Here is a 57,671-nt window from a genome sequence, read left to right on the forward strand (position 1 = left end):
CGATAGACCACCCGGCCTCCGAGCACCGTCATTACCACGGTCGTGTCACGGATTTCATCCTCCGGGATCGCAAGCAGGTTCCGATCCAGCACTGCCATATCGGCAAGCTGTCCCTGTATGATCGCGCCCCGCTCACTGGCGACCCCCATGATCTTTGCGTTATTGACGGTATAGAGTTCGAGCGCTTCGCTGATCGTGATTGCCTGATCCGGGCCGAGGCAATCGCCCTGAAGGGTCTTGCGCGTCACCATCCACCACATGCAGATGAACGGGCTGATCGGCAGGATCGGCGCATCGGTTCCCGCACCGACCAGCAGGCCCTCATCCAGCATGCGCCGGATCGGTGTTGACCACTCGGCCCGCTTGCGGCCCCACCATTTCACCTTATTGGCGCCCAGCAATACACTCTGGTCCTGCACCATCACGTGGATACCAGTGTCGCGCAATCGTGCAAAAATCCCAGCGGGCGCGTTATGCATATGCATCACCGTCCAGCGCAGGCCGTTGATCGGGAAAGTACGGGCAACGGCCAGATAGCTGTCCACAATGATATCGATGCAATGGTCGCCGACGCCATGGGTCTGAACCTGCATACCTGCCTGCGCGATCAGTTCAAGCGCTGCGACAAACTCGGTCTCGCCACCGGGGGGGAGCAAAGACAGACCGCGATATTCCGGGTCATTCTGTTCGCCTGGCACGATCTGATAGGGGTCGTAATGCAGGGCGCCTTCAACACCACCATCCAGCATGAACTTAATACCCACATAGCGCAGGAACTGATCATCCTGAAAATCCCGGATCGCGAGGCCATTCAGCGTATCCGCCAGGCCATAGGCACGAAACATCAGATCGGTGCGAACGGTGACCTCGCCCCGCGCACGCAGAGCCTCGTAAAGCCCCATCTGATGGCGGTTCAGGCCCGGATCCATGGTTGCCACAATGCCGTAACTGTTCAGCTTTTCCATTGCATCGCGCAGCAGCGCCTCCTCCCTCTCAGGTGGGGGGAGCGGCTTTCGCAGCAGGTAGCAGGCGGCTTCCAGCACCACCCCGGTCGGGCGTTGCGAGCCCGCCTCTCGTACGATTACGCCACCGGGTGGATCGGCGGTCGCCTCGCTGATGCCGGCGAGTTCAAGCGCCCTTGAATTGCCGCTGCCGACATGACCGCCGCGCGGAACAAAGACCGGGTGATCGGGTGCTGCTGCGTCAAGTTCGTCGCGCGTCGGCAGGCGGTTTTCACGCAGGAGGCTTTCATGCCAGCCCATCGCGCCAATGATCCAGCCGCCTTTGGGCGTCGCTCGGGCGCGACAGGAAATAGCCTCCTGGAGCTCGGCGATTGACCGGCAGTCGATCAGTGGCACCCGAGCTGCCTCGATCCCGGCGAGGTAGAGATGCAGATGCGAGTCGAAGAGCCCAGGGATCACCGTTTGCCCGGCAAGGTCAATCCGCTCGGTGTCCGGCCCGGCAAGAGCCTGAACATCGTCATTCGTGCCGACCAGCACAAAACGCCCGTCAATGATTGCCACCGCCTCCGCCGTGGGATTGGCGGAGTCCATGGTGATGAAATTGCCATTTACGAAAATCCGGTCAGGATCGGGTGACATGACGTGTTCCCTTCCGATGCACCATTTCAGCGCCCAGGCTGCGCTCATACTGCCCGGCTGTAAATACCGATGGCGGTGCGCCTCATCTGTGCAGAAATGTTGACAGTCGGCCGGGTGATCCTAGAGTATCGCACACAGGTTTCCCCGGGGGTTGCACAGGCCGATGCAAACCGTTTCCGCCTCAGAGGATGACAGCGCCCTGCTTGTCAGGTTCAGGGCGGCGGCGAAACAGTGTTTCGGCAGGCTGTCGGTTACGCCGGCGGACACCCGGCAATTCTCTGGCGAGATCAGCTATTCAGGCTTCGCCTTTCTCGGGCTGATCGATCTGCAATTCCAGCCGATCCAGGTCGAGCGCACCAGCACTGATATCGCGGCTGATACGGTGCATGATTATTTTCTGACACTGCAGGTCGAGGGCGCGGGGACCCTGCGCCAGCTCGGCCGGGAGATCACACTTTACCCGGGTGATTTCGCCATCGTCGACAGCTCTCTGCCATCAGAGCTGCATTTCAGCCAGCCTGCCCGCCGCATCGCCATCCGTCTGCCGCGGGCAGAGCTGAAGCGGCGCGGTGGTGTCACGCAGAACATCTGCGCCCGTGCCTATCGCGGCAAAGCGGGAACCAGCGCCATGACCTCGGCAATGATCCTGTCCACGAGGCAACATGCCGGCGCGATGGGGCAGCCGGCGCATCACCTGCTGGCCTCGGCACTGCTGGATCTGGTGATGTTTTCCGAAGCCGAGGACGCGCGGCCAGGGGTCTCCTGCGCGGGCGGTGAGATGTTGCAAAGGCTGCGCGCCATTGTACTTTCGCATCTCTCGGACCCCGACCTCGGCGCCGGGCAGATTGCTGCTTACGCCGGGATCTCGGTTCGCTACATGCATAAGCTGTTCAGCGATACCGGCACCTCGGTCAATCGCTGGATCCAGGACCAGCGGCTGGCAATCTGCCATCTGCTTCTCAGCGATCCCGCCCACGCCCATCGCTCGATCGGTGAAATAGCCTATGCCAACGGGTTCAACGACGCGGGCTATTTCAGCCAGCTGTTCTCAAGAAAATACGGCATCAGCCCCAGCCGGTTGCGCGCAGGGCAGTCAACATCACTTTGCTGACCTGTGCGCAATCGCAAGGGTTTTAGTGCGCAAAAAACATGGCGCGCCTGAGCAATTAATTTAAACTTAAATAAATTATAACACCCGAAGGGTCCGGCCAGGTGGCGCAATGGATGGACATGGCGCTACCCAGTGGGGGGGGTAACGAATGGCGAGAGTAAGGAGCGACGCCTTCGGGCGGGAACTGAACCCTGAGCTTGCGATGCGGATTTCGGGCGGACGCCCCTGGGAAGCCGTGCCGGACGATCTTTTCGTGATCGACGGGGTCGCGCATACCTATCACTACGGCGAGGACAACTGGGTTCCTGGCGGCTATGGCAAAATGGCCTCAGACGGGGTTTGGGGCATCCATAAGTACTTCTCGCCCGAGGGCGAAAAGTGGCTGTTGCCCGAAAGCGAACATGCGATGCAGACCGCCGATCTGCTGGCCCATTCGCTTTTTGCCGAAAGCGATATCGATGCCTGCGTCTATCACGCGCTGCCGCTGTTTCCGATCTTCAGGGATGGTGGCGGCCCGATTGAAACCGGCAAGGAGATGCGTGACCGCTGGCCGGGCCGGGTGGCGCTCTATGCGGCGATCAGCCCCTATCGTCCCGATGCGCTGGAGGCCATCGACCAGCTGATCGAAGAGGACAAGGTTACCGCCTTCAAATTCTACCCGACGGATCTGGTGGATGGCAAAGTGCGCGGCGTCCGTCTTGACGACGAGGAACTGATGTTCCCGCTTTATGAGAGGATGCTGAAACATGGTCTGACCACGGTGGCCATGCATAAGGCGATCCCGTTCACCCCCCAGGCGCATGAATTTTTCGGAATGAATGACATCCTGGGCGCAACAACCTCCTTTCCTGCACTGAATTTTGAGATCTTCCACGGTGGCTTTGCCTTTCTGGAAGATACCGTCATGAAGGCCAGCTATGCGCCGAATATGACGATCAATCTTGAGGGCAGCAGCGCCCTGATCCTGCGTGCTCCCGAAAGGTTGGCCCATATTCTGGGGGCCCTGATGCAGGCCGGGGCGGCGGATCGCATCGTCTGGGGCACCGGCGTGCCGGTGGTCCATCCGCAACCTTTCCTGGAGGCCTTCTGGAACTTCCAGATCCCGGACTCCTTGCAGGAGGGCTACGGCTATGACCCCATCACCGATGAGGCAAAGCGGATGATGCTGGGCGGCACCCAGGCACGGATTGCCGGGCTTGATGTGGCGGCCATGGCCGCCGAGGCGAGCGGGGATGAATTCGACCGTATGAACGGGCTCTCCACGCCCTGGTCCAAAGCGCGTCAGGTGGTGAGCCATGAATGATTACGTCTCTCGCGTCGAAGCCGAACTCGATCTGGTGGTTGACCCCTGCAGCGCCGGGATCGGTATGCCGGTCGGGCTGGTCAGCATGGGACTGATTAAAAAACTGACGCTGAAGGACAGCCCCGAAGGGATTGATGTTCATATTCTTCTGCGTCTGACCTCGCCCTGCTGCATGATGGCCCCCAGCTTCGCCACCCAGGCCGAGGAACGGCTGACCGCAATGCAGGGGATCCGCAGTGTCGAGGTCGAGATTGACCCAGCAATTGACTGGGTGCCCAGCATGATGCGCCAGAGTTACCGCGATACCCTTTCGCAACCAGCCTTCATGCGCGGCATTCAAAGCCTCTGAGACCGCCATTCGCGTCACCGAAGATGCGGCTTTCAATCTGTGAACCGGCCAGGCTTGCGGCCCCGGCGGGCCTTCTTCGCGCAAGATGCCGCTGACTGCATGTGACTTGTGATCAGACAACCGGGCCACAGAGCCCAGGACAGGGAGTTGAGAATGAAAATCCGCAATGCTTTTCTCCGGCGGCTGACTCTTTCGGCAGGTGCTGTCCTCGTGCTGGCGCCGGGGCCTGCTGCTGCGCAGGAGGATCCGGTGGCTTTTGCAAAAGATGTCGTGGAACAGGCATCGAAATCGGTCATGTCGCTCGATGAGATGGGCAAAGGTGCCGTGATCTGGGCCGGGCCTGAAAGCTCGCCGCCGCCGGCCAGGGATGTGACTGTTGCGGTCATGCCCTGTCCCCTTTCGCTCTCGGTCTGCCAGAAAAACCTCGCCTATGCGAGTGAAGCCGCCAAGGCGATTGGCTGGAAGGTCATCCCGATCGATACCAGGGGCGACCCAGGGACAGCACAGCGTGGGGTGGATGCCGCACTGAACAAGGGGGCGCAATGTGTGCTGCTGCTGGCGAGCCCTGCGCGTGACATCCGTGCCCAGATCCAGCGTGGCAAGGAAAAGGGCGTGGCCTTCGTGGTCAGCTTTGCCGACGACCCGGTGCCCTATGGCGGCGATGTCGGTTACGGGATTGATCAGGCAACAGCGGGCAAGCTGCTTGCGGCCTATGTGGTGGCGAATGGTGGTGGCAAGGTGGTCCTCCTTGGCGCGCCGGCCTTCCCGCAACTCAGCGCGCGGCTGCAGGGGTTCCGGGACTATCTTGCGGAATATGGCGGCGACACCACTGTCGTTCTTGAGGAAGTCGAATTTAATGTTGGCGCCGGTGCTCCGGATCTGGTGACCAAAACGCAGGCACTGCTGACGAAATACCCGCAAGACAGTTTCCAATGGGTTCTGACCCCTTATGACGAGGCGCTGGTACCGGTGCTTGCCACCATGCGTCAGCGCGACCGAACCGAAATCCATGGTCTGTCCTTTGACGGCGAACCGGTCGCGATCAGCTCGATCCTCGGGGACAAGGCACAGGCCGCCACTATCAGCTGGGGCCTAGAATGGGCTGCCTGGGCTGGAATTGACGAGTGCAACCGCGCGCTGAACAAATCCGAGGTCGGCGTTCACCACGACTTCCCGTTGCAACTCACCACAGCTGCAAATGCCGTCGCAGGTGGTGTCTATGACCCGGGCCTGGATTTTAAGGCCCATTTCAAAGCGATGTGGGCCGGCGGGAACTGAGTGGCATCCGGAGAACCGCACGCCCCATTCCCGAGCCGGAGACATTCCATGGCAAATGCAGACCATACGCTCACGGCCACCGGGATCAGCAAAAGCTTCGGCAAAACCCATGCCCTGCGTGCCGTCAGCTTTGATCTGTGTCCGGGCGAGGTTCACGCCCTGCTGGGCGAGAATGGTGCCGGAAAGTCGACGTTGATCCGTATTCTTGCCGGCGACCACATGCCGGACGCGGGTGAGATCCGGCTTGCGGGCGAGTTGGTCACCTTCCGCCATCCCTCCGAGGCGATAGCGGCCGGGATCGGTTTCGTCCATCAGCGCCCCGCCTTCGTCCCCGATCTTTCAATCACCGAGAATTATCTGCTTGGGCGTGGCTTTCCACGTCGGCGCACTGGTCTGATCGACTGGAAGGCCGGGCATGACGATTGTCAGGCTGCGCTGGCGCGGCTGCAACTCCCTGTTGATCCGCGATTGACGCTGGACAGTCTCTCGGCGCATCAGCGCCAGATTGTTGCGCTGGCCCGGGCATTGCGCCAGAAACCCCGGTTGCTGGTGCTTGATGAGGTGACGGCCTCGCTGTCAGAACCCGAGGTCAGGATGCTGCTTTCGCAGATCCGGACGCTGCGCGAGACGGGTGTCGCAGTTATCTATGTCAGTCACAGGCTGGAGGAGGTCTTTCGCGTGGCCGATCGCGCGACCGTCCTGCGTAACGGGCGCAGTGTCGGCACCCGCAATGTCGCCGGCTTGACCCAGGATGATCTGGTGCAGATGATTGTCGGCGCGGATATGACCGATCTTTTTGCCCGTAAAGCGCCCCGCGCGGCTGCGACCTCTGCCCGCCCTCTCCTGTCTGTCCGCAATCTGGGCGATGCGCGGCTGCGCTCTGTCAGCTTCGATCTGATGCCCGGAGAGATCCTGGGGATCGGGGGTCTTGGTGCTTCGGGACGCTCGCGGCTTTTGCGCATGCTCTACGGTGCCGTGCCCTGTCGCAGCGGCGAAATCAGGCTCGATGATCGCCCGGTCAGATTTACCTCGCCTGCGGCCGCGCTGAAGGCAGGCATCGTCATGATCACCGAGGAGCGCGGTCAGGACGGATATGTCGCCGCCCTGCCGATCTGGCAGAATATTACTCTGCCCTGGCTGCGGCGGTTTTCGCGCGGCCCAATGCTGAATCATGGGGCTGAGCGCCGTATCGCCAGCGAGATGTGTGATACCCTCGCGGTCCGGATGCCCGATATCAGCGCTTCAATGATGCAGCTCTCTGGCGGCAATCAACAAAAAGTGCTGTTCGCCCGCGCACTCCTGGGCCGGCCTCGCTTGCTTTTGCTCGATGAGCCAACCCATGGCGTCGACATCTCCTCGAAGGCGCAAATATACGAGGCGATCCGCAGCCTCGCAGCCGAGGGTGTTGCCACGATTGTGGTCTCTTCCGAAATGGATGAACTGGAGGCGCTGAGCCACCGCGTTCTTTTGCTGAAGGGCGGTCGCATCAGCGAGGAACTGACGGGTGCCGATATCTCGAAAGATCGGTTTTTGCAGCATCTTTTGCAATCTTCTCACGTCATGGAGTCTGAGAAATGACCGAATCCGCCACTGACGCAGAGGTCCGGGCCACCAGATCGTCGCGCTTGCGAATTGAAGGAACGGGTCCCGTGATTTTCCTGCTCCTGCTGATTGCAGGTTTCTCGATTGCCGAGCCCAGCTATTTCCCGACTGTCGAGAACCTGGTCACGACCCTGAATGACGGGGCACTGCTGGCGATTCTGGCCTCCGGGCTGACGCTTGTGCTGATCGTGGGCGAATTCGATATATCAACGGCTGCCATGGCCTCTTTCGGCGGGGCGCTCGTCACCGTGCTGGCAACAAAAGTGGGGCTTTCTATGCCGCTCGCCTTGCTGACACTGGTTGCTGTAGCGGTGAGCGTTGGCCTTCTGAATGGCTTTCTGGTGACGGTTCTGAACATTCCCGCCCTGATCGCCACCATCGGCACTGCCAGCCTGTTAGACGGTGCAAGCCTGTGGATCACCGGAAATTCGGTGGTATTTGAAGGATTTACCGACGAAATCCTTTGGTATGGCAATTGGCGTTTTGCCGGGTTGCAGGCCGGGGTATGGTATATGCTGGTGATCGCCGCGATCCTTGTCCTTATGCTGCGCTATACTGCGACCGGCCGCTACTTCTACGCCGTGGGCAGCAATCGTGAGGCCAGCCACATGGCCGGAATCCACGTGCAGCGGCAGGTAGTGCTGGCTTTTGTAATCTGCGCTGTGCTGTCGGGCTTTTGCGGCTTCATCTATACCTCGCGCCAGGGATCACTGACGCCCCTGTTCGGGGCATCGATGACTCTGCCCGCCTTTGCGGCCGTGTTTCTGGGATATGTCACCCTCGCGCATCGCCGCTTTCACATCATCGGAACGGTAATCGGCGTCTATATTATTGGCACCGGCACGCTGGGCCTTTTGCTGATCGGCGCGCCTGCCTATTCGCAACAGCTTTTCGCGGGAAGCGTGTTGATTGCTGCAACGGGCGGCTCTCGCCTGCGCGAATTACTGATGAAGAAAGCCTGAAATCCTGGAGAGGCAAAATGGATTGCATGATTTTGGTTTATCGTGACCCCGATCTGGAGCCCGCCCGTGATGCGCCGGGCTTTCGCGAAATGGTCGATAGCTATCTTCGCGCCAATGAACGGATGAAAGCAGATGGCGTCTGGCGTGCCGGCGCCGGGCTTCAGGGGGCGGAAACCAGCACCATTCTGCAATTGCGTGGCGGTTCCGTCAGGCTCGGGCAAGCCCCATATCTGCCAGGAAAAGAACAGCTTGCAGGCTATTACATCCTTGATGTCGCTGATGCGGCGGCGGCGGCGGAATATGCAAAGCTGCTGCCCCCGGCACAATATGGCACCATCGAAATCCGACCGCTGAAAATCTATCCGCCGTCCAATTAGCGGGCACAGGTGTCTGAGACCAATATGGTGAAAAGAGGTTCGAATGGATGAGGCTATTGTAAAACATACAAAGATGCTTGTTGTCGGATCGGGTGGCAATGCCATTGCTCTGGCGGTCTCGCTGATCCGCGCCGGCTACAGCGACCTTGGCATCATCACAAAACATCATGATTTCGGCGGCGCCTGGTTGCAGAATACCTATCCCGGCTGCGAGGTTGATTGCAAATCCGCTGCCTATCAGTTCAGCTTCGACCTCAATGCCGACTGGTCGGCGCTCTATGCCACACAGCCCGAGCTGAAGAACTATCTGCAAAAAGTGGCGCGCGACGGCGGGCTTTATGAGCGCACGATCTTCAACTGTGCCATGACCAATGCCCGCTGGGATGAGACACGCGCCCATTGGATTGTCGGGACAACATGCGGTTCCATGGCTGCAGATCATCTGCTGCTGGCCACTGGCTTTCTGGAAGAGGCAGTGACGCCAGATCTGCCGGGCTTCGACAGCTTTCGGGGGGCCAGCTTCCATTCCTCGCGGTGGCCTGCGGGCTATACCGGCAAGGGTGAGCGGATTGCCGTGCTGGGCAGTGGCTCCTCGGCCGCGCAGATCGTTCCTGCGATGCAAGAGACTGCCGATCATGTCTACCAGTTCCAGCGCACCCCGACATGGATGCTGCCAAAGGGCAACCGGGCTCTCAGTGCCGAGGAAAAGCAGGCCCTTCGGTCAGATCCGGCAGAACTGCAAAAGCAGCGCGACGAAGTCATCGAGATGCAGGAAACCGCCTGGAATGACGTCTTTGTGGGCTCAAACAGTGCGTTCTACCTGGAGATCTCGCAGAAATTCCTGGCGGATGAGGTGCCTGACCCGGTGCTGCGTGCCCATCTGACCCCAGATCATGCGCTCGGCTGTAAACGCCCGGTTATCAGTGACAATTACTATCGCTCACTTGGAAATCCGAATGTCACGCTGGTGCCGGAAGGAGTCACCCGGATCGAAGACGGCAGACTTGTGACCGCCAGTGGCAGGGAGTTCGAGGTCGATACCATCGTCCTGGCCACCGGCTTCTATTTCGGCGGGCATATCCTTGATCTGGTTCAACGGCGCGATGGTCAGAGTGTCGGGAGCTTCCAGGCAGGGCACCCCCGCGCCTATAAGGCAATCTCGGTTGCGGGCTGCCCCAACCTCTACCTGGTTGGTGGCCCGGCTCCGAATGGTCAGATCTGGAATGGACTTTACCCCGGCGAGGGCGTTGCAGCCTATGTGATCAGGGTGATGGAATATCTGCAAGCACACGACCTGCGCGCTGTCGAGGTCACCCATGAAGCAGAGATCGCCTGGAAGGCCGCAACTGATGAGATCCTCGACAAGTCGCCCGTGGTGGCGGGGGGCTGCGTGAACTATGCGCAGGACAGCAAGGGACATAATAAGGCCACCTGGCCTGGCAACCTGGCATCAATGACCATGGCGATGTCCCATTTCGAGGCCTCGGATTACCATGCGATCCGAGGCCTGCCCTGACGTTGCTCGCTGCGGCTGGTCCAGTCTGACGGGCTCTGTTGCACAAATCCCGTGCTGGATTCATCTTGTGAATCCAGCGTGGTAGCTGGGCTGGATAAGCAGAGCGAACACACCGACCTGCAAGACGCTGACCTGGCCCGCATATAACAAGGCGCTCAGGCGTCGCGGTTCGTTGTAAGCGGTCGCTGTGCCGCACCTGCGCCCGCCTTCAGGCTTTGAAATTCCAGGGCAGATGGTCGCCGAGCCTGCTCTGCGGATGCCCACCGGCGATCCCGGTCAGTGTTGTGCTGAGATAGACGAAGGGCTCGACGCCGTTGATATTGCAGGTCCCGATCAGCGACGCGAGGCGGCCCCAGGCGATGCCACCCTCATCATGGCCGGCGAAGAGCGCATTCTTGCGGCTCAGGACGATGGGTCACATCAGGTTTCCACGCGGTTGCTGTCGATCTCGACGCGGCCGGCTGTGAGGAAGGTCTGTCACCCCTCCCAGTGGTTATGGATACAGGTGAGCTTCTCCCCCAAACGTGACTTAGCCGAGATCCTGCGACGTTTCTCGTGCAGCGCTGTGACCCCCGATGCTCATCCAGTTGAGGCCAGAGCCGACGGCTGAATTTGGCGCGGTTGCGCCGACGGAGCAATGGGCGCCCCGCGCAGCGGTTCACATCCGCGAAGCTGATAGCCCATTGCGGTGAGTTGGGCGAACGTGCGGTGCGGCTGGTCTTCGATAACGAGGGTCAGCAGGGCCCGCACCGGCAGGGGACCCGCGCGGACGGACATGCCGAACGGCGCCCCGCGCTGGACCCGATGATGCGTGGAGCGCCTCATGGATCCGGAGCTGGTGAAGGTGTTCGCGGCGGAATACATCGCCGAGCGCAACCGCCTCGCCGCGACCCATGTCGATGACACGGCGGCGAAGAAACAGGAACTGGCCAAGGTGATCCGGGATCAGGACATCCTGGTGAACGCGCTCCTTGCTGGGACCCCGGCGGAACGGATCAAGGCGAAGATGGAACAGCTCGAGACGCGCCAGAAACTGCTGGAGAAAGACCTGGCCACCTCCCCTGCCCCCGGCTCTACGATCCGCATCCACCCTAAGATGGCGGACACCTATCACGACCGCATCCGCAGCCTGATCACGGGCCTGACGGAGCCCTTCGGCAAATCCGAGGCGCGGGAGGCAATCCGGGGTCTGATCACGAAGATAGTGGCGACGCCTGTTCCGACCAAAGGCAAGCGGTTCACGCTCGATTTGACGCTTCACGGCGATCTTGCGGGCATTCTAGCCTTGAGCCTGAATGCGGATCTGGCGTCCGGACAGCAAAAAACCTCCCTGTTACAGGAGGTTGATGTAAGTGTAGGATTTCTGGTTGCGGGGGCGTGCAACCAACGATACTTGCGATTGGTCGAGCGCCAGATCCCCAAGCTCGCCGCTTAGCGTAACCCATTATTGTGTATTGGGAAACCCCGCTCCCAAGTCCACTCGCCCCGCATTCATGCCCAGAGGCAGGACAAGGGGGCCGCGACGAAACGATCCCCAAACGGAACGACGTCCGCGCTATCGTAGAGTACGACACCGCAGGCAAAGCGGTCGCCACAAGCATCAGCCAAAGCCCGGAGGCCGCCAAAGTCACCGGACTTCACTGTGGCGCTTGCCTTGACCTCGATCCCCACGATCATTCCGTCGTCACGCTCCAGCACGATGTCAACTTCGCGCATCTGGCCATCGCGGAAGTGATAGGGGTTGAGCCGCAATTCGGAAGCCGACATCAGCTTCATAACCTCGGCGAAGACGAAGTTCTCCAGCATGGCACCGAAAGCGCCGCGATCGGCCTTCACTCGCTCGATGGTCATCCCGCGCACGGCGGCGAGAAGACCGGAATCCAGAAAGTGCAGCTTTGGCGTCTTGACGATGCGTTTCAGCGCGTTGGTGAACCAGGGCTGTAGCGTCGTGACCAGGAAAACCTGCTCCAGCAGGCCGACATAGCGCTGACCCGTTTTGTGCGTGACATTGATGGCGGCCCCAAACTGGGAGTAGTTGACCAACTGCCCGGCATGCTCGGCCAGCAGCCGGACAAACTTTGGCAGTTCAGTCAGCTTCTCGAGATCGGCGATATCCCTGAGATCGCGCGTCAGGATCGAGGTAAGATAGGCTCGCGCCCAATCCTGCCTCCGCCGCTCGCTCTCGCGGCTGATCACCTCCGGGTAGCCGCCTCGAAGCACCAGCCTGACAAGATCCTCGCCAAGGATCGGACTTTGGCACTTTGGCAGCTTGCCGTCGAACAACTGCTCCAGGAACGTCGGCGCCCTGCCCTCGATCTCGGCCTGGGCCAGCGGCAACATGCGGATGGTCTCCATCCGCCCCGCAAGGCTGTCGGCCACGCGAGGCAGCGTCAGGACATTGGCAGAGCCGGTCAGTAGGAACCGCCCGGGGCGATAGTCCTCGTCGACGGATTTCTTGATCGCCAGCAGCAGGTCGGGCGCGCGCTGTATCTCGTCGATGATCGCAAGGTCAAGGCCACGAATGAAGCCTGTAGGATCTGTCCGGGCCGCCTCCAAAACGGTCTGGTCATCGAGTGTAATGTACCTGCGCCCGACCTCGCCCATCTTGCGTACCAGCGTGGTCTTGCCGGCCCGCCGTGGCCCGACGATGAGGACCACCGGGGTATCGGTCAGCACCTCTTCCACGCGCTGCGTAACGAACCGCTCGTACATGCCCACTCCCGATCCTTGCAGATTGGAACTATCACTCATGTTAATTGGGAGTCAACGTCATGACATCTGGGAGTGATGTGTTTCCAGTGGACTTTCCATAAGCAAGACGTATGCAACTACAACCTGTGTCCAGTCGCCGAGCCGCTCGCAACAAAGATCGGCCCTTACCTGCCGCTCGGCCTCTATTGATGCTGCATTGCCGCCTTCCTCGAAGCGGTCACTCGACTCATGCCGCAGCGGAATTTTATCCAGGACGGTGGCGATATTTCTTTCACTGTGCCACCTCGTAGGTCCAGACCCGGAAGGATTTCAGGACATGGGGGCCGAATGAATTGATCAGGGGAACATCGGTTGCGTCACGCCCCCGCGCCACCACGATCCGGCCGATCCGCGGTTTGTTGTTGCGCGGATCGAACGTGTGCCACGCCCCATCAAGCCAGACTTCCATCCATGCGCTGAAATCCATCGGATCGACCACCGGCACGCCAATATCGCCCAGATGTCCGTTGACGTAGCGGGCGGGAATATTGAGGCACCTGCAAAGCGTCACCGCAAGATGCGCAAAATCGCGGCACACGCCGATGCGCTCCTGCCAGGCCTCGAATGCCGTCCGTGTAGCGCGGGCCTGCATTTAGTCGAACTGGATATGTCCGTTCACATAGTCGCAGATCGCCTGAACCCGCCCCCAGCCGGGCGCGACTGCACCGAAGAGATCCCAGGCCGTCTGGCTGAGCCGGTCGGTTTCGCAATAGCAGCTGCCCATCAGGTAGACCAGGCAATGATCAGGAAGATCAACCACCGATACCTCCCGCGCTTCGGGCAGGACGCGGTCAGGCAGACCACTGTCGGCGATGGTGGCATCACCCCAGATCGTCAGATCCCCGGCGGGCGCGGTCAGCCTGCGACAACGGTTCCCATAGAGGTCAAGGTAGGTCGAATTCGTCAGCCCGGCAGGGGTCGTGAAGAAGGTTTCGGGTTTGCGCAGATCTGCCGCACGATCTTCGTGCACCTCGAGCAGGCAGACCAGCGGTGTGGGCTGTGAGCAGGTGAGGGCGATTTCGTAACCATAGCGTATCAGCATCGAGTCTCCGGTTTATGAGCGTGTAACGACATCCGGGCCCTGGGCAGAGGGCGCGGAGCGATCGGATATGCGGTTGCGGCAGAGCGTACCCCGCGCCCGGAAACACTATGTCGACTGCAGAGACGAATGTGCTGATTGCGCCTTCGGAAGAACGGGCGTGATCGCGGGCGAGTTCCATAGAGGTTGGGCGTCGGCGGCGCGGCGGTCAAGAACATTCATAAAGTTTGCGATCGGCTGGGCTGCCGATTGTAGTTTGCATGCCGAGATCCGATGTCGACGGAACCGACACGCAACCTTGCGTGGAGAAAAGCGCCGTCCTGCTTCCCGGATTCACCTGCCAGACGCGGCGCCAGATCAGGCTGGCGAAGCCGGAAACTGCGGCAAGGAGGGCGAAAGCGGCGGTTTGCCGACTGTGCGCACCGCAGTTCGCACTGCATTGGAGGTTGAAAACCCCGCCTCTGCCCGTTAACCGGATGGGGCCTGAACAGACCGCTGACATAATGGCTTTTTGCCAGGGCCGGAGAACTCTCTCCTCACGTTGCCGGAGAGAAGATGTGTAGGCACAGATGACAAATCAAACAGGTCGGCCTGCCCCGGCGCTTCCCCGCACTGCGCGCGCATGGCTCAGCGTCCTTGCGCGGTACCGCGAACCGACGATGGCGCGCAGCCTGTTCGAACTGGCAGTAACGCTTGTGCCGTTCGTCGCGCTTTGGGTGCTGGCCTGGGCGGCGCTTTCTGTGAGTGCCTGGCTGGCGCTGGCTGTGGCGCTTCTGAATGGTGCGTTCCTTGTCAGGATCTTCGTCATTCAGCATGACTGCGGGCATGGCGCGTTTCTGTCGAACAGGAAAGCACAGGACTGGCTCGGTCGCAGCCTTGGCGTTCTGACCCTGACACCCTATGCCGTTTGGAAACGCACCCACGCGATCCATCACGCGCATCATGGTGACCTTGACCACCGCGGAATCGGTGATGTTCTGACCCTGACCGTCGAAGAATACCGGGCCCGCCCGGCTTTCGGCCGCCTCATGTATCGTATGTATCGCCATCCGATTGTGCTGTTCCTGCTGGGACCCGGCTACCTGTTCATCCTACAAAACCGGTTGCCTTTCGGCTTGATGAAATCGGGCTGGCGATACTGGACCTCGGCCATGGGCACCAATGCGATGATCGGGATCGCCCTGGCCCTGATGATATGGTTCGGCGGCCTGATGCCGGTTCTGATGATCTTCATGCCCACCTCTGTCGTGGCGGCGACAATCGGGGTCTGGCTGTTCTACGTTCAGCACCAGTTCGAAGAGACCCACTGGTCCCGCGGAAAGCACTGGCAACTCTACCATGCGGCGCTCGAGGGCAGTTCACATTACGTGCTTCCGCAGCCGCTGCGCTGGCTGTCCGGAAATATCGGCATCCACCATGTGCATCACCTGTATTCCCGGATTCCATTCTACCGGCTGCCAGAGGTCATCCGGGATCACCGCGAACTGGCAGAGGCTCAACGGCTCACCATCAGCGAGAGCATTGCTGCGGTTCGGCTGCATCTCTGGGACGAGGAAGAGGGCAGGCTTGTGACCTTTGCCGAGGCTCGCGCGTAGTCCGGCCCGAAAACATGACCTGTGCCATGAGGCCCATATTCAGGTGCCGTCCGTCGGGAGCCAGGCCGATCTGGCGGCACCAGGACCGGACCGGTGCGTACAGACCGTTATTCAGGCGGCCTGACGGCTGGACAGGGCAATGAGATCTTCAGGAACGAAGCCCGCAGTGCGGGTCGCAGCGATGAACGCGCGCCGCGCAGTTCCGACCGAACCCATGCAGTGCATGGCCGCATCAACATGACGCAGCGCCCGTTCGTGGGCGATATCCGACACGGGCCACTTTCTGGACAGCCAGTATTGTGCCTGCTCTATAGTATTGAATTTCTGCATATCGCCATCTGGCGACATGACAAAGGACAGGGGGTTCCCCCCAGTGGATTTCTATCAAGTCAAATCTTTCAGGGAGATGGAGAACCGGTACATTCGTGATGTAGGGACGGTTCAGGAAGGCGGGCAGGTCCGGACAGCGCCGATCCCGCCTGTGGTGTCAGAGCGCCTGAACTCAGGCGAGCGTAAGGTTCGTCGCCGATTCACGGCCATTGCGGTCACGCTCGATGTCGAACGAGACGGCCTGACCGTCATCAAGACCGCGCAGCCCGGCACGCTCCAGAGCGGTGACACGGACGAAGATGTCCTTGACCCCACCTTCGGGAGCGATGAAAACAAAACCTTTGGTGGAGTTGAACCATTTCACGGTGCCATGGCCATCGTGATATTCCTTTTCAATATGCTGCCCACACAACGTAGCAGCCCGGCAAAGCTGAAGATCGAATGCTGAGCCGAAAGGAACAGGTCCGAAAAAACATATGCTGGTTACTTATAGGGCAAGGAGCATGTAATTGCGAGCTCTATCTGATCAGCCCCGACAATCAACTCCAACCCGTTGTGCAGGTTAGTCATTTTTCGGGTTGTTTCGATCACCCGGTTCTTCCTTCAAATGTTCCTCCGAATCAGTGCCGAGGTCTGGAATTTTCCCAGCGGTCGGCTGGATGCCGCCCTTTTTCCCAAAACTGGTTTCCGGTATGATCGAGGGGCAGCTTTTTGGCTGAGAAATTCGGCCAGATTGAAAGGCACCTTCGGCGAGGAGTATCCCATATATCTTCCCCTGATTTGCAAAGCAAAGCGGCGGAGCAGGCTCCGCCGCTTTACCTTCCCGGCTACTCTTTTATGACAGGTGCGGACGAGCCGTAACTTGACGTCGCCTTGTCTTGCCAATTCACACGGGAACCATGACTGCCCAAAAGAGGCAGCGTTCTATTCCTGGATCAGTTTGTGTAGCCGGACATAAGGCGTATCGCGATCCCGACGGTGGCCCCGACCTTCATCTGATTTTCATCATGCGCTGCACCAGCCTCAGCGTGTATCGTCCTGCCAACGCCGCCAATAGAGTGCGCAGGCATTGGCTCACAGCGCTTGTCCGATTTTATCATGAAATTTCCTTCTATTTTCAGTGATGCCTTGCTTCTGATGAGGCCCGGCACGAATTATGAAAGCTTATTATCGACGAGACTTACTCTTCGGAGGAGGGTTCGAGGACAATTCCTCCTCTTTTGCCAAACGAGCCGCACGAAGTGACAGAGTCAATTCATGGCGTTTTCGGGCTTCCGCTTCGACAATATCTCGTGCAGCAACGGTGGTGCGATCCATGATGCTTTCTCTCGGTGACGATCGAAGGACCTCTTGCTTCTTTTTCCTGTCAGCCAAATCAATCCCCGCTTCGTGGCATGCCTGCAGATCAGGCAGCAACAACCACACCGGCAAAAGCCGATGTGGAAATAAGAGAATTTTACGGATATTTCTCACCAAGGAGACAAATCACGCATTCGCCCAGCCTCCCGGCCAGACAAATTCTGCTTTTATTCCAAGTAAGCTATAACTCTCAAAAATCAAGGTGCAACGATCAGGTTCCTCTCAAATATGATCTGAAGGCGACCCAACTACATGATATGATACAACCTTATGGGCGCCCTGCGAGACAGCTGCAACACCGCCAAATTTGAGGGATTGCTTTTTGTGGCCTTTTCCATCATTCTCGTGCCAGAGGTCGATCTGGTGTCGAGAACGCTCCGCCAGGCACTTCTGTCTTTCTATCCAAAAATTGTCACCACTCCTTCATGGGGTGAATACAATGGCTGGTTCGAACCCTTCTCAGCATCTTCGTATCCCACGAGGACCGTATATTCACGTTCGACTTTGCGGTCGAACAGCTAAAGGACGATTTGATGGCCAAGGGAAACAAACGCGGAAATCGTGAGGCGAAGAAGCCCAAACAGGTCAAGCCCGCACCTGTGGCGACGCCTTTGTTCGAAAAAGGCACGCTTGCAGCCGCGGCAACACCGAAGAAGAAAAAGGGTTGAGCGGCGGCCTCGGAGTGGCTTTCAAACATATTCCTGGCAGAATAGCGAAGTCCTGGCAGATGACGACCAGCAATATTGTGCCGGGCCAGCCCTGGACGGATACGGCACCTGTTCGTGCGGAACTCTTCAGCGCCGAGCGGCTTGAGCAGCACGCGATCTCTCTGGCGTCTGAGCAGCCGGTGGCTGTCAGGACGAAAAGGGTCCGGACATTGCGCCGTCGGCTGGACGACAATGCAAGGGTGTTGCTTGCGGCGTGGCGCGCCAGCGCCAGCGAAGTGGCAGCCGGGCGCGAAGTGGTGCCCGCCGCGACCTGGCTTCTGGACAATTACCACCTCGTTGAGGCGCAGATACGCGAAGTGCGCACCGATCTGCCTGATGGATACTATCGTCTTTTGCCAAAACTCGCAGATGGACCATTCGCAGGCTACCCACGCGTCTTTGGCCTGACATGGGCATACGTGGCCCATAGCGACAGCCATTTCGATCAGGACACCCTGCGCCGTTACCTCACCGCCTATCAAACGGTGCAGCCGCTGACGATCGGGGAGCTCTGGGCCGTAGCCATCACCCTGCGCATCGTTCTGATCGAGAACCTGCGCCGCCTGGCGGATCAGATGACGATGGGTCGTGCCGACCGGCTGGACGCTGACAGCCTTGCCGATCGTATCTGCGCCCCGGGCGCGGCGCATTCGGCCCTGTTGCCAGAGGTGGAACGTCGGGCAAGGGAACCTCTGTCCGAGGTTTTTGCCGCCCAGCTTGCCCGTCGGCTGCGGGACCGCGATCCGCGCACCAATCCCGCGCCAGGCTGGCTTGAGGAGAGACTGGCGGCCCAGGATACGACCATCGACACTGTCGTCCGTCACGCACAGGAGCGACAAGGTGCCTCGAATGTCACTCTGCGCAATGTCATCACCGCGATGCGCAGAATTTCTGCGACCGACTGGTCCGATCTGTTTGAAAGCGTGAGCTTGGTTGAGGCAGACCTGCGCGCCTATCCGGGCTATGCAGCCATGGATTTTCCCAGCCGCAATCTTTACCGTAGCGGGGTAGAGGATCTCGCGCGCGGCGCGGCGCTAAGCGAGGGAGACGTCGTCGCTTTGGCATGCGGGCGGGCATCGGCAGCGCCTGCGGGGACGATGCAGGCGGATCCGGGCTGGTCGTTGATCGCGGCAGGGAGACCGGCCTTTGAACAAGAGATCGGCTTTCGTCCCCCTGTCCACCTGCGGGTTCACAGATGGGGCATCGCGGCGGGCTTGGGTGGCTATCTTGGCGCAATTGCGGTTCTGACGCTGGCGTTGCTGTCGCTTTGCGGGATGTGGATCGCGGGCGGAGTTGTGGGCACGCTCTGGCTTCTGGCCATGATGTTGCCGGCCAGCGGTGTTGCGGTGATGCTGGTTGACCGCATCGTGGGCGCAGGTGTCGGGGCAACCTTGTTGCCGGGCCTCGACCTGCGGGCAGGTGTACCCTCTGAATTTCGCACTGTTGTCGCGGTGCCGGTGCTGGTCTCCGGTGAAGAGGATCTTCGCGCGCAGATCGAGGCGCTGGAGGTTCATCATCTTTCCGGTGCGGGCGGTGATCTCACCTTCATGCTTCTGACGGACAATGTCGACGCCACGCAGGAGGTCATGCCCGGTGATGCGGCACTGCTGGCCCTGGCCGCCGCAGGCATTGCAGAGCTGAACCGCCGCCATCCGCCTGGCCCGGCCGGCCCGCGTTTCCTGCATCTGCACCGCTCCCGGCAGTTCAATGCCTCCGAGGGCGTCTGGATGGGGTGGGAACGCAAACGCGGCAAGCTGCACGAACTGAACCGCCTGCTGCGTGGTGCAACGGATACCGGGTTCCGCGATGCTGATGGACGAGTGCCCGTCGTTCCTGCCCGCGTGCGCTATGTCATCACGCTGGATGCCGATACGCGGATGCCGCGCGACACTGCGGCGCGCCTGATCGGCAAGATTGCTCACCCGCTGAACCGCCCGGCATTCGAACCGGGCTCAGGCCGTGTGACCAGCGGCTATGGTATTCTGCAACCGCGTATCACCCCATCCCTGGAGCCGGGCTCGCCTGCGACGCTCTACCAACAGGCGACCGCCGGGCCTGGCGGGATGGATCCCTATGCATCGGCGGCCTCGGATCTGTGGCAGGATCTGTTCGGCGAAGGGTCGTTCACCGGCAAGGGCATTTATGACATCGACGCCTTCGAGGCGGCGATGAAGGGGCGGGTTCCCGACAATACCCTGCTGAGCCATGACCTGCTTGAGGGCATTTTCGCCCGCGCGGGTCTGGCCTCGGATGTGGAACTGGTTGAGACCTTTCCCGGCCGTTTTGACGTTGCCGTCCGTCGCCAGCATCGCTGGACAAGGGGTGACTGGCAACTCCTGCGCTGGCTCTTCGCATCCGGTGTGCCGGTGCTGGGCCGGGTCAAGATGGCCGATACGCTGCGCCGCTCGCTGATCGCACCGTCGATGCTCGCCGCCCTGACGCTGGGTTGGCTGCTGCCGGGGGGGGCTGCGCTGAGCGCAACGCTGCTGCTCATGGCCGCGCTGGCAGTGCCGGTGGTCTGGCCGGCGATCCTGGGGCTGATCCCGCGCCGGTCCGGGCTGGATCTTGCCAGCCAGCTGCGCCAGTCGGTGGGCGATCTGGTCCTCGCCGGTCTGCGGGTCGGGCTGGCGGTGACCTTCCTGGCCGATACGGCCTGGCGGATGATGGATGCGGTGTTTCGCACCCTCTGGCGGACCGGTTTCTCGCATCGTCATCTGCTGGAATGGACCACGGCGGCACAGGCCGCGCGCCGGACGCGCGCCGGGTTATGGGACATGTCACGCTTCATGGCGGGCGGGATGGTGCTGGGTGTTTTTCTGGTGGCGGGCGCCGTGACGCTGGCCCCCGCTTCAGCCGCGCTGGCGCTGCCTTTCGCCGCTCTGTGGCTCTGTGCGCCGTTCATCGCACTGCGGATCAGCCGTCCATCCACCCGCGCGCTTGAGGACTCCCTCTCTACCGATGCCGCGCGTGAGCTGCGGCTGATCGCCCGTGCGACCTGGCGCTACTTTGAGGCCTTCGTGACCGCGGGACACAGCCATCTGCCACCGGACAACCATCAGGAAACCCCGGTGCCGCTGACTGCCGCTCGCACCTCGCCCACCAATATGGGTCTCTATCTGCTGTCCTGCGTGGCCGCCCGGAACTTCGGCTGGATCGGAACTGTCGAGGCGACAGAGAGATTGGAGGCGACTCTTGCCACGATGCAGGCACTGCCGAAGCATCGGGGGCACTTCTACAACTGGTATGGGACGGCGGATGGTCGGGTGCTCAACCCGGCCTATGTCTCATCGGTCGACAGCGGAAATCTGGCGGGGCATCTGATCGCCCTGGCAAACGCTTGCGAAAGCTGGGCAAGGGACGAAGGCTGGCCGGACAGCAACACGCAGCGCGCGGGCCTTGTCGATACACTTCAACTTGCGCGGCAGTCACGTAGTGGTGGCAGAGTGCCGATGAGCGGCCTCCTGGACGGGTTGGAGGCCGCAATCCTCATGCCCGGGGAAAGCGTTGCCTGGCCCGCCATCCTTCGTCTCGCCATAAAGGCTAAAGGGGCATTGGCGAACGAACCGTTGGCCGATGATCTTGACGGCTGGTTGCAGGCCCTGAGCGATCAATGCGCGCGCAATGCCCACCCCTATGATCCCGCCGCGCTGCCGCCGCGCCTGCAGGCATTGGCAGCGCAGGCACGTGCCATGGCTCTGGCGATGGATTTCGCCTTCCTGTTCGATCCGGACCGCAAACTTCTGTCGATCGGCTGGTCGCGCGACGACAATGTCCTTGACGAGAGTTGCTATGATCTTCTGGCCTCCGAGGCGCGGCTGGCCAGTCTCTTCGCCATTGCCAAGGGTGATGTGCCGGTGCGCCACTGGTTCCGCCTGGGTCGCTCAGCGACGCCCGCGCGCGGCGGATCGGTTCTGGTATCATGGTCCGGCTCGATGTTCGAATATCTGATGCCGTCACTGGTGATGGAGGAGCCTGCGGGTAGCCTGCTTGATCAAACCAACCGGCAGGTGGTGGCGGGGCAGCGCGCCTATGCACACCGGCGTGGGGTCCCTTGGGGCATTTCGGAATCCGGCTTCAACGCTCGTGATCTGGACATGAACTACCAGTATTCCACCTTCGGTATCCCGGGAATGGGGCTTAAGCGCGGCCTTGCGACCGACCTCGTCGTGGCACCCTATGCGACCGGGCTTGCCGCGATGTTCGCCCCGGCAGAGGCGCGCCGAAACTACGCTGCGCTGGAGGCGGCCGGGGGCCGTGGTCGCTACGGATTTTATGAGGCGCTGGATTTCACGCCATCGCGACTACCCGAAGGCGAAACAGTTGCTGTGGTTCACAGCTATATGGCGCATCATCAGGGCATGACCATCGTCGCCATCGCGAATGTTCTGCAGTCTGGCCGTATGCGGGCGCATTTCCATGCCGAGCCGATGATCCGCGCGACCGAGCTTGTCTTGCAGGAACGCATCCCGCGCGACATTCCGGCCGTGAAGCCGCTTCCCGAAGCCGTTGCGGTGCCCGACAGCCCAAGCGCGCTGGATATGCAGCGCATGGCGCTGATCGAAGGCGCCCCACAAGGTCCGCCGGTCAGCCACATCCTGTCGAACGGCAATTATGCGGTCATGCTGACCGCAACAGGTGGCGGCTACAGCCGCTGGGGCGACATCGCCCTGACGCGCTGGCAGGCCGATCCCACCCGCGATACCGGCGCCACTCAGATCTGGCTGCGCGACTTGTCGGATGGCCGCCTTTCCCCGGTCGGCGCGCCTGCGGGCGCGGATAAGCGCGAGGTGCATTTCTTTGAAGACCGCGCCGCGATCACCCACCGCAAAGGCACACTGTCCACGGCGATGGATGTGCTGGTCTCTGGCGAGGATGACGCGGAGGTGCGCCTTGTTTCGATCAGTTCCACGTCTCGCCGTCCGCGCGAGGTGGAACTGACGTCCTATGCCGAACTGGCCCTGACCACACCGGCGGCGGATGCGGCGCATCCAGCCTTTGCCCGGATGTTCGTGCAGACCGAATACCTGCCAGAATTCGGTGCAGTCATCGCAACGCGCAGACCGCGTTCCCCCGATGAACCGGCGGTCTGGGCGGCGCATTTTCTGGTGGTGGAGGGTGAACTCTCCGCTGCGATGGAATTCGAAACCGACCGCGCGGCCTTTATCGGGCGCGACAACGACCTGTCCTCGGCGCAGGCGCTGGCGGCAGGGAACAGGCTGGAGGGCGGGGTCGGAACCGTGCTTGATCCGGTTTTCGCCCTGCGCCAGCGCGTCACGATACCAGCAGGCGGCACTGTGAAGCTGGCGTTCTGGATGGTCGTTGCGCAGACGCGTTCCGAACTGCTTGATCTGATCGATCGTCATCATGACCGCAACGCCTTTGATCGGGCAAAAACGCTCGCTTGGACTCAGGCACAGGTCCAGTTACGCCACCTCGCGGTCAAGCCAGCACAGGCGGCCGGTTTCCAGCGCCTCATCGCGCCGATCCTTTATTCTGACAGGCGTTTCCGCGCCCGGCCCGACCAGATTGCTCAAGGGGCTGGCAAGCAGTCGGCACTTTGGCCCATGGGGATTTCGGGCGACCTGCCCATCGTGCTTTTGCGCATCGATGATATGGCAGACATGGCGCAGGTCCATGAGATGCTGCTGGCCCAGGAATACTGGCGCGGCAAACGGCTGGCGGTGGATCTTGTGATCCTGAACGAGCATCCGGCATCTTATGTCCAAGGCCTTCAATCTGGGATCGAGTCCGCGCTGCGCGGCAGCCACACCCCCGATTCAAACAACGGGCAAGGGAAAACCTATGCACTGCGCGCAGATATCATCCCGGCAGAGGCGCGGGCACTCCTGATGGCCGTAGCGCGCGTCGTGCTGGTCGCACGGCGCGGTACGCTGGCGGAGCAGATCGCTCTGCTCTTGCGCGATGAGGCGGCATCAGACACACGATCGACGCCAGAATCAGCACCCCTTACAAGGGCGATACCTGTAGACGCTTACCCGACGCAGGATCTGGAGTTCTTCAACGGCATTGGCGGCTTTGCCAAAGGTGGACGCGAATATGTGACCATCCTTGAAAAGGGCAAACCCACACCCGCTCCATGGATCAATGTCATCGCCAATGATGATTTCGGTTTCCATGTCTCGTCCACCGGCAGCAGCAGCACCTGGGCAGAGAACAGCCGGGAGAACCGGCTGACGCCCTGGTCGAACGATCCGGTGTCCGATCCGACCGGGGAGGCCTTCTATATCCGCGACGATGAGACGGGCGAAGTGTTCGCACCGACAGCCCGCCCCCTGCACCGCCCCGGGCCGCATATTGCGCGACATGGCTTCGGCTACAGCCGGTTCGCGCACAAGGCGGACGGGATTGAGTCTGAATTGTTGCAATTCGTGCCGCTGGTCGATCCGGTCAAGATCTCGCGGCTGAGCCTGCACAATCTCTCGGGTCGCCCCCGGCGCCTGACGGTAGTCAGCTATACCGAGCCGGTGATGGGTATATCACGCGCCGCCGCCTCGCCTTTCCTTATCACCGAATGCGATGCCGAAACCGGTGCCCTCTTCGCGCGCAACCCTTGGAACATGGCATTTCCTGACCGCGTCGCATTTGCCGATCTTGCCGGCACGCAGACCAGGTGCACCACCGACAGGACCAGGTTTGTGGGCTGGGGCGGTAATCTGGCCGCACCAGCAGCAGTGGCGCGGGGAGTAGCACTGTCGGGAACAACCTGCACCGGACATGACCCCTGCCTGGCCTTGTCGCGGAAGATCGATCTGGCACCCGGGGCAAGTATCACCATTGATCACTTCCTCGGCCAGACCGACTCGTCCGAAACCGCGCGAACCCTGATCGCCAGACTCCGCACTGCTGACCTCGACGCAGTGCTGGCCGAGGTCGAAGCCCATTGGGAGACGGTGCTCGGAACGGTTCAGGTGGAGACGCCGGACCGGTCGATGGATATCATGGTCAATGGCTGGCTGCAGTACCAGACACTGGCCTGCCGCGTTCAGGCGCGTGCCGGCTTCTATCAGGCAAGCGGGGCTTATGGATTCCGTGACCAGTTGCAGGACGGCATGGCGCTGACACTGCCGCAGCCCCACCGCATTCGCAGCCATTTGTTGCGCGCCGCCGGGCGGCAATTCCCCGAGGGCGACGTGCAGCACTGGTGGTTGCCGCATTCGGGCCAGGGCGTGCGCACCCGGATATCGGACGATTGCGTCTGGCTGGCCTATTCCGTCGCTGACTATGTTTCGGTGACCGGCGACATTGCGGTTCTCGAAGAGCGGGTGCCCTTCATCGAGGGGCCGTTGCTGGCACAGGGCCAGCATGATGCATTCTTTCTGCCCCAGCCATCGGGGGGCGATGCGACGCTCTGGCAGCATTGCATATATGGCCTCGACCGGGTCATCGCTCTGACCGGCACATTGGGGCTGCCGCTGATCGGAACCGGCGACTGGAACGACGGCATGAATCGGGTTGGTGAGGCGGGGCGCGGCGAAAGCGTCTGGCTGGGCTGGTTTCTGCTTGACACGCTGAACCGCTTCATCCCCCTGGCCGAAGTCCGCGATCCGGCGCATGCCCTGCGCTGGCAGGCCCATGCTGACGGCCTGCGCAAGGCACTGGAGGGCGAAGCCTGGGACGGCGAATGGTATCGTCGCGCCACCTTCGACGATGGAACCTGGCTAGGCTCGGCCGCTGGAACCGCGTGCCGGATCGACTCCATCGCGCAAAGCTGGGCAGTCTTGTCAGGTCAGGCTGATCCGGCCCGCGCCGCCACGGCCCTGGCCTCGGTCGAACGGCATCTGATCCGCCCCGATCCGGGTATTGCTCTGCTGTTCACCCCGCCTTTTGACAATGCGGCCGTCGGCTTCGGCCCCGATCCCGGATATATCGCCGGCTACCCCCCTGGTCTGCGTGAAAATGGTGGGCAATACAGCCATGCCGCGATGTGGGCGGTACTGGCACGGGCGAAGCTTGGCGACGGTGACGGCGCAGTGCGCCTGTTCGCGATGCTGAATCCGATCAATCATGCGCTGACAGCGGAAGACGCCGGACGATACAAGGTCGAGCCTTATGTCGTGGCGGCGGATGTCTATTCAGTCGGCCCGCATGAGGGACGGGGCGGCTGGACATGGTATACCGGGTCTGCGGGATGGATGTATCGCGCTGCGGTCGAGGGCATTCTGGGTATCCGGCGCGAGGGTGACCACCTGCGGATCGCGCCGTGCTTGCCTGCACATTGGCCTGGCTTCTCCGCAAAGGTGCAGGTGGCTGGCACCGCCATCGATATCCGGGTGAAGCAGGGCGACATTGCGCCAGACGGTTTCATAAATGTGGAGGATAACGACACAAGGGTGCTGCTGGACGGGGCAAGGCAGCTGGTTCGTTTGCACATTCCGCTTCACTCCGTGTGATGGTCGACAACTCGGTCCGGGCAGTCGCGCAGAGTCTCTTTACGATGATGCCTGCTGGAAGTTTCCTGCAGTCACGGTGACACTGACGGCCATCTCGACGAGGGCATCACTGTTGCCGATGAAACTGCCCGAAACCGGGGCGATCTGGCGCACATCCCGAGCCACGGCCACCGGAATCAGATTCCTTGCGCCCACACTTCGATTGGTCGGATCGAACGTAATCCAGCCCGCGCCGGGGACATAGATTTCGGTCCAAGCATGGGTCGAACCCGGTCCGGTGGACCCGACAAGATTATCGCGAGGATCGAACAGATACCCGGATACGATACGGGCGCCGAACTTGAGTATCCTCGCGGCTTCCGCCAGCATGACTGCGAAATCCCTGCATGAACCCCAGCCACGGTGGAGGGTTTCGAGCGGCGATTGTGTGCCTTCGGTCTCCCGGCTCTGATAGGAAACACGATCAGATATTCCGTCACTTATATCCATGAGCAGGGATAGCGTATCCGTGCGCCAGCCGTAGACAAAGCCCTCCACCCAGCGAGAGAAGTGGCCTTCCGGGTCCGGGTATTGCGGCATGGCCAGAGCGCCGAGATCAGTCCAGTCGTCACCGGAGTAGAGGAAGGGCCATCGCATGGCAGACGGCGCAATGGAAAACCCTGGTGAAGGCGATGCCGTTAACTCGATCCGTGCACGGCTCTCGATCTGCAAGCAGGCTGTCGGCTGCAGGAATATGGCCGTGGTAATCACATTGCCCGAAACATCATTCGCCCATGACAGTTCCGCCGCCGGAGACAGGGAGACGTCATGGGAGAGAAGGCGCAAGTCTCGCGACTCGCGCGGTCGAAGCATCATGCGGTGCGGTCCGAGGGATACCTCGCTTCGATATCGGTATTTGGTCGTGTGAACCGTTTCCAGAACAAACACATGTATCCTGCTTTTCTCTGTAACTATACTCGCAGATAATGAGTTTTCAGCGCTTCCGCGACGAGCCCTGAGGAACGGGAACGGCATCCTTCCACGAATGTGAGCCCTTGCAGCGTTTGCATATGCGCTCGCCGAACCCCTCGCTCCAGAACATCGTCTGGCAGCGCAGGCAGGTTCGTTCCTTCGGCGCATCCGCCCGGGCTGGTTGCACAAAGGTATCTTCTGGCGGGAAATTATTCATGTTTTTTGGGCTCGCCCTCGATCAACCGCGCAAGATCTCCAAGGGCGCGTTGGATCAGTTTCTGCTTCCGGGCGTCCCGTGCTTCGGTGGTCTCTGCGTAGCGGCGGATCAGGTATTGGGCCTTCACGGCTGCCGCGAGCCAGGTCACCGATGGCTCGGCGAGAAGTTGCGCTTCAAGTTCATCCTGACGTTTGCGCAAGGCCTGCTGATCGGCTTCGAACTCCCTCAGGGCATGACGGCGGAAATCTGTGGCCATCTGGCCCTCGGTGCTGCGCCGGTCATCAAGGTTCACCGGATCTTCGCTCACTCTGCGGCCCCCCTCAGAGGGGGTGCTGCAAGGTCGCGTCCTATAATGGCGTCGAGATCCTTCTGCGTAATCGGACGCATCTCGACCCGACCGGCCTGTCCGGTGATCATCATACAGGTCGAGGTCCTGCGGTAAGCCTCAAAGCTCAAACCTTGCAGAAGTTCTTCCTCGACAAGGACATCATAGCTCCCCGCGGGCAGCAGGTCGGCATAGCCGGGCAAGGTGAAGGGATGGGTGAAAGTTACCTTCTTCGTGGATGACCGAATGTTCATCTGTAGCTCCCGATCAGGTCTGAAAACCTCGTCCGTGCGTCACGCCTTCCCTTCGGGTACGGTGCCACACGGAACGTTCCGACTATACGGCCATCTGCCGACACAGAGGCTGATCGGTGTTAGCATCTGATCTGAATCAGGCCAGTAACAAAGCGGCCGGCCATAGTCGGACCTCCCTGCGCCGCAGAAGCGGATGTCTCCGTGTATATCGAGCCCACGCAAACCTGGATCAGTCCGGTCCCCCACTTCACCGATATACTGCAAGACGCTGTCGGTGCATTCCATCGGCAGGTTTTAACAAGTTCCAGCGAGGCTGCGGAGCTCACAACCGGCAGATTCCGGTGTGCGGGCTGCGTAGCCTCGCTTGTCGGGTCGACCGCGCACCCGCAATCGGTCTTTGCAGGCAGGCCATCAGCGCAGCAGCGGACCCTCATGGTCCATATAGGCGGTATCGAAGCCTGCGAGGCTCTGCAGCCGATCGAAGTCGCCGAAGGCAACCCTGCCCTTTTGGAACGTGACCAGCCCGTCCTCTCGCAGTTGCCGCAGCACCCGGTTGACGTGAATGGCGCTCAGGCCAAGCGCATCAGCCAGATGATACTGGGTCAGAGGACAGGAGTATCCAGTCCTGTCGCCAGCACCCACGAGGTTTAGCCGTGCTCCGAGTTCCATGAGAAGATGCGCCATCCGCTCCACCGCCGAGCGCCGGCCGAGATTGACCAGATGCTCGACCATCATCGCCTCGTCCCGGGATGAGGCCCAAAGGACAGCAGTGGCAAGTCGGGGCGCGTGGGCAAAGGCGCCAAGGATATCCGGCGCGAAGACCTCGGAGGCTTCTATACTCGTCAGAGCCTCGAGACTCAGGTCCGAGGTTCGGAACAGGATGCCGCGCAAGCCCAGAAAATCGCCGGGAATCTGGAAGTTGACGACCTGTCGCCCGCCGTCGGGCAGCATCTTGTAGGAACAGGCCCAGCCTTCGGCCAGAATGTAGGCAGAGGCGTTCGACTGGCCCTCGTGCATCATCTCATGACCTGCGAGGAAAGTTCTGCGCCGCCGGTGAAAACCCGCAAGAGTCTCCAGATCGACATCGGACAAGGCGACGAAGGCCGATAGTTTCCGGGTCAACGGACTGCTTGCGATAGGGGTCAACGGCGTCTCCCGGTTAATGCGGAATTCACGACAGGGATGCGGGCAGACTGCTCTGGATCAGTCCAGCCGACAGAACTTCCTGTCAGGATGAGGCAGTTCATCGGGATTCTGTCGTGTCCTGATCCCTTCTACACCAAAAGGACGTTGCGCGATGCCCGGTCAGACAGATCACGCAGGAATGGCTGCTCTTTCCATTTGCGAGGCGCTCCTGCTTGCCATGAACGACCACAACCTCTTGCCTGAGCGCGAGATCACCGGGGTGCTCCGCGATGCGGCCGCTGCGCATGAGAATGCCATGGGCGATGCCGGAGAGATCGCAATGCATCAAAGCGTTGCCGGCCTGATCAACGTGATCAGGGCTGGGATAAGCCGATCTGGAAGGCCTTAGCGCTGTGTTCATTCAGGCGGGCAAGATCCGCAGGTAGCACTTTCCCCAGAGGTAAGCACCCGAGGGGCGTCATGCATACTTTCGCAGGGCTATTGTTCTTCTTCCACATTTCCAACTTTCAGGAGCGACCGACATGTCTGCGAAAGACGTTATCTTCGGCACCGAGGCCCGCGGTCGGATGGTGAAAGGCATCGATATCCTCGCCAATACTGTCAGGGTTACCCTCGGCCCGCGGGGACGCAATGTCATCCTGGCCCGGGACTATGGTGTTCCACGGATCACCAAGGACGGCGTGACCGTTGCGCAAGAGGTAGAGCTTTCGGACAGGTTCGAAAATATGGGTGCCCGACTGGTTCGGGAAGTCGCAACCCGCACCAATGACGAGGCCGGAGACGGTACGACGACTGCCACGGTCCTTGCGCAGGCAATTGTCAGGGAAGGCATGAAGGCGGTGGCAGCCGGCTTGAACCCGATGGATCTGAAACGCGGCATCGACAGCGCTGTCAGAGCTGCGGTCAAAACTATCACAGGCATGTCGCGGCCGGTTCGTGACAGTGACGAGATCGCACGGGTCGGAACAATCTCGGCCAATGGTGATGCTGCCATCGGTCGACAGATCGCAGATGCGATGGAGCGGGTTGGCAAAGATGGCATCATCACCGTCGAAGACGCCAAAGGCATGGAGACGACGACCGAACTGGTTGAAGGTATGCAATTCGATCGCGGCTATCTGAGCCCCCATTTCATCACCGATCCTCAGAAAATGGCTGTGGAACTCGAAGACTGTGTCGTCCTGCTGCTCGACAGCAAGCTTTCAGCCCTCAAACCGATGCTGTCGCTGCTCGAGGAGGTTCTGGAGGCTGACAAAGGGCTTCTGATCGTTACCGAAGACATCGAGAGCGAGGCGCTTGCGATGCTCGTGGTCAACAAACTTCGCGCCAGACTGAAAGTTGTCGCGGTGAAGACCCCGGGCTTTGGAGAGAGCCGAAAGGCTATGCTGGAAGATCTCGCCATTCTGACGGGGGGCGAGGTGATCTCGGCCGATCTGGGAACGCGACTAGAAGATGTCACGATGACACGCCTGGGCACCGCAACGAAAATCCTCGTCGGCAAGGTCACCACGACCTTGATCGGCGGACAGGGTGACAAGCTGGCAATCGCTTCCCGTGTCGACCATATCCGGGCACTGATCGAAGATGAAACCTCTGACTATGAAAAAGAAAAGCTTCAGCAGAGGCTGGCGCGTCTTGCCGGAGGCGTTGCCGTGATCCGCGTCGGTGGTGCTACCAAAACCGAGGTGGCCGAACGCAAGGACAGGATTGACGACGCGCTTCATGCGACACGCGCAGCCGTCGAAGAGGGCGTAGTCCCGGGCGGAGGGGTCGCGCACCTCCTCGCGGGGAAGCTGTTGAATGATTTGAAAAGCGACAATGCCGATCAGGAGGCCGGGATCAGGATCATCCGCAGGGCGCTACAGGCACCGTTGCGGCAGATCGCCGAAAACGCCGGACTCGACGGCGCCGTCATCGCGGGAAAAATCTCCGACTCCGCGAGTCGCAGCTTCGGATTCGATGCGCAGACATTAAGCTTCGTAGACATGTTCGAGGCCGGTGTCGTGGATCCGACAAAGGTAGTGCGTATCGCGCTCGAAGATGCCGCATCGATTGCGGGCCTTCTGATCACGACCGAGGTCATGATCGCCGAACTCCGGTGAGACGTAGGAGAAAAAATAGCGTGAGCGGTCTCGTCATAGCCGTCGGTCTCGCACTGCGTAGCACCGAAAGCCGGGAATTCCCGAGGAAATCCGGAACCTGGGTGTTGATTTGCACTCGGAACTGACCCGGGCATGGAGTGAACCCCATCGGCTGGACCACGGGAGCCTGAAGAACTGATACGCTGAGCTGGCCTTAATGGGAGAAGGCTCATGTCATCACGCGGTCCCTACCGGCGACATTCGGCGCCGTTCAAGCTGCAGCTGTGCCAGGATATCCGCGCCGGGGTGATCGGTCGGCGCGACGCGCAGCGCACGCATCATATCTCGGCCAACCTCATCCACATGTGGCTGACGCAGTTCGACCGGGGAGAGCTGACCAGCGAAGAGGCCGAGGCGAGCGTCATTGCCGAATACGAGGCGAAGATCGCGGCGCTGGAGCGCAAGGTCGGACAACTGACGATGGAGCTGGATCTTGTCAAAAAAACACCGCGCCCGCCACACGGTGCCAGCAGCGGGAGATCCTCCATCGTCACCGGCCCGGGGGGTGCTCTGTCAGACTGGGGTGCAAAGCTATGAACCTGCCGCGGAGCACGCTCTACTACCGCCCGACGACTTCGGAAGCTGGGCTCACCGATGCCGAGATCACCGCTATCGTCGAAGACATCCAGGACGAGTTCCCCGTCTACGGCTACAGGCGGGTGACGCATGAGCTGCGTCGCCGCGGACTTGTGGTGAACCACAAGAAAGTGGCGCGGATCATGCGGTTGGCGGGGCTCGGGATCAGACCGCGAAAGCGCTACGTGCGCACCACGGACAGTCGGCATGACAACCCGATCTACCCGAACCTCTATCGCAACACTATCCCACGCTGCCTCGATCAGGTTTGGGTCGCGGACTTCACCTACATTCGCGTCACGCAGGGCTTTTGCTACCTCGCGGTCATCCTCGATGCCTGCAGCCGGAAGGTTGTGGGTTACGCCCTGTCGCAGCGCCTGGACACGCCGCTCGCCCTGGCGGCGCTGGAATCCGCTGTCGCAAGCAGGCGGCCGCCGCCCGGCTGCATTCACCATACGGACCGCGGCGCCCAATACGCGTCTCAACTGTATCGCGAAGCGCTGGAGGCTGCCGGTCTGCGCGGATCAATGAGCAGCGTCGGCAATCCCTACCACAATGCTCAGGCGGAGAGCTTCATGAAGACGCTGAAGGTCGAGGAGGTCTATCGCGCAGGTTACGAGACCTTCACCGACGTCGCCCAGCGATTGCCGATCTTCATCGAACAAATATACAATACCCGAAGACTGCACTCTGCCCTCGGCTACCGTCCGCCAGAGGAATTCGAAACGCTAATCGCCCAGCAGGCGGCTTAGTTGGAAGGACCTTCGTGGTCCAGCCGATGGGGTTCACTCCAGCAGGCGTATAACTTCCACCGTGATTTGACCCATGTGACCCTTCCCCTGAGCACTGTGAGCGACGGGGGGCATTGGAGTGATCCACATGGGACTTTTGAACGTCATTCGTCGTCTTGCGCTGCGAGAGAAGCTGCCGATCCGTGAGATCGCGCGGCGGACTGGGCTCTCTCGGAACACGATCAAGAAGTATCTGAAGTCGGGCGCGATCGAGCCGAAGTTCTCGGTGCCAGAGCGACCGAGCAAGCTCGATCCATTCGCGGACAAGCTGTCGGCCTGGCTGAAGACCGACAGCACGAAGTCGCGCAAGCAGCGCCGGCCGCTGACGCGATTGCATACCGATCTTGTCGCACTGGGGTTTACAGGCTCCTACAACCGGGTCGCGGCCTTCGCGCGGGAATGGCGCACGGCGCGGCAAACGGCTGATCGGGGCACCTTCGTGCCTCTGGCCTTCCGCCCCGGCGAGGCCTTCCAGTTCGATTGGAGCGAAGACTTTGCCGTGCTTGGCGGTGAGCGGACCAAGCTGCAGGTGGCGCATACGAAGCTGTCGCACAGCCGCGCTTTCGTGGTGCGCGCGTATCTGCTCCAGACCCATGAGATGCTGTTCGACGCCCACTGGCATGCCTTCCGCGTCTTTGGCGGCGTGCCTGAGCGGGGGATCTACGACAACATGAAGACTGCGGTCGGTCAGATTGGCCGTGGCAAGGAACGGCAGGTCAATCTGCGCTTCCTCGCCATGGCCAACCACTACGTCTTCGAACCTGACTTCTGCAATCCGGCTGCGGGTTGGGAGAAGGGTCAGGTCGAGAAGAACGTGCAGGATGCCCGGCCACGGTTCTGGCAACCGATACCGAACTTCCCCGATCTGGCCGCCCTCAACGCCTGGCTGGAGCAGCGATGTGTCGAGCAATGGCGCGAGATCCCGCACGGCCATCTGGTCGGCAGCGTCGCCGATGTCTGGAGCGACGAGCAGCACGCGCTGATGCCCGTGCCGGCTCCCTTCGATGGCTTCGTCGAACAGAGCAATAGGGTCTCCCCGACCTGCCTGATCAACTTCGAGCGCAACCGCTACAGCGTCCCTGCATCTTTTGCGAACCGTCGGGTGAGCCTGCGCGTCTATCCGGAGCGGCTCGTGGTCGTCGCCGAGGGGCAGATCCTGTGCGAACATGTGCGGCGGATTGATCGGTCCCATCATCTGCCGCCGCGCACGATCTATGACTGGCGCCACTACCTGACGGTGATCCAGCGCAAACCCGGGGCGCTGCGCAACGGCGCACCATTCGTCGAGCTGCCGCCCGCCTTCCGGCAGTTGCAGGAGCAGATGCTGAAGCGCCCCGGCGGGGACCGGGAGATGGTCGATATCCTCGCCCTCGTCCTGCATCACGATGAGCAGGTGGTGCTGACCGCAGTCGAGCTTGCTTTGTCGGAGGGCATCGCCACCAAGACCCATGTTCTCAACACCCTGCACCGGCTGATCGATGGCAAGGCGATCAACGGCCCGACCGTCGACGCCCCGCAGGCGCTGCTCCTGCGCCACGAACCCAAGGCCGATGTCGGACGCTATGACAATCTGCGCGCCCGCAGCACCGGAGGCCGCCATGCGTCATGATCCCGCCAGTGGGGCCATCGTCATCATGCTGCGAAGCCTCAAGATGTATGGCATGGCCCAGGCCGTGACGGACCTGATCGAACAGGGCGCGCCCGCCTTCGATGCAGCTGTGCCGATCCTGACCCAGCTGCTGAAGGCAGAGGTTGCGGAGCGAGAGGTGCGCTCCATCGCCTATCATATGAAGTCGGCACGCTTCCCGGCCTATAAGGATCTGACGGGCTTCGACTTCGCGGCCAGCGAGATGAACGAAGCCACCGTGCGCCAGCTGCATCGCTGCGAGTTCATCGATGGTGCGCAGAATGTCGTGATGATCGGCGGGCCGGGCACTGGCAAGACCCATGTCGCGACCGCCATCGGCACACAGGCCGTCGAGCATCATCGCCGCAAGGTCCGCTTCTTCTCCACCATCGAACTCGTCAATACGCTCGAACAGGAGAAAGCCAAGGGCAAGGCCGGGCAGACGGCCGAAAACCTCGCACGCCTCGACCTCGTGATACTGGACGAGTTGGGCTACCTGCCGTTCAGCTCTTCAGGCGGTGCGCTGCTCTTCCATCTGCTGAGTAAGCTCTACGAACGCACCAGCGTTGTGATCACCACCAACCTCAGCTTCAGCGAATGGGCCAGCGTCTTCGGTGATGCCAAGATGACCACTGCGCTGCTCGATCGCCTTACCCACCGATGCCACATTCTGGAGACCGGAAACGATAGCTTCCGCTTCAAAGCCAGCACCGCTGCCGCAACCCGAAAGAAGAAGGAAATCGCACATGCCTTGACCCAGCAATAACCTGGTTCGCATAACTGAGAGGTGGGTCACTTCTCGATGGAAAACCCGGGTCAGTTCCGAGTGCAAATCAACACCTGCAGTCGCTGACGCTTCTGCACGGGCTGATGGCGCGGCACAAACTGCCCGATGAGGCGGCGCGGCTTACGACCCTGCTTGACCGCACCCTGGGGTCGATGACCGAGATGCTGGACTCTCTGCTCGATGTGAACCGGATCGAATCCGGGATCATCCGGCCCGCCATCCGCCCGGTGCCGGTCGCGCCTCTGCTCGAGCGCATGGCGGAAGAATTCGGCCCGCTCTGCGATCACAAAGGCCTCAGGCTGCGAATGGTCCAAAGCTCCGCCTGGATCCGCACCGACCCGCAACTTCTGGTGCAGATGCTGCGCAACCTGCTGTCGAACGCGCTGAAATATACGCTTCGGGGGGGCATTCTGATCGGATGCCGGCCGAGGGACGGCGCGCTGCAACTCGTGGTTTGCGACAGCGGTATCGGCGTGGCGGAATCCGAACGCGATGCGGTATTCGACCCCTATTATCAGGCGGGCAAGTCCATCTTGCAGCCCGGGCACGGGCTGGGCCTTGGCCTGTCCATTGTGCGACGACTCGGGAATTTGCTGGGGCATAGGGTTTCCCTCCGCTCGGCCCCGGGCAAGGGATCGGTATTCGCGATCACCTTGCAACGCGCGGAAGCCGTTCAAAACACTGCGCCTCCGGAGCCACAATCCATCGGGGAAACGCCCTCCCGACAGGCCGGGACGATCCTTCTCGTCGAAGACGACGAGCCGCTCCGCGCACTGCTTTGCGAACTGCTTGAAACAGAGGGGCATACCGTCATCGCCCTGCAGGATGCGCGGCTTGCCCTGCTATGGGCGAGCGAAGGCAAAGTGAGCCCCGATCTGCTCCTGACAGATATGGACCTGCGCGGCGGGATGAATGGGCAGCAGCTTGCCAGCGAACTCAGTCGCCAGACCGGCCGCGAAATTCCCACGATCATTCTGACCGGCGACATTGCCGTTGCGCCCATGCGAAGTATCGCCACGACGCCCTTTCACCAGGTCTCCAAACCCGCCGCGCCGCAAGCCCTGCTGAGCCGCATTTCGGATATCTTGCGCAGCACCCGTTCCAATTCGATCAGTCAGCCTGCGGTGGCAGACGCATCGACGATCCATATCGTGGATGACGACCCGATGATCCTGGAAACGTTGCGCAGGCTCTTCGAATCCGAAGGCTGGATCGCAGCCACCTGGCTGTCAGCCGAGGCATTTCTGGCGGCTCCGCGCCCCTCCCGGGGCGATTGCCTCATCGTGGACGGCCTGCTCCCCGGGCAGGGAGGCGTGGCACTGCTGGAAACCCTGCGTCGCCTGAACGTCGACATTCCCGCGATCGTCCTGACCGCTCACGGCGACGCGGCTATGGCTGTTGCAGCGATGAAGGCAGGGGCCTCCGACCTTATCGAGAAGCCGGCCAGCGCGAAAGATCTGCTCGCGAGTGTTGCGCTCGCAATCGCCGGTTCCACCAGCGACCAATCGAAGAGCGAGGGCCGCCGGTCGGCACAGGAAAGTTTCGCTTCCCTCACGCCGCGCGAGCACGATGTGCTGGTGCAGGTCCTCGCAGGCACCGCGAACAAGATCATCGCGCTCAGGCTCGCGATCAATCAGCGCACGGTGGAAAACCATCGCGCTGCCGTCATGCGGAAAACCGGCGCGGCATCGCTGCCGGCACTGGTCCGGCTGGCGCTTGCCGCAGGCGTATCAGGCAGCTGAACTCCGGATGTGGCCGGTGTCCCACGCCGCGCCTTTCCTTTGTGACCGTTTGTGCCAGAGGGAGGCGGCTGGCACAGACCGGCGTCGCCCCGTCTGTCAGCATTCGGCAGAGTCCTTCCCCGGCCCGGCGCCTACTCTTCGCGAAAACTGCGTCTGAAGGTCGCGAGGATCGGCTCGAACAGATAGGCGGCCATTGTGCGGGTCGAGGTGACCAGCAAAACATCTGCGGGCATACCGGGAACGAGTTCGCTGTCTCCGATCAGAGCAAGGCTTTCGTCGGACACCTCGACCCGGGCGAGGAAATAGGCCTGGCCGGTGGCCGGATCGGTCATCCGATCACCCGAGACCGAGATCACCTTGCCCTTGATCTGCGGCAGCCGGAACGAGGCCAGCGCGGTCAGGTGAACCACTGTCTCCATGCCGCTATGCACGGAATCAATGTCCATGACGGAAATCCGCGCATCGATCAGCAGACGCTCCTGATCGGGCACGATCTCCATGATCGGCTCGGCCGGACGGATCACCCCGCCCGCCGACATGAAGCGCGAATTCACCACCTTGCCACTGACCGGCGCGGTCAGGATGGTTCGGTCGAGGATGTCGGAGCTGACATTCAGCTGTTCGCTCACGGTGGCGAGTTTGGCGCGGGCCGTATCTGTCTCGCTGGCCAGCTCATCCGCGCGCGCCGCTTCAAGCGACAAAAGCTGCAGCGCGACTTCGGCGCGTTTGTCTCCCACTTCGGACATCAGCGCGCTCAGCCGACCGCTTTCCCCGCTCAGGGCCGTCTCCTGCCGCCGCAGTTCCAGCAGCTGCGGCATCGTCGCCAGCCCTGTATCAAACAGCGCCTGTTTCGATGCCATCTCTTCGGCATTCAGGGCCAGCTGGCGTTCAATGCTTTTGCCCTGAGCTTCCAGCGCGGCAACCTGGGCCACAAGCTGTTCATCACGCGACTGCAGAATGCTCTTCTGCGCTGCGAGATAATCACGCTGCCGTTCAAAAATCGCGTTCTGGTCATGGATGACCGCCTGCGCGCCCGGCATATCCGTCACCAGCTCCGCCGGATAGGTGACGGTTTCGGCATGCAGGGTCTCGGCGCGAAGCCGCGCGACAATTGCAAGGGCGGTCTGGTACTCCGCCAGCACCGCATCATGGCTGGCCTTCGCCTGACGCCCCTCAAGCGCGATGACCGGCTGCCCCTGCGCGACCTCATCGCCATCGCGCACCAGGATCTCGGCAATGATGCCACCCTCATAATGCTGGATGATGCGGCGATTGCCGTCCGGGCTGATGACGCCTGAGGCAACGGCGCCCGAGGCGATCGGCACCAGCGCGGCCCAGGCCGAAAAGCCACCAAGGAAAATCACGATCAGAAGAAAGCCCGTCAGCGCCGGCCCGACGATGATCCGCCCGACCCCCGGCGAAGGTTGCACGGGCGCCGTCAAAACCAGCGGCGGGCGCCGAAAGTTCCCCGCGGGCAACCGGGACACATTGCTGGTGGTCATGACTGGAGCTCCCGTTCACTTCCCTGCGCGGCAGAGCGGTTCACGACCGTGCCGCCCTCGGCTGTGGCCTCCGTCGCGCGTGGCACGCTGGCCATCCCACCCGCCGCCGCAGAGCCGATGCGCAGCCGCGCCAGAATTTCGTCACGCGGGCCCTGCATCTCGATGCGCCCGTCGCGCAAAAAGACCAGATGATCGGCACAGGCCAGCGTCGAAGGCCGGTGCCCCACGATCACCATCGCCGACCCCGCGCTGCGCATGTCACGGATCGCCGCTGACAAAGCCGCCTCACCCGCCTGATCCAGATTGGCATTCGGCTCATCGAGCACCACGAGGCAGGGCGTGCCGTAAAGCGCGCGGGCCAGGCCGATGCGCTGGCGCTGGCCGCCCGAGAGCCGGGCACCGCCCTCGCCGATCTGGGTATTGTAGCCATGCGGCAGTGACTGGATCAGTTCATGCGCATGGGCGAGCTGTGCCGCCTTGAGGACCGCCTCGTCGTCGATCCGGCCCATGCGGGCGATGTTCTCGCTGATGGTGCCCGAAAACAGCTCCACATCCTGCGGCAGGTAGCCAAAGGCGCGGCCAAGCTGCAACGGATCCCAGTGATGCAGCTCCGACCCGTCCAGCCGGATCTGGCCGCTGCCAGGCGCATTCAGGCCCAGAAGCACCCGGCACAGCGTGCTTTTGCCGCCGGCCGAGGGGCCAATCACCGCCGTCACCTCACCCGGGCGGATGGTCAGCGAGACCCCGTCCAGCACCGGCGCACGCGCGCCTTGCGGAATGAAACTGACGCGGTTCATCGTGATGCGACCGGTGGGCGAGGGCAGCAAAAAACGCTCCGGTTCGGCCGGAATGGCGCCCAGCCTGGTTTTCAGCCGCCGGAAGGCGATGCGCGCGCCCATTAAGTTGCGCCAGGTCGACATCGCCGCCTCGACGGGGCCAAGCGCGCGGCCCAGCAGGATTGACGAGGCGATCATCACCCCCCCCGAGACATTGCCCCTGATCACCAGCCAGGCGCCAAGGCCAAGTATCGCCGATTGCACGAAAAGCCGCAGGAATTTGGTCAGGCCGAGGATCAGCGCGCCACGCTCTGCCGCGCGTTGGGTGGCGGCAAGCGCGGCGTTATTGCTCTCCTCCCAACGGGCGCTGAGGGCGGGCAGCATGGCCATGGCGCGCACCACTTCGGCATTCCTGATGGTGGCATCGGCAGAGCCCTGCGCCGCCATGCCCGCCAGCGCCGCGTTGAGTGTCGCCTTTCGGGTCAGCCATTCGTTCAACAGGCTGAGCCCCAGCAACAGCACCGCCGCAGAGACGGCAACCATCCCCATCAGCGGATGCAAAAACCAGATCAGCAGCAGGAACACCGGCGTCCAGGGGGCATCGAAGAACATGATCAGCCCCTGCGAGGACACGAAACCCTGCACCTGGGCCAGATCGCGCAGCATCTGCCCGCCCGCCGTATCGCCAACGAGCCGCGCCCGCACCCCGCTTGCCAGCAAGACCGGCCCCAGCCGCGCATTCAGCCAGCAGCCGAACCGCACCATCATCATCGCCCGAAGCGCATCCAGCAGCCCCAGCACCAGCAGCGCCCCGGCGATCAGCAGGGTCAGCATGATCAGCGTCTCGACCCGGCCCGTCACCAGCACCCGGTCATAGACCTGGAGCATATAGAGCGGCGAGGCCAGCATCAGCACATTGATCGCAAGGCTGAAGGCAAACATCACCCAGGCCGCAGACCGGCAGGCCCTGATGGCGCGGTCGAGTTCACCGCTCTGATTGCGTAGCGCAGCTGTCTTTTGACTGACCATGATCTGCTTTCCGTTGCTTTCCCGGTGCCGTTTCCGGCCATCCCGGGCCGTGGTAGAAGGGAATGGCCTCAGGCGATCAGGCCCGGGTCGACGGTCAGGTCGTTCTGGATCAGAAAGTTCAGCGCCGCAGAGGCGGCGGCCACATCGGCGTTGGTGCCGAGGATGACATAGGTGGTGTGGGTTGCACCGACAAAGCGCCCGGCCAGCAGCCCCCCGGCCAGTCCGACCAGCGAGATCCCTCCGGCATCAAGGCTGTTGAGCTGCAGATCCTCACCCGCCTGATAGTCGCGGATCGTATTGGTGCCGGCCAGAATGCGGAACGTGTCCATCCCGGCCACCGTGCCCGGACCGTCGCCGAATATATTGCGGGCGCCCGCGCCGCTGGCGACCAGCAGGTCCTCGCCGCCGCCGCCATAGATCAGATCATTGCCGGCACCGCTGACGATCCGGTTGTCCACCGCGCTGCCGACCAGCTGGTCATTGAATGCCGAACCGATCAGCGCCTCGATCCCGTTCAGAATATCGCCTTCGGCGTCGCCCCCGGCCCCCAGCGTGCTGCCGGTTGCGCTGAGGCCGACATTCACCCCGGCGGCCGAGGCGGAATAATCTGCCGTATCAAGCCCGGCGCCGCCGATCAGCGTATCCGCCCCGGCAAAGCCCACCAGCTGGTCATTTCCGGCACCGCCATCGAGGCGGTTGGCCTGTTCCGATCCGTGCAGCAGATCATTGAACGCCGAGCCGATGGCGTTTTCCATCTGCAAGAGCGCGTCACCCGCCGCGTCACCGCCCTGGCTGGCCGATCCGGTGGTGCCGGAATAGAGCCGCGCAAAGACCGCACCCGCCGAAAGCGAATAATCCGCCGTGTCGACCCCATCGCCGCCCAGCAGGACATCGGCCCCGAGCCCTGAGCGGAAAATATCGTCGCCCGCGCCGCCCTGCAGCTGGTTCGCAGCGGAATTGCCAACCAGCAGATCGCCATATGCCGAGCCGATCAGGTTCTCGATGGTGCTGAGCTGGTCGCCCGCCGCATCGCCGCCGATCCCGGTGCCAAAGCCGCTATCCGTCAGGGTAACAAAGACACCCGAGGCGGAATTGGCATAGCTGGCGGTATCGACCCCATCGCCGCCGATCAGCACATCCGCGCCGCCATTGCCGCGCAAAAGATCGTTGCCCGCGCCGCCTTCCAGCCGGTTGGCGGCGGCCGATCCGATCAGCTGATCCGCCTGACCCGAGCCGATCAGGTTCTCGATCCCGTTCAGCAGATCGCCCGCCGCATCGCCGCCCGCTGACAGGAATCCGCCATCGGCCGCATCGCTCAGAAGCGCGATCACCCCAAGCGCCGAGGTCGAATAATCCGCCGTATCGATGCCGTCACCGCCCAGAAGCGTATCCGCGCCCGCGCCGCCGCGCAGAAGATCATTGCCCGCGCCGCCGGTCAGACGGTTGGCGCCCTCGTTTCCGGCGAGGAAATCGGCATGGGCAGATCCGATCAGGTTTTCGATGCCGTTCAGCACATCGCCTGCAGCATCGCCCCCGGCAGTGAGCGCACCGCCGCCGGTGGTCAGCTGCACCGAAACGCCCGCAGCCGAGGTTGAATATTCCGCCGTATCAATGCCGGCACCGCCCGTCAGCAGGTCTGCCCCGGCCCCGCCCATCAGGGTATCGTTCAGCTCTCCGCCGGTCAGCGTGTCATCGAAGGCGGATCCGATCAGCCGCTCAATCAGTTGCAGCCGGTCCCCTTCGGCATCGCCGCCCAGGCCGATCCCGACCGCAAGCGGGTCCGCGACTGTGGTGTTGAGGCTGACATTCACCGCCGCCGCCGAGGCGGAATAATCCGCCGTATCATTGCCGCCCTGGCCGATCAGCGTATCTGCCCCTGCCCCGCCGGTGAAGGTATTGGCCGAGGCGTCGCCGATCAGAATATCGCCAAAGCCCGAGCCGATCACCGATTCAATGCTGATCAGCACGGATCCCGCAGCCGCGCCGCTGCCGGTGCCGGACCCCATGTCATAGCCGACCGCGCCCCCGGCCGAGAAATCGGCGGTGTCGATGCCATCGCCGCCGTCAAGGATATTGGCGCCATTGCCGCCGACCAGCGTATCATCGCCGCTGCCGCCATAGAGGCTGTCATTGCCCTCATTGCCCTCGATCCGGTCATTGCCGCCGCCACCCGTCAGGCTGTCATGACCACCATTGCCGATCAGCCGGTCATCGCCCTCGCCACCATCGGCCAGATCATTGCCATCCCCCGCGAGGATCTCATCCGTGCCGGCACCGCCATAAAGGCTGTCATTGCCGATCGAGCCGTTCACGAAATCATCGCCATCCCCGCCGCGCAGCAGATCATTGCCGAGGCTGCCCAGCAGCGAGTCATCTCCCGCGCCGCCATCCAGCACGTCATCTCCATCGCCGCCATTCAGCAGATCGGCACCGAACCCGCCAAAGACGGTGTCATGGCCAAAACCACCCTGCAGCGTGTCATCCCCGCCGCCACCATAAAGCCGGTCATTGCCGAAGCCGCCATCCAGCAGATCATCGCCGCCGGACGGATCGGAATTGGTGCCATCAGGCAGGCCATCGCCGTCAAGATCATCGGCCACCCCGTCCAGATCGGCATCAGCGATGCTGTCGCCGAACAGGATGTCATTGCCATCCATCCCGCGCAGAATGTCGTCCCCGCCATTGCCGACAAGCTGATTGTCAAGCCGGTTGCCGCTCAGCAGATCGTCAAAGGCCGAGCCGGTCAGGTTCTCGATGCCAGAAAGCACATCACCTGTCGCGTGACCGCCATTGCCGCGTGCCGTTTTCGTCGGGTCTGCCGCGAGGATCACCGTGACCGCCGCGTCCGAAGCGGTGTAATCCGCCGTATCGACGCCCGCTCCGCCGTTCAGCACATCGCGCCCGGCACCGCCGACCAGAATATCGTCCGACCCGGCGCCGTTCAGCGTATCGTCGCCGGCGCCACCATCCAGATAATCGCCGCCTGTGCTGTTCGGCGCGACCGTGATCACATCATTGCCGCCGAGCCCTTCAATCCGCAACCTGCCACTTTCCGACCGGATCAGAATGTCAGCCCCTTCGGTTCCTGTAATGACCGTATGGCCCGAGTCTGCAATAACAGCGGCCATTGCCATATCGGCAGACGGAGAGGCGATGATATGGGGATCTGAGATTTTGATCCGCGACGTCAACAGCCGTGTCGACTTGAGAGTGGTCATATCGCATCTCCGAATATCAGGGTTGAAATCGGATCTTTCTCCGACGGGCAGACAGCAATCGCATTTCCGTCTGATCAAGATCCAGCTGAGCAGATCGATAATCTGGTGGGAATTTGAAAACACCCTGCTGTCTCAAATCATGATGTATCGGATTCGCGTCAGGACTGATTCATCTTTGATTGCGATCGCAACAAGGGTTCTCTCTGCGGGAATGAGGGTCTCGCGGATGCGAGACCCTTCTCGTTATACTCCGGTTGTCCCGAAGAAACGAAATCGCCGATCAGGCAACGGCGGCCCAGCCGGTTGCCGTGATGGTCGAGTAGTCATCATTGACGAAGACGACAAGGTTCAGCTCGGTGGCGCTGTCATCGCCATAAGCCTGAATATCGATCGAGAACACAGCTTCGTTTCCGTCGATGCAGACATCGACATTGTAGTCATGATTCACCGAGATGTCGCTGGTGAAATCGACGACAGTGCTGTAGTCGATGTCGACCGTTGCGGTGTAATCGTAGCTGGCGTCGAAGTTGACGTCCGAATTGTTCCAGTTGGTCATTTCGCTCTCCTGTTGAATTTACAGACCCGGCAGATCCCGGTTATCGGGTATTAATTCATAGGACCGGATATTTCAAAGACGCGAAGGTTGCATAGTACTAAGGGCGTAGTCAGGGCTCAGAGTCCCGGATAATAAAAATGCCATATACGCCGGCGACCGGGTCACCGACGTATTGAAACTTCATTTCTTTATGTGGAATTAACCGAGATCGCTGATCTGATTCCCGATCATCAGCAGATAAGACGGTGAATCGGCGTACACATCCAGGTCATCGCCAAATATATTCCGCATTAGCATTTCCGCTTGTGAGTCGCTGGCCACGCCCCTGATGGGAATTGCGGATCCGTAGCCTGGATTCAGCGTGAAGAATTCATCAAGTGTAAGAACCGAAGTTCGCCCGTCAAATCGGAAGGTGATTTCCAGATCGTCCCGGTCACAGGCGCTCCGACTGAAGGACAGCATGGTGCCATTTCGAAGCCCCATTATGGCCGGGTCGTCCCATCCCCCGCCGGGTCCCAGCAGCCGGTCGCCCTCGGCGATGCGGAAATCCTGGATCAGGTCATCATCGAAACGGCCGGTGATCAGCCACAGATCCGCGCCACTGCCGCCGCGGTAAATATCGTCGTCGTCACCCGCCCTGGTGCCCATGCGGAAGATATCATTGCCTGCACCGCCGAAGATCATGTCCCGGCCTGTTCCACCCTCGATCAGGTCATTCCCTGCGCCCCCGTCGATGCGGTCGCTCCCCGCACCGCCCAGCAGCAAATCCTCACCGGAACCGCCAAAGAGGCTGTCATCACCGCGCCCGCCGAAAAGCCAGTCGTCGCCATCCTCGCCCCAAAGACCATCTTCGCCCACACCGCCAAAGGCCGCATCATTCCCCGCCCCCGCGAAGACGCTGTCTTTGCCGTCTTCTGCAAACAGCCAGTCATCGCCGGCACCCGCGCGGATCGTATCCTTTCCCGCCGCCGCCCAAACCAGAGTGTCGCCAGTGACGGCATTGATCACATCGGCGCCGCGCGTCCCGGTCATCGTAATGAATTCAGTTGTTTCATAGGTTGCGGCCTGACCTGACAACACGACCGAGGACATTTGCTCCTCTGCGGCAAAGGCCTCTGCCTGTAGCTCTGCAGAGCTGTTCGCGCCCTCTGCCGTGATGCTTGCCGTGAACGTGGCCAGGTTGCCGCTCAACTGATCGCCGTAAGATACCGACCCGGCAGATGCCTGCCCTGACGAGGTGAAAATGTTCATTTCAGGAAGTGCAAGAGTGACCGAGAGAAAGGTCACCCCGGCCGACATGCCCGCCGCGTCACCCTGGGCTGAGACCTGCATGTCCATCTGACTCAGGCCAGCAAGATCAATGCCGATATACCCTGAAACATAACCATTTTCACCATCGGGCCCGGTGGCCGCGCCCAGGATGCTGACCTGACCCCAGGCAAAACTCAGCAGCCCACGACTGACGACGTCGATATTGATGACGGCATTAGCGAGTGTCGCAGTGCCGTAGGCGTCTGCTGCCGCTGCTACCGAAACTGAAATTGCCGTGACAACCGTTTGACTGCCTGTTGTCACGGATTCTCGCGGCACAATGCAGGAAATCGCTCGAGGCGGCAGCCTTTCGCTACAATGATCCCGACCTGAATAGCCTGTTCGAAAGCCCATGGCGTTCTCCTCTTACGCTAAAGGAATAACGGGCTGTGAGTGGTCCAGCCATTGCAATTCCGTATATACTCCTTCAGAGGTATGCCCCTCAGCGGAACCAGGGCATTCCTGGACCAGCGTTACAGACAGATCCGACATGAGCAGGTATCGGGCCCGGCGAGAGGGCAGCACCCCTATGAGCGCCAACGGATTCTATTCCAGGGTCGTGTGGCCATTGACACTTCGCTCTGCGAGCAGCGCCAACTGCGTGCGGTTCACAGCACCGAATTTTCGCATGATCTGCCGTACATGCACCTTGACTGTGGATTCCTGCAGATCCAAATATCGTCCTATCAACTTGTTTGATCTGCCCTTGCAGAGGCACTCGAGCACCTCCTGCTGTCGCGGTGTCAAACCAGTCAAAGATCCCGGGATATCCTCCGTACAGCTCAGATCTGGTTGAATCCTGATCTTGTCCTCCACGATCGCTTCACGCGGGAAAGAAATTCCGTTCCCCAAAATGAATGTCAAAGTCCTGAATGCCAGTTCCGGATCCATGTCTGTCGAGATGAACCCTCTGAATCCGGCCTTTGCGGCAGCAGTCATCTCAACCGGATCATTCAAATCTGAGATAACCAGACAAGGAACATTGGAAATCGCAAACTCTCCCAGGTCCGCAATACCCAACGCATTGCACTTCTGAAGCGCCATCCCTCCGACACTCAACACAGTCAACCCTGATTTGATCGCGTGAAGACAGCCTCCATCTGATGGATCTTCGTCGATCAGCTTCAACTTCAAGCTTTCTGCCCATGGGAGGAGAAAAGACACCAGGGCCGCGCGTCGCAGCTTTCTGGTATCCAGAACACGGACGACATCTCGGATCACACAACCACCCACCATTGACAATCTCCGCTGCATTACAAGAACAGTGGTGCTTCAAGGCAGATCGCCCTGCTGGTTCACGACTTATCCAGTCAGGAGCACCTCATACCCGATCAGCAGTATATTCTCCCGTTGGACCGTCAAAGCCCACGGAAAAATTCAAGTCGGCTGCCTCATATCGATTGCCAGGTTTTCTTTCAGATCGAGCCCTGGAATAGCCTGGGCTTGGCTCGCATATGAACCTGCCCACCAAAAGCACTGCACGCATTCTTCATGCCTTCAGCTTCAGCGGAATTTCGGCCCTCCCGAGCGTCGTATATCGAACAGCCTGTACCAGGTGTCAGCACATGAGAGTATTCCTGATATCTGCGGACGAACAGGATCGGATTCTACCTAGCAACTTCTGTGGTTGCCGCCCGTTGTGCAAGGCCTCTTCTCCTGGGGCTGGTGATCGAGTGCGGTCTTCTGTCAGGCCTGTATGTGCGGCAATTTTCAGAAGCCGCTGGCCGGGATGGTGATCAGCGAAGCGGGTCCACATCTGTGTCTCGAGCTCGATTGCTCGCAGTTGCTATCTGGTTTTCCCGATCCGGATCATTTCGATCTTTTGCCCATGGGGTCGTCGGCTTCTTACACCTCTTCGCCCTGTGCGGAATGCGTGCGCTACGTTCAGACCGTAGCGGCAGCAGGCACGGGGATCCTGTAATCCTGTTGTTTTGTCATCATGGCCCAGATGGCGCGCGCCATTTTGTTAGCCAGAGCGATCGCTACCAGCATGCGCGGCTTTCTTGCCAGCATTCGCTCCAGCCAGGAACCTTCCGGGATACGTGATCGTCCCAGCCAGTTAAGCCGCGACATCGCACCGATGATTAGGAGACGCCTGATATCCGCCTGACCTGCTTTTGTGATCCGTCCCAATCGCTCCTTCCCTCCGGAAGAGTGCTGACGCGGAACAAGTCCCAGCCAGGCGGCGAAGTCGCGACCCCGCCTGAAGGTTTTCATGTCTGGTGCGAAAGCGTCAAATGCCAGTGCTGTGATTGGGCCGACCCCCGGCAAGGTCTGCAGGCGCCTCGCCGTTTCGGCGCCATCCGCCAGCTGGTGTGCCTTCCGAGTTCTCTCGTCGATACGAGCCGTTTGCTCTGCGATCTGTTCCAGCAGGTCCCTGCATTCCTCGCGCACGAGCCGAGGGATAGCTCCTTCATCTGAGTCGAGAATAGCCTGCACGCGACCGATCTGCCTGAGGCCTGCCGGGAGGACGTAGCCGAACTCATAAAGAACAGCACGCAGCGCATTTACGAGCTCGGTTCTTTGGTGAACAAGGCGCTCTCTGGCTCGGAACAGCACAGCACGGGCCTGCTGTTGGTCAGTTTTCGGAGGCACAAAGCGCATCCCGGGCTGGCGGGCCGCAGTGACAATTGCCTCGGCATCGGTGGCGTCATTTTTCTGGCGCTTAACGAATGGGCGCACATACTGCGGAGGGACCATCAGAACCTGATGGTTGCGGCTGATCAACTCCCGCGCCCAAAAATGAGCGCTGCCGCAAGCTTCCATGGCGATGATCGCCCCAGGATATGCAGCCAAAAAACGCAGAAACTGCTGGCGGGGCACTTTCTTGCGGAAAGCTGGCCTTCCATCGGCTGTGGCACCGTGAAGCTGGAACACACTTTTGGCCAGATCGACGCCGACTATCATATCATTCATCTTACCGTCCTTTCCGTTCCGTGGAGGTCTGTGCTTCTAACGCTCGCACATTGCGATGCCGGTTGGGGAGGGCGGCAACCATCCCATCTGTGTTCATCTACTTGGCAGGGTCTGCCACGGGACGCCTGTTTTGAGGATGGCGTTTGCGATTGTGACCAGCCTGCGGGCGATAGCGACGATGACCAGCTTGTGGGGTTTGCCGCGTATTTTGAGGGCCTGTGCGACTGGCTTCAAGACGGGGTTGTGACAGGCTGCAGCCAGTGCTGCCTGGAACAGGACATGTCTCAGTGCGCGCCGACCTCCGGCGATTGCCCGCTTGCCCCGCATTGCGCCACTGTCGTGCGGGATGGGAGCAAGGCCCGTCATCGCCGCAGCTTCACCGGATGTCATCCGCCCGAGTTCCGGCATTTCCGCGATCAGCATGGCCGCAGAGACGGGGCCAATCCCGGGGATGGACAGCAGAAGCCTTGCCGTTGCCGCCGACGTTTTCTCCTGCCCGATGACGCCTTTGATCCGCTGCTCAAGGTCACCGACCTGAGCGTCCAGCATTGCCAGGAGGTTGGCATCCATACCCTCGAGATCGGCGGGGACTTGTTGTTTCCTGCGCGCCGCGATCTGTGCAGAAAGCCGTTTGCGCATCTCTACCACCTGCGCCCTGCGTGTTGTTAATGGTCTGCGGCGCAAACCGCAAGGAACTGGTCGCGTGTCAGCCCCTTAGCACCGATCGTCACGCGGTCAATCCCGGCGCGGGCGAAGTCACGTTCAGATTCCGACTGGCTGATAAAGCCATCGCCGTTGGTGTCGAACAAGCGGTGCTGCTCTTCGCAGTCGGGCACAGCGAGACCATCCGCCGTCTCGGCCTGCAGCTCCGGCGAGGTCTGTTCGGGCATGGTCTTAGGCGAGGCTGGAACATCCTCCTGGGCGAGTATGGCGGACGGGGCCGCCAGCGCGGCGATCATAATAAATGCAAATCCCTGGCGTTTCATGTCGTCCTCCTGGATATGCGGTCACTTCAGGTGATCCGGATCTGTCGGACCCGCAGGGACCAGGTGGATGCATGAACCAGCTGTTGCGCAGATTGTTCCCCATGTTGGCCAGAACGCCGCCCGTACCGCGGAACAATCCATAGATGTTCCCGGTTTGAACAAACTACAATGATCGGCGGATGCGCAGCCTGCCCTGTGACAAAAGGAGAAAATGACATGGAAAATAACTGGAAAGCGGTGCGATATCTCCGGCCCGGATTTTTCGGAGGGAGGCGATCAAACGATTTTCCGCCGACCTCCCTCGGCCACGAAGATCGTGCCGGCAATGGTGCTGCATCTATACCTGGCTTGCGGGAGTGGGATCCTGACCAACGCCACCTTGGGCGCAGAGAATGGGATCCGGGAAATTATGGGGGACTTGACCGCGAGCGCGGGCCGGAAGGCCATTCCGAAGACGTTCCGGTTTCTCGGCGCGGGCCGTTCCGGGGCATGGGGCCGAAGAATTACGTCCGCTCGGATGGCCGCATCTGCGAAGATGTCTGTGAAAGACTGACCGAAGCGGATGATATTGATGCCAGGGGTATCACGGTCAAAGCTCGATCCGGCGAGATCACGCTTGAGGGTTGCGTTGCCACGCTGAGTTCGAGATGCGCTGCAGAACATCAGGCCCTGTCCTGCAGGGGGGTAACTGATGTCCGAAACAGGCTGGAGGTCAGGTCGGGGCACAAGACCACACGCTGAAATGGGCAGCTCCGCCGCTCGCACAAGAGATACGGGGCAGTATAGCAACGGTTCCACACTGTTTCGGGAAATGGGAAATTCCGGCTGTTGTCAGAGGGGGGAACCCGGTAAACTTGCTTTCAGGGACTGGCATCATGGGTATTGACGATGAGTAATTCCGTAATCCCTTTCCCCGGTCCTGATCTGGGACGGGCTTCTGACGAAGACGATCTGGTGGAGACTGCAGGTCAGGAGCTGCTCTCGGCAGTGATGGCCCAGCCTGTTCCTGACCGGCTGCATGCGCTTGCCGCCGAACTGGGAAAGGCGCTTGATCGGCGTATGGCTGACTTTTCAACGGGCCAGAGCGAAGGATCAACCGATCCGGACTGAGCATGGCGGCGGATTACCGCCACTGTCACAGGCACTGCGGAACTTAATACCCCCCGATCCGTTTCCCTTACAATCAGAAGTGGAGGGAGACACATTATGGCCACCTCGAAGCAAATCATACCGCAGGACCCAAAGCCTCAGGACGGATCAGCTTCGGGCAAAGTGGTCGAAATGATCCCGTTCCTGCGTATCTATGCCCGAAATCTGACACGCGGCGGAACTGAGGCGGATGACCTCGTCCAGGAAACGCTCGTCAAGGCAATTGCGAATATAGACCGCTTCCAGCCGGGCACCAATCTGAGGGCCTGGCTTTTTACGATCATGCGCAACAGCTTCCTGACCGGGATCATGAAAAGATCGCGTGAGCCGGTTGGAAATCAGGATTGTGTTTCTGCTCAGGTGATCAGCTTTCCCGTCCATGACTCGCATATGGCATGCAATCGGGTGATGCAGGCGATCAGGCGACTGCCGGCCCAGTACAGAGAAGCGCTGGTGCTCGTATTCCTGGTGGGAGAGAGCTATCAGGATGTAGCGCGGATCTGCGATTGTGCCATCGGAACAGTGAAAAGCCGGATCAGCCGTGGGCGGCAAATGCTGATGGATGATCTGCAGGTTACCACTGTGCGCGACCTGATTGCCGTCAATTACTGAGACAATGCCCCCGCGCGCCCCGCGGGCTGTCCCGATTTGAACATCTGCGCGGCCCGGCTGCTTCTCTCAGAGTTTCGGCTCGGGATGCCGGTTTTGTGCTCCTCCTTATTGAGCTGATCTTCAGCCCTCTTTTTCTATTGGGCTGCTCGTCCGGCGCGCCGTTTTCAGAAACCATATCCCACTCCCCACCCCATCGCGCAGCCAAATCCGTTGCAGGCCAGCGAAGGTCAGATCGGAAGTGAGATCGTGCAGAAGACCCCATCCGATTCAACGCGGAAGGAAGTCGCTGCGTCCAGCTGGTAGGGCAATGCGCGCTCGATCAGCTCGCGCCCCTGCCCCCAGCCAGGTTCAGCCTCGGGCATGACGACACCTGTTTCACGCCAGGTAATATGGAGGCGGCGCCTGTCCTCGCCCTCAATCCGCCAACCAATATGCAGATGCCCGGTCGCACCGTTCAACGCGCCATGTTTCACCGCGTTGGTGGCCAGTTCATGCAAAGCCATGGCCAGGAGCTGCACGGTTAAAGGCCCAAGAGGAACATCTGAGGGACCATCAAGTATCAGGCGTTCCCCGGGATCGGTCCCGACGGCAGAAAGCGCGGTCCTGACGAGCGCGTCGAAGCTGAGCCTTGAGTTTTCGTCGAGACCCGAGAGCAGTCCCTGAACCCGCGCCAGCATTTCAAGCCGGTCGCGGAATCGTTGACCGAAATCCGTCATATCCCGTGCGGATTGCAGGGTGCGCTGTGCGACCTGACGCACCACCGACAAGAGATTGCGTGTCCGGTGCTGAAGCTCTCCCACCAGCACGCGCTGCCGTTCCTGCAGGCTTAACAATTCGTCCATATCTGTCGAGGCACACAGCCATTCGATGATCCGCCCTCCTGCGTTGCGCACCGGAGTGGCACGGGTCTGAAACCAGCGCCACTGGCCTGTCGATACATCCATCAATCGGAAATCGGCTTCGAACCCTGCGGTTTCCACGACCGCCCATGCACTCTGTGCCGTTTCGCGATCATCGGGATGAACCTGTTCCAGCCAGCCCGCCCCCTGCGCCTTTTCTACCGACTGGCCGGTATAAGTGGCCCATTGCGGGCTGGCCCAGGTCCAGGATCCGCCAGGATCGGCACGCCATATCAACTGTGGCAGACCATCGATCAGAACATGCAGCCGCTTTTCGCTGTCTTGCAATGCCCGCTCGGCATGGTGCGTCGCGGTCATATCGGTGAAAGTCAGAACGGTGCCGCCGATGAAATTGTCGATGCTTCGATAGGGCAGCACCCGCACGGCATAGTCGCGGTCCCGGGTTCTGTCGCTAACCATGCGGTCAATCGGGATCAGGCTTTGCAGCACCTGCCGCACATCCTCATGGATCTCGGGATAGCTGATCCGTGCCACTATATGATCAAGCGGGCGACCGACATCGGTTTCGAGCAGGTGGAACACCTCGGTCGCCGAGGCGGTGAAATTGCGGAGCCTGAAATCATTGTCGAGGAAGATGGTCGCAATCTGGCTGGCTTCCAGCAGGTTCTTGATGTCCGAATTGCTGCGCCCCAGTTCATGGATCTGATGGCCAAGCTCCAGATTGACGGTCTGAAGCTCTTCGTTCAGCGATTGCAGTTCCTCTTTTGAGGTTTCCAGCTCTTCGTTGGTGGATTGCAGCTCTTCATTGATCGACTGGTATTCCTCATTCGAGGATCGCAATTCCTCATTGGTGGATTCCAGCTCTTCAATGGTCGCCTGAAGACGCCCGCGCGTCAGCCGCAGCTCGTTTTCAATGCGCTGCACATGATCGTCGGCGCCCGAAGGTGCTGGCCTTTCAGCTTCGTCGCTGGCGGGGCCGACATGCTGAAAGACAACCACGAGCGAAGTTATATGTTCACGGCTGAGCGGTTCGATGATGATATTCACACAAGAGGCCTGTTCCTCGTGTTTGATCACCTGGCGCAGCAGTTCGACTTTCTTCGCCTCGGCAAGGGCGCGATAGAGTGCGGCCCTAAGCTCGCCGCGCAGATCGGGATGAACGAGGCTGATCAGGCTTAGGGAGGCAGCCCCTGCCAGCGGTTCCAGAAACCGCCCGATCCTTCCAGAAAAATGCAGCACCTCGAATTGCGTGTCGATCACAACATAGCCGGGGGCAAAGCGTTCCGCGACGGCGTCCGCCTGGCGGCCGATGCTGTCCGACAGTCGTGGCAGTTGCACCGCCAGAGGATCCGGCGATGCTATGGTCACGGATGGGCCGGATTGAACGCGCAGGGATGGCGGGAAATCCGGGATGACCCGGGTGGCTGTATCCAGACGGCGGAACAGGCGGTTCTTGCGGTCAACGGGCGCGAAAAGTGTCTGATGGCGGGTGACGTTTTCTGACGAGCCCAGCATCAGAATCCAACGCCCCCGCAGCGCGAAATGGAACAGGGGAATGGTGCGATCCTGCACCTCTATATTCAGATATATCAGCAAATTCCGGCAAGAGAGCAGGTCAATCCGAGAGAAAGGTGCGTCCCGGACCAGATTATGGGGGGAGAAGATACAGATCTCGCGCAATTCTTTGACGACGTTGTAGGTATCGCCTTCGCGTGTGAACCAGCGCTCCAGACGATCCGGGCGGATATGATCCGCGATGGTCGGCGCATATCGCGCGGCACGCGCCAGCCCGAGGGCCCGCGCATCAAGGTCGGTGGCGAAAATCTGGATGCGCGGCGGAACCTCCAGCGTGGCGGCATATTCTTTCAGCAGCATCGCGATGGAATAGGCCTCTTCGCCCGTGGCACAGCCCAGCACCCAGACGCGGACCATATCCCCTTCGCGCTTGCCTTCAAAAAGCGACGGAATTTCGCGCTCCAGCAGGTCGAACTCCAGAGGATCCCGAAAGAACTGTGTGACGCCGATCAGAAGATCCTGGAAAAGGCGCTGCACCTCTTCACGATTTTCACGCAACAGTTCTACATAGGCGGCAATGTCTGGCATTTGCAGCACCTTAAGACGCCGCTGCACCCGGCGCACGAAGGTGCCACGCTTATAGCCGTGGAAATCATTGCCCGTTACCTTCCGAAGCGCGCTGACGATCCCGGCGATTTTCGTTTCCACCTCTTCGGCGGTGATGCGGATGCTCTCTTCGTGAAGCACCGCGATATTGCCAATGTAGAGATCAATTTCCGCAGCGATGCGGCTTGGCGTGCCCCGGATGTCAAGAACGCCGGATGGCCCGGCCCTCTCTGATCCGTCGGCATCGCCCGGATCCCATTCCCCTATCGTCAGGCCCCCGCACTCCTTCGCGGCGCGCAATCCAACCGCACCTTCCGCATGCAGCCCGTTCAGAATGACGGCAACGGAATGGCGCCCGGCATTACGCGCGATGGAGTCCAGCATCGTATCGACAGCGCCGGCTCTCTCGCCGGCAGGCTGGTCGCGCACAGAAATGCGGCCAGCGTCCAAGGTCAGCAGCCGATCGGCGCCGGCAATATAGACATGTTCCGGCAGGAGCGGCGCACCATCCTCGGCCATCATCACTGTAAATGATGAGACTGCCGTCGCTTCAGACAGTAAGTCTTCCTCCGACGGGCGATCTTTGCCGCCAATTGCGACCAGATATGCGCCGCCAAGACCCGGTTCTGTCGAGGACAGAATTTCGAGAAATGAGCCCAGCGATTTTGCAGAGACGCCAATGCCGATAACCGCCGCAACATCAGGAGGAAGATTTTCCGGATCTTTCACCGGATCTGTCTCATGGGTGTCATTCATTGGGTATCCTGGGCGTCTCGGGCATGGCGTGTGAAACACATGTCTGAAGCGTCATGCAACGACAAAGGTTCCCGCTGAAAGTGGATCAGTGCAGCAGATCGCGCCCACGCTCTGCCAGAGCACGTTCCATCAGGTGTTGCAGCCATTTTTCCAGAGGTGGCAGCGTTTGCAGGCCCGACTGCTCCTCTATCGCAAGCAACAAGGTCGCTTCGACCAGCCGGTCGGCAGCTGCGGGGTCGGTCAGGATCAGCCGGGCCGACAGCCTCAGCTTTGGCAGGAGCGCCATCAGCGTTTGCGTATGGATCTGGTTACGCAGCAGCTCTACGGTCGCGCGGGCTTCATAGGGCTTCGGCAACCGGGCAACACGGGCAAACCGACGCGGTATCTTCGTGACCTCATGCGCCGAGTAAAAAACGAAAGGGACAGCGGCCCCCATCAGTAGATCGGCCAGCAGATAGACCTCCTGGTCCCTCAGATTTACATCGAGCACCGCAAGGTCTGCATCCTCGACATAATCAGTTGCCTCAACAACCGAAGGAAAAGGCCCGAGCACTTTGGCCTTTGCCGCGCGGAAATGATCCGCCAGTTCGCAGGCAAGGTAGTAGTCATCCTCGACTATCATGATCGTGCGACCGGAAAGGGTTTGCATCTTTAATCCGTCTCGCGGCTGGTTCGGTTGTTCCGATGCAGCGGGCCCGGCGCGGATCGGACTATGCTTGTATCACTATGAAGCAAGTTGAGATTGAAGCAACCTCTGCGGTGAATCTCAATACATCATATTTATCAAAGGCTTGACTTACATTCATTCCGAATCTGCGGATATCCGCCTGCCGGAATCTCCTCTTCAGGCCACTCAAAGGTTGATAGGCTTCTCCAGACGCGGGATTGCAGCATATGCCTGGGGCAACAAAGCCGTGTCGTAACCTGTGATAAAAATGAAGGGGATCGCCGCCGCGACGAGGTGATCGGCCAGGGGAAAGACCATCTCCCCCCGGAGATTTACGTCAAGCATCGCAAAATCCGGGGTGACACCGGTCCGCAGACCTTCAAGGGCCTCGCGGACTGTCGGGAACGGGCCGATCACCCTGGCGCCCGCACGCTGCAGAAATTTTGTAAGATCGGCCGCCAGAAGATATTCATCTTCAGCAACCAGCACCGCTTTTCCGAGCAGGGTCGTCAGGAGTGAACTAGGTCATGTTGACAAATGGCGGATCCATAGCCTGATGCAGGCAATGTCTATGACACCTAGGAAGCTGTCTGCGGTCTTGTCGTAGCGGGTTGCCAGCCTGCGACTGTTCTTAAGCTTGTTGAAGCACCGCTCGACCATGTTGCGTAGCGTGTAGATCGTCATGTCGACCGCCTTGCGCAGCTTGCGGTTCTTTCGCATCGGTATCATCGGAAGAGCATTGCGGCTCTCGATGTCTTCCCGAATTTTATCAGAGTCATAGCCCCTGTCCGCGACAAGAACGGCGGGCTGTGGCAGATTGTCAGCCATCACCAGATCGTAGCCGGTGTAGTCTGAATCCTGTCCGGGCGTGATTTCGGTTCTCATGGGGAGGCCAGCGCCGTTGACGCGGAGGTGGATCTTGGTCGAGAACCCACCTCTTGAACGGCCAAAAGCCTCTTTCGGAGTCCCCCTTTTGCGCCCGCCGCATGATGATGGGCACGGATCACGGTGCTGTCGACCATCTGCAGTTTGTCTGGCGCAATCCCCGCGTGGTTCAGCGCGTCCAGGATATCCTCCCACAGTCCGGCCAGAGTCCAGCGCCGGAACTGGCGATAGACCGAGGACCACTTGCCGAACTCTTCAGGCAGATCCCGCCACGGCGCGCCTGTTCGCGCTATCCAGAAAATTCCATTCAGAACAATACGATGATTGGATGGCTTGCGCCCATTCGGGTGTCGGACGGCACAAATGAACCCCTCGAAGAAGGCCCACTCATCATCGGATATCAGGTTGCGTGCCAAGTTCATCTCCCACGTAGAGATGAGCTTGAATCACAGGGCATCGATCAGTGGAATCCCTTTTGTCAACACGTCCTAAGGTCTGCATTCCGCATTTGTGACTATCCTCCCGGGGACCAGGATCAACTACATCAGGCGCTGCTGCCATAGCCGAATGCAGCAATCGCGCGAGGCCTCCGAATTTGCAACGGGCCGGTCCCTGAAGGGACTGGTCTTGGCAGGAACTCCCCACGGGTGTCCCCTCCGCCAGACAAAACGGGCGAAAGCCATGCATGTTCCTGACCCCAAGGCGGTCCGGCGTATGCGCGCTGGAACAACGGCCCGCGATCCTTGTTCAGCAGAGCATCAGCATAGCGGAGGCCGTGACATGAGCCATTCATCTGACGAAAACGAGACCCCCACAATAATCGCCAATGCGCCCGGGCATGACAAAATCAACGTCGGAAACGATGTCAGGCAAGCGGGCAATGGGTTTGACTACCCCAGACCGCCCTTCCCCGAACAAACCCAGGACCTGCCCGGGAGTTTTCGCAAGATGCAACCTCGACCTGATCATGGTGAGGAAAGCTGGGTCGGTGCGGGACGGCTTGCAGGGAAGGTTGCGGTCATCACCGGCGCAGACAGCGGCATCGGCCGGGCCGTTGCTATTGCCTACGCACGGGAAGGCGCTGATGTGGTCCTGGCCTATCTGAGCGAGACCGGGGATGCGGAAGACACCGCACAACTGATCCGCAACAGCGGGCAGCGTTGTGTGACAATCGCTGGCGACATCGCCGACGCTGCGCATTGTCGTGCGATTGTCGGAAAGGCGGTCGCGGAATTTGGTCGGATCGACATCCTTGTGAACAACGCGGCGCATCAGGACACTTTCGATGCGCTTTCTGAAATAACAGATGAGGAATGGGAGCGAACCTTCGCCGTCAACATCCATGCGATCTTCCGGCTGACAAAGGCCGCAGTGCCGCATATGGGACGCGGCAGTGCCATCATCAACACAGCCTCCATCAATGCCGACATGCCGAACCCGACGCTTCTCGCCTATGCGACCACCAAGGGTGCGATCCAG

The 57,671-nt window shown here is 60.8% G+C and carries 47 protein-coding genes (2 of these 47 only partly in view); 23 read left to right on the forward strand and 24 right to left on the reverse strand.

Annotated elements, in window-relative coordinates:
• On the reverse strand, window positions 1–1,601 hold the 5' portion of the coding sequence (locus BLW25_RS19980; protein WP_171909665.1) for an amidohydrolase. It extends 16 nt beyond the left edge of the window; only the first 1,601 of its 1,617 coding nucleotides appear in the window; its start codon is at window positions 1,599–1,601; its stop codon lies beyond the left edge, outside the window.
• Between the two features lie 163 nt (window positions 1,602–1,764).
• On the opposite strand from BLW25_RS19980, the gene BLW25_RS19985 reads away from it, so the two are divergent.
• The 8 genes from BLW25_RS19985 (at window position 1,765) to BLW25_RS20020 (ending at window position 10,099) form a co-directional block, all read left to right on the forward strand.
• Complete coding sequence (locus tag BLW25_RS19985; RefSeq protein ID WP_092903427.1) at window positions 1,765–2,712, forward strand: AraC-like ligand-binding domain-containing protein; 948 nt, start codon at window positions 1,765–1,767, stop codon at window positions 2,710–2,712.
• A gap of 148 nt (window positions 2,713–2,860) precedes the next feature.
• The gene (locus BLW25_RS19990) at window positions 2,861–4,015 is read left to right on the forward strand and encodes an amidohydrolase family protein (RefSeq protein WP_092903429.1); all 1,155 of its coding nucleotides are present in this window, start codon (window positions 2,861–2,863) and stop codon (window positions 4,013–4,015) included.
• The gene (locus tag BLW25_RS19995; protein WP_092903431.1) at window positions 4,008–4,364 is read left to right on the forward strand and encodes a metal-sulfur cluster assembly factor; all 357 of its coding nucleotides are present in this window, start codon (window positions 4,008–4,010) and stop codon (window positions 4,362–4,364) included. The genes BLW25_RS19990 and BLW25_RS19995 overlap by 8 nt, the downstream gene beginning before the upstream one ends.
• 153 nt (window positions 4,365–4,517) lie before the next feature.
• Window positions 4,518–5,642 (forward strand): sugar ABC transporter substrate-binding protein, encoded by a 1,125-nt coding sequence (locus BLW25_RS20000; RefSeq protein ID WP_092903433.1) that lies wholly within the window; start codon window positions 4,518–4,520, stop codon window positions 5,640–5,642.
• Window positions 5,643–5,690: 48 nt separating this feature from the next.
• A complete protein-coding gene (locus tag BLW25_RS20005; RefSeq protein ID WP_092903436.1) occupies window positions 5,691–7,220 on the forward strand; it encodes a sugar ABC transporter ATP-binding protein in 1,530 nt (509 codons plus the stop codon).
• Between the two features lie 71 nt (window positions 7,221–7,291).
• A complete protein-coding gene (locus BLW25_RS20010; protein ID WP_171909666.1) occupies window positions 7,292–8,206 on the forward strand; it encodes an ABC transporter permease in 915 nt (304 codons plus the stop codon).
• A gap of 26 nt (window positions 8,207–8,232) precedes the next feature.
• The gene (locus BLW25_RS20015) at window positions 8,233–8,583 is read left to right on the forward strand and encodes a YciI family protein (RefSeq protein ID WP_171909667.1); all 351 of its coding nucleotides are present in this window, start codon (window positions 8,233–8,235) and stop codon (window positions 8,581–8,583) included.
• Window positions 8,584–8,626: 43 nt separating this feature from the next.
• Window positions 8,627–10,099: a flavin-containing monooxygenase gene (locus BLW25_RS20020; protein ID WP_092903442.1), complete on the forward strand. Its 1,473-nt coding sequence runs from the start codon at window positions 8,627–8,629 to the stop codon at window positions 10,097–10,099.
• Window positions 10,100–10,307: 208 nt separating this feature from the next.
• Here the strand turns inward: BLW25_RS20020 and BLW25_RS25385 are convergent, their stop codons facing one another.
• Window positions 10,308–10,511, reverse strand: coding sequence for a transposase domain-containing protein (locus BLW25_RS25385; RefSeq protein ID WP_366268563.1), 204 nt, complete (start codon window positions 10,509–10,511; stop codon window positions 10,308–10,310).
• A 411-nt stretch (window positions 10,512–10,922) separates the two neighbouring features.
• On the opposite strand from BLW25_RS25385, the gene BLW25_RS20030 reads away from it, so the two are divergent.
• Window positions 10,923–11,534 (forward strand): hypothetical protein, encoded by a 612-nt coding sequence (locus BLW25_RS20030; protein ID WP_253188598.1) that lies wholly within the window; start codon window positions 10,923–10,925, stop codon window positions 11,532–11,534.
• Window positions 11,535–11,590: 56 nt separating this feature from the next.
• Here BLW25_RS20030 and BLW25_RS20035 read toward each other — a convergent pair whose 3' ends face one another.
• The 3 genes from BLW25_RS20035 to BLW25_RS25395 all read right to left on the reverse strand — a co-directional run bounded on the left by BLW25_RS20035 (window position 11,591) and on the right by BLW25_RS25395 (window position 13,892).
• Window positions 11,591–12,811 carry an ATP-binding protein gene (locus BLW25_RS20035; protein WP_092903444.1) on the reverse strand — a complete coding sequence of 407 codons (1,221 nt, stop codon included), beginning with the start codon at window positions 12,809–12,811 and terminating at the stop codon, window positions 11,591–11,593.
• A gap of 271 nt (window positions 12,812–13,082) precedes the next feature.
• Window positions 13,083–13,442 carry a transglutaminase-like domain-containing protein gene (locus BLW25_RS25390; RefSeq protein ID WP_366268535.1) on the reverse strand — a complete coding sequence of 120 codons (360 nt, stop codon included), beginning with the start codon at window positions 13,440–13,442 and terminating at the stop codon, window positions 13,083–13,085.
• Window positions 13,443–13,892, reverse strand: coding sequence for a transglutaminase-like domain-containing protein (locus BLW25_RS25395; protein ID WP_366268537.1), 450 nt, complete (start codon window positions 13,890–13,892; stop codon window positions 13,443–13,445).
• 566 nt (window positions 13,893–14,458) lie between these two features.
• Between BLW25_RS25395 and BLW25_RS20045 the strand changes: the two genes are divergently transcribed.
• Window positions 14,459–15,484 (forward strand): fatty acid desaturase, encoded by a 1,026-nt coding sequence (locus BLW25_RS20045; protein ID WP_092903446.1) that lies wholly within the window; start codon window positions 14,459–14,461, stop codon window positions 15,482–15,484.
• Window positions 15,485–15,595: 111 nt separating this feature from the next.
• Here the strand turns inward: BLW25_RS20045 and BLW25_RS20050 are convergent, their stop codons facing one another.
• Window positions 15,596–15,814 carry a DUF982 domain-containing protein gene (locus BLW25_RS20050; RefSeq protein WP_253188599.1) on the reverse strand — a complete coding sequence of 73 codons (219 nt, stop codon included), beginning with the start codon at window positions 15,812–15,814 and terminating at the stop codon, window positions 15,596–15,598.
• Between the two features lie 172 nt (window positions 15,815–15,986).
• Window positions 15,987–16,211: a cold-shock protein gene (locus tag BLW25_RS20055; RefSeq protein ID WP_092903585.1), complete on the reverse strand. Its 225-nt coding sequence runs from the start codon at window positions 16,209–16,211 to the stop codon at window positions 15,987–15,989.
• Window positions 16,212–17,706: 1,495 nt separating this feature from the next.
• Here BLW25_RS20055 and BLW25_RS25250 point away from each other — a divergent pair.
• Window positions 17,707–17,841: a hypothetical protein gene (locus BLW25_RS25250; RefSeq protein ID WP_092903450.1), complete on the forward strand. Its 135-nt coding sequence runs from the start codon at window positions 17,707–17,709 to the stop codon at window positions 17,839–17,841.
• Between the two features lie 59 nt (window positions 17,842–17,900).
• Entirely contained in the window at window positions 17,901–26,291 is an 8,391-nt protein-coding gene (locus tag BLW25_RS20070) for a glycoside hydrolase family 94 protein (RefSeq protein WP_092903452.1), read from the forward strand.
• Between the two features lie 39 nt (window positions 26,292–26,330).
• On the opposite strand, the gene BLW25_RS20075 is transcribed toward BLW25_RS20070, so the two are convergent.
• The 4 genes from BLW25_RS20075 to BLW25_RS20090 all read right to left on the reverse strand — a co-directional run bounded on the left by BLW25_RS20075 (window position 26,331) and on the right by BLW25_RS20090 (window position 29,184).
• The gene (locus BLW25_RS20075) at window positions 26,331–27,218 is read right to left on the reverse strand and encodes a transglutaminase family protein (RefSeq protein ID WP_290438713.1); all 888 of its coding nucleotides are present in this window, start codon (window positions 27,216–27,218) and stop codon (window positions 26,331–26,333) included.
• Window positions 27,219–27,451: 233 nt separating this feature from the next.
• A complete protein-coding gene (locus tag BLW25_RS20080) occupies window positions 27,452–27,766 on the reverse strand; it encodes a hypothetical protein (protein WP_092903456.1) in 315 nt (104 codons plus the stop codon).
• Window positions 27,763–28,038, reverse strand: a complete 276-nt coding sequence (locus BLW25_RS20085) for a hypothetical protein (RefSeq protein WP_092903458.1) — start codon at window positions 28,036–28,038, stop codon at window positions 27,763–27,765. The genes BLW25_RS20080 and BLW25_RS20085 overlap by 4 nt, the downstream gene beginning before the upstream one ends.
• A 411-nt stretch (window positions 28,039–28,449) precedes the next feature.
• On the reverse strand, window positions 28,450–29,184 hold the full coding sequence (locus tag BLW25_RS20090; RefSeq protein ID WP_092903460.1) for a Crp/Fnr family transcriptional regulator: 735 nt from the start codon (window positions 29,182–29,184) through the stop codon (window positions 28,450–28,452).
• A 178-nt stretch (window positions 29,185–29,362) separates the two neighbouring features.
• Here BLW25_RS20090 and BLW25_RS20095 point away from each other — a divergent pair, with 178 nt between their 5' ends.
• From BLW25_RS20095 to BLW25_RS20125, 7 genes are all read left to right on the forward strand, one after another.
• A complete protein-coding gene (locus BLW25_RS20095; protein ID WP_394328453.1) occupies window positions 29,363–29,572 on the forward strand; it encodes a hypothetical protein in 210 nt (69 codons plus the stop codon).
• 133 nt (window positions 29,573–29,705) lie between these two features.
• Window positions 29,706–31,286 (forward strand): chaperonin GroEL, encoded by a 1,581-nt coding sequence (gene groL / locus BLW25_RS20100; protein WP_092903464.1) that lies wholly within the window; start codon window positions 29,706–29,708, stop codon window positions 31,284–31,286.
• Window positions 31,287–31,496: 210 nt separating this feature from the next.
• Window positions 31,497–31,862, forward strand: coding sequence for a transposase (locus BLW25_RS25090; protein ID WP_092903250.1), 366 nt, complete (start codon window positions 31,497–31,499; stop codon window positions 31,860–31,862).
• A complete protein-coding gene (locus tag BLW25_RS20110) occupies window positions 31,859–32,653 on the forward strand; it encodes an IS3 family transposase (RefSeq protein ID WP_092902455.1) in 795 nt (264 codons plus the stop codon). Before BLW25_RS25090 ends, BLW25_RS20110 begins: the two co-directional genes overlap by 4 nt.
• A gap of 127 nt (window positions 32,654–32,780) precedes the next feature.
• Entirely contained in the window at window positions 32,781–34,301 is a 1,521-nt protein-coding gene (istA, locus tag BLW25_RS20115) for an IS21 family transposase (protein ID WP_143040494.1), read from the forward strand.
• Complete coding sequence (gene istB, locus BLW25_RS20120) at window positions 34,291–35,085, forward strand: IS21-like element helper ATPase IstB (protein WP_092899009.1); 795 nt, start codon at window positions 34,291–34,293, stop codon at window positions 35,083–35,085. The genes istA and istB overlap by 11 nt, the downstream gene beginning before the upstream one ends.
• A gap of 173 nt (window positions 35,086–35,258) precedes the next feature.
• Window positions 35,259–36,848 (forward strand): response regulator, encoded by a 1,590-nt coding sequence (locus BLW25_RS20125; RefSeq protein ID WP_216279441.1) that lies wholly within the window; start codon window positions 35,259–35,261, stop codon window positions 36,846–36,848.
• Between the two features lie 131 nt (window positions 36,849–36,979).
• Here the strand turns inward: BLW25_RS20125 and BLW25_RS20130 are convergent, their stop codons facing one another.
• From BLW25_RS20130 to BLW25_RS20170, 9 genes are all read right to left on the reverse strand, one after another.
• Window positions 36,980–38,350 (reverse strand): HlyD family type I secretion periplasmic adaptor subunit, encoded by a 1,371-nt coding sequence (locus BLW25_RS20130; protein WP_092903468.1) that lies wholly within the window; start codon window positions 38,348–38,350, stop codon window positions 36,980–36,982.
• A complete protein-coding gene (locus BLW25_RS20135) occupies window positions 38,347–40,155 on the reverse strand; it encodes a type I secretion system permease/ATPase (RefSeq protein ID WP_092903470.1) in 1,809 nt (602 codons plus the stop codon). The genes BLW25_RS20130 and BLW25_RS20135 overlap by 4 nt, the downstream gene beginning before the upstream one ends.
• A 68-nt stretch (window positions 40,156–40,223) precedes the next feature.
• Window positions 40,224–43,373 (reverse strand): beta strand repeat-containing protein, encoded by a 3,150-nt coding sequence (locus BLW25_RS24760; RefSeq protein WP_092903587.1) that lies wholly within the window; start codon window positions 43,371–43,373, stop codon window positions 40,224–40,226.
• Between the two features lie 280 nt (window positions 43,374–43,653).
• The gene (locus BLW25_RS20145) at window positions 43,654–43,929 is read right to left on the reverse strand and encodes a hypothetical protein (RefSeq protein WP_092903472.1); all 276 of its coding nucleotides are present in this window, start codon (window positions 43,927–43,929) and stop codon (window positions 43,654–43,656) included.
• A gap of 198 nt (window positions 43,930–44,127) precedes the next feature.
• Window positions 44,128–45,594 (reverse strand): calcium-binding protein, encoded by a 1,467-nt coding sequence (locus tag BLW25_RS20150; protein WP_092903474.1) that lies wholly within the window; start codon window positions 45,592–45,594, stop codon window positions 44,128–44,130.
• A gap of 192 nt (window positions 45,595–45,786) precedes the next feature.
• Complete coding sequence (locus tag BLW25_RS20155; protein ID WP_253188601.1) at window positions 45,787–46,368, reverse strand: response regulator transcription factor; 582 nt, start codon at window positions 46,366–46,368, stop codon at window positions 45,787–45,789.
• Window positions 46,369–47,124: 756 nt separating this feature from the next.
• Window positions 47,125–48,156 (reverse strand): IS110 family RNA-guided transposase, encoded by a 1,032-nt coding sequence (locus BLW25_RS20160; protein ID WP_092903478.1) that lies wholly within the window; start codon window positions 48,154–48,156, stop codon window positions 47,125–47,127.
• A gap of 93 nt (window positions 48,157–48,249) precedes the next feature.
• Window positions 48,250–48,795, reverse strand: coding sequence for a transposase (locus tag BLW25_RS20165; RefSeq protein ID WP_216279442.1), 546 nt, complete (start codon window positions 48,793–48,795; stop codon window positions 48,250–48,252).
• 26 nt (window positions 48,796–48,821) lie between these two features.
• Window positions 48,822–49,142, reverse strand: a complete 321-nt coding sequence (locus BLW25_RS20170; RefSeq protein ID WP_092903480.1) for a hypothetical protein — start codon at window positions 49,140–49,142, stop codon at window positions 48,822–48,824.
• A gap of 489 nt (window positions 49,143–49,631) precedes the next feature.
• Between BLW25_RS20170 and BLW25_RS25400 the strand changes: the two genes are divergently transcribed.
• From BLW25_RS25400 to BLW25_RS20185, 3 genes are all read left to right on the forward strand, one after another.
• Complete coding sequence (locus BLW25_RS25400; protein ID WP_366268566.1) at window positions 49,632–49,883, forward strand: BON domain-containing protein; 252 nt, start codon at window positions 49,632–49,634, stop codon at window positions 49,881–49,883.
• Window positions 49,884–50,030: 147 nt separating this feature from the next.
• Entirely contained in the window at window positions 50,031–50,252 is a 222-nt protein-coding gene (locus BLW25_RS20180; protein ID WP_092903484.1) for a hypothetical protein, read from the forward strand.
• Window positions 50,253–50,348: 96 nt separating this feature from the next.
• A complete protein-coding gene (locus BLW25_RS20185; protein WP_092903486.1) occupies window positions 50,349–50,903 on the forward strand; it encodes a sigma-70 family RNA polymerase sigma factor in 555 nt (184 codons plus the stop codon).
• A gap of 227 nt (window positions 50,904–51,130) precedes the next feature.
• On the opposite strand, the gene BLW25_RS20190 is transcribed toward BLW25_RS20185, so the two are convergent.
• From BLW25_RS20190 to BLW25_RS20205, 4 genes are all read right to left on the reverse strand, one after another.
• Window positions 51,131–54,640: a CheR family methyltransferase gene (locus tag BLW25_RS20190; RefSeq protein WP_092903488.1), complete on the reverse strand. Its 3,510-nt coding sequence runs from the start codon at window positions 54,638–54,640 to the stop codon at window positions 51,131–51,133.
• A gap of 85 nt (window positions 54,641–54,725) precedes the next feature.
• Window positions 54,726–55,289, reverse strand: coding sequence for a hypothetical protein (locus tag BLW25_RS20195; protein WP_092903490.1), 564 nt, complete (start codon window positions 55,287–55,289; stop codon window positions 54,726–54,728).
• Between the two features lie 204 nt (window positions 55,290–55,493).
• A complete protein-coding gene (locus BLW25_RS20200) occupies window positions 55,494–55,796 on the reverse strand; it encodes a response regulator (RefSeq protein ID WP_216279443.1) in 303 nt (100 codons plus the stop codon).
• A 36-nt stretch (window positions 55,797–55,832) separates the two neighbouring features.
• Window positions 55,833–56,614 (reverse strand): IS5 family transposase gene (locus tag BLW25_RS20205; RefSeq protein WP_092903160.1). Its coding sequence is split into 2 segments (ribosomal slippage): window positions 55,833–56,284 and window positions 56,284–56,614, totalling 783 coding nucleotides; the frame shifts between segments, so codons are not numbered across the junction.
• A 424-nt stretch (window positions 56,615–57,038) separates the two neighbouring features.
• On the opposite strand from BLW25_RS20205, the gene BLW25_RS20210 reads away from it, so the two are divergent.
• A protein-coding gene (locus BLW25_RS20210; protein ID WP_253188605.1) for a glucose 1-dehydrogenase crosses the window boundary here: on the forward strand, window positions 57,039–57,671 show its 5' portion. It continues 261 nt past the right edge of the window; only the first 633 of its 894 coding nucleotides appear in the window; it begins with the start codon at window positions 57,039–57,041; its stop codon lies beyond the right edge, outside the window.

Source organism: Rhodobacter sp. 24-YEA-8 (genome assembly GCF_900105075.1).
Classification (GTDB): domain Bacteria; phylum Pseudomonadota; class Alphaproteobacteria; order Rhodobacterales; family Rhodobacteraceae; genus Pseudogemmobacter.

Bases quoted from the DNA above. Each gene is read 5' to 3' on its own strand.
- BLW25_RS19985 (WP_092903427.1), top strand. From the start codon at position 1,765: ATGCAAACCGTTTCCGCCTCAGAGGATGACAGCGCCCTGCTTGTCAGG.
- BLW25_RS19990 (WP_092903429.1), top strand. From the start codon at position 2,861: ATGGCGAGAGTAAGGAGCGACGCCTTCGGGCGGGAACTGAACCCTGAG.
- BLW25_RS19995 (WP_092903431.1), top strand. From the start codon at position 4,008: ATGAATGATTACGTCTCTCGCGTCGAAGCCGAACTCGATCTGGTGGTT.
- BLW25_RS20000 (WP_092903433.1), top strand. From the start codon at position 4,518: ATGAAAATCCGCAATGCTTTTCTCCGGCGGCTGACTCTTTCGGCAGGT.
- BLW25_RS20005 (WP_092903436.1), top strand. From the start codon at position 5,691: ATGGCAAATGCAGACCATACGCTCACGGCCACCGGGATCAGCAAAAGC.
- BLW25_RS20015 (WP_171909667.1), top strand. From the start codon at position 8,233: ATGATTTTGGTTTATCGTGACCCCGATCTGGAGCCCGCCCGTGATGCG.
- BLW25_RS20020 (WP_092903442.1), top strand. From the start codon at position 8,627: ATGGATGAGGCTATTGTAAAACATACAAAGATGCTTGTTGTCGGATCG.
- BLW25_RS20030 (WP_253188598.1), top strand. From the start codon at position 10,923: ATGGATCCGGAGCTGGTGAAGGTGTTCGCGGCGGAATACATCGCCGAG.
- BLW25_RS20035 (WP_092903444.1), bottom strand. From the start codon at position 12,811: ATGTACGAGCGGTTCGTTACGCAGCGCGTGGAAGAGGTGCTGACCGAT.
- BLW25_RS25390 (WP_366268535.1), bottom strand. From the start codon at position 13,442: ATGCAGGCCCGCGCTACACGGACGGCATTCGAGGCCTGGCAGGAGCGC.
- BLW25_RS25395 (WP_366268537.1), bottom strand. From the start codon at position 13,892: ATGCTGATACGCTATGGTTACGAAATCGCCCTCACCTGCTCACAGCCC.
- BLW25_RS20045 (WP_092903446.1), top strand. From the start codon at position 14,459: ATGACAAATCAAACAGGTCGGCCTGCCCCGGCGCTTCCCCGCACTGCG.
- BLW25_RS20050 (WP_253188599.1), bottom strand. From the start codon at position 15,814: ATGCAGAAATTCAATACTATAGAGCAGGCACAATACTGGCTGTCCAGA.
- BLW25_RS25250 (WP_092903450.1), top strand. From the start codon at position 17,707: ATGGCCAAGGGAAACAAACGCGGAAATCGTGAGGCGAAGAAGCCCAAA.
- BLW25_RS20070 (WP_092903452.1), top strand. From the start codon at position 17,901: ATGACGACCAGCAATATTGTGCCGGGCCAGCCCTGGACGGATACGGCA.
- BLW25_RS20085 (WP_092903458.1), bottom strand. From the start codon at position 28,038: ATGAACATTCGGTCATCCACGAAGAAGGTAACTTTCACCCATCCCTTC.
- BLW25_RS20095 (WP_394328453.1), top strand. From the start codon at position 29,363: ATGGCTGCTCTTTCCATTTGCGAGGCGCTCCTGCTTGCCATGAACGAC.
- groL (WP_092903464.1), top strand. From the start codon at position 29,706: ATGTCTGCGAAAGACGTTATCTTCGGCACCGAGGCCCGCGGTCGGATG.
- BLW25_RS25090 (WP_092903250.1), top strand. From the start codon at position 31,497: ATGTCATCACGCGGTCCCTACCGGCGACATTCGGCGCCGTTCAAGCTG.
- BLW25_RS20110 (WP_092902455.1), top strand. From the start codon at position 31,859: ATGAACCTGCCGCGGAGCACGCTCTACTACCGCCCGACGACTTCGGAA.
- istA (WP_143040494.1), top strand. From the start codon at position 32,781: ATGGGACTTTTGAACGTCATTCGTCGTCTTGCGCTGCGAGAGAAGCTG.
- istB (WP_092899009.1), top strand. From the start codon at position 34,291: ATGCGTCATGATCCCGCCAGTGGGGCCATCGTCATCATGCTGCGAAGC.
- BLW25_RS20125 (WP_216279441.1), top strand. From the start codon at position 35,259: ATGACCGAGATGCTGGACTCTCTGCTCGATGTGAACCGGATCGAATCC.
- BLW25_RS20130 (WP_092903468.1), bottom strand. From the start codon at position 38,350: ATGACCACCAGCAATGTGTCCCGGTTGCCCGCGGGGAACTTTCGGCGC.
- BLW25_RS20135 (WP_092903470.1), bottom strand. From the start codon at position 40,155: ATGGTCAGTCAAAAGACAGCTGCGCTACGCAATCAGAGCGGTGAACTC.
- BLW25_RS24760 (WP_092903587.1), bottom strand. From the start codon at position 43,373: ATGACCACTCTCAAGTCGACACGGCTGTTGACGTCGCGGATCAAAATC.
- BLW25_RS20145 (WP_092903472.1), bottom strand. From the start codon at position 43,929: ATGACCAACTGGAACAATTCGGACGTCAACTTCGACGCCAGCTACGAT.
- BLW25_RS20150 (WP_092903474.1), bottom strand. From the start codon at position 45,594: ATGGGCTTTCGAACAGGCTATTCAGGTCGGGATCATTGTAGCGAAAGG.
- BLW25_RS20160 (WP_092903478.1), bottom strand. From the start codon at position 48,156: ATGAATGATATGATAGTCGGCGTCGATCTGGCCAAAAGTGTGTTCCAG.
- BLW25_RS20165 (WP_216279442.1), bottom strand. From the start codon at position 48,795: ATGCGCAAACGGCTTTCTGCACAGATCGCGGCGCGCAGGAAACAACAA.
- BLW25_RS20170 (WP_092903480.1), bottom strand. From the start codon at position 49,142: ATGAAACGCCAGGGATTTGCATTTATTATGATCGCCGCGCTGGCGGCC.
- BLW25_RS25400 (WP_366268566.1), top strand. From the start codon at position 49,632: ATGGGGCCGAAGAATTACGTCCGCTCGGATGGCCGCATCTGCGAAGAT.
- BLW25_RS20180 (WP_092903484.1), top strand. From the start codon at position 50,031: ATGAGTAATTCCGTAATCCCTTTCCCCGGTCCTGATCTGGGACGGGCT.
- BLW25_RS20185 (WP_092903486.1), top strand. From the start codon at position 50,349: ATGGCCACCTCGAAGCAAATCATACCGCAGGACCCAAAGCCTCAGGAC.
- BLW25_RS20190 (WP_092903488.1), bottom strand. From the start codon at position 54,640: ATGAATGACACCCATGAGACAGATCCGGTGAAAGATCCGGAAAATCTT.
- BLW25_RS20195 (WP_092903490.1), bottom strand. From the start codon at position 55,289: ATGCAAACCCTTTCCGGTCGCACGATCATGATAGTCGAGGATGACTAC.